Annotated in this window: 59 protein-coding genes, 2 tRNA genes and 1 pseudogene (2 of these 62 running past the window's edge); 40 read left to right on the top strand and 22 right to left on the bottom strand. The window is 43.6% G+C overall.

Annotation, left to right across the window (positions count from 1 at the left end; genetic code table 11):
- Positions 1–243 carry the 5' end (the start) of a hypothetical protein gene (locus METLIM_RS15340; RefSeq protein ID WP_157202203.1) on the bottom strand. It extends 1629 nt beyond the left edge of the window, so 243 of the gene's 1872 nt are visible here — the first part of the coding sequence; its start codon is at positions 241–243; the stop codon falls past the left edge of the window.
- A 746-nt stretch (positions 244–989) separates the two neighbouring features.
- On the opposite strand from METLIM_RS15340, the gene METLIM_RS01925 reads away from it, so the two are divergent.
- The gene (locus METLIM_RS01925) at positions 990–1370 is read left to right on the top strand and encodes a hypothetical protein (RefSeq protein WP_048145485.1); all 381 of its coding nucleotides are present in this window, start codon (positions 990–992) and stop codon (positions 1368–1370) included.
- Positions 1371–2850: 1480 nt separating this feature from the next.
- On the opposite strand, the gene METLIM_RS16395 is transcribed toward METLIM_RS01925, so the two are convergent.
- The 4 genes from METLIM_RS16395 to METLIM_RS01905 all read right to left on the bottom strand — a co-directional run bounded on the left by METLIM_RS16395 (position 2851) and on the right by METLIM_RS01905 (position 9062).
- Positions 2851–2988 (bottom strand): hypothetical protein, encoded by a 138-nt coding sequence (locus METLIM_RS16395; RefSeq protein WP_157202202.1) that lies wholly within the window; start codon positions 2986–2988, stop codon positions 2851–2853.
- Positions 2989–3316: 328 nt separating this feature from the next.
- On the bottom strand, positions 3317–7282 hold the full coding sequence (locus tag METLIM_RS01915; RefSeq protein ID WP_157202201.1) for a hypothetical protein: 3966 nt from the start codon (positions 7280–7282) through the stop codon (positions 3317–3319).
- A gap of 34 nt (positions 7283–7316) precedes the next feature.
- Positions 7317–8144 carry a viperin family antiviral radical SAM protein gene (locus tag METLIM_RS01910; protein WP_245543571.1) on the bottom strand — a complete coding sequence of 276 codons (828 nt, stop codon included), beginning with the start codon at positions 8142–8144 and terminating at the stop codon, positions 7317–7319.
- Between the two features lie 120 nt (positions 8145–8264).
- On the bottom strand, positions 8265–9062 hold the full coding sequence (locus METLIM_RS01905) for a hypothetical protein (protein WP_004076169.1): 798 nt from the start codon (positions 9060–9062) through the stop codon (positions 8265–8267).
- 287 nt (positions 9063–9349) lie between these two features.
- Between METLIM_RS01905 and METLIM_RS17480 the strand changes: the two are divergent.
- From METLIM_RS17480 to METLIM_RS01880, 6 genes and pseudogenes are all read left to right on the top strand, one after another.
- Positions 9350–9511 (top strand): annotated as a pseudogene (locus METLIM_RS17480) (ArdC-like ssDNA-binding domain-containing protein); the annotation flags it as partial.
- Positions 9512–9586: 75 nt separating this feature from the next.
- Positions 9587–10021, top strand: coding sequence for a zincin-like metallopeptidase domain-containing protein (locus METLIM_RS01900; protein WP_281034218.1), 435 nt, complete (start codon positions 9587–9589; stop codon positions 10019–10021).
- 823 nt (positions 10022–10844) lie between these two features.
- Positions 10845–10929, top strand: a tRNA-Leu gene (locus tag METLIM_RS01895).
- A 383-nt stretch (positions 10930–11312) separates the two neighbouring features.
- Complete coding sequence (locus METLIM_RS01890) at positions 11313–12299, top strand: ROK family protein (RefSeq protein ID WP_004076168.1); 987 nt, start codon at positions 11313–11315, stop codon at positions 12297–12299.
- A 122-nt stretch (positions 12300–12421) separates the two neighbouring features.
- Positions 12422–13006: an HD domain-containing protein gene (locus tag METLIM_RS01885; protein ID WP_004076167.1), complete on the top strand. Its 585-nt coding sequence runs from the start codon at positions 12422–12424 to the stop codon at positions 13004–13006.
- Between the two features lie 148 nt (positions 13007–13154).
- The gene (locus METLIM_RS01880; protein WP_004076166.1) at positions 13155–14741 is read left to right on the top strand and encodes an AAA family ATPase; all 1587 of its coding nucleotides are present in this window, start codon (positions 13155–13157) and stop codon (positions 14739–14741) included.
- 415 nt (positions 14742–15156) lie between these two features.
- On the opposite strand, the gene hcp is transcribed toward METLIM_RS01880, so the two are convergent.
- Positions 15157–16779 carry a hydroxylamine reductase gene (hcp, locus tag METLIM_RS01875; RefSeq protein ID WP_004076165.1) on the bottom strand — a complete coding sequence of 541 codons (1623 nt, stop codon included), beginning with the start codon at positions 16777–16779 and terminating at the stop codon, positions 15157–15159.
- Between the two features lie 87 nt (positions 16780–16866).
- Here hcp and METLIM_RS01870 point away from each other — a divergent pair, with 87 nt between their 5' ends.
- The 4 genes from METLIM_RS01870 (at position 16867) to METLIM_RS01855 (ending at position 20069) form a co-directional block, all read left to right on the top strand.
- Positions 16867–17226, top strand: a complete 360-nt coding sequence (locus METLIM_RS01870) for a winged helix-turn-helix transcriptional regulator (RefSeq protein ID WP_004076164.1) — start codon at positions 16867–16869, stop codon at positions 17224–17226.
- Between the two features lie 142 nt (positions 17227–17368).
- Complete coding sequence (locus tag METLIM_RS01865; protein WP_245543570.1) at positions 17369–17935, top strand: 5-formyltetrahydrofolate cyclo-ligase; 567 nt, start codon at positions 17369–17371, stop codon at positions 17933–17935.
- A 14-nt stretch (positions 17936–17949) separates the two neighbouring features.
- Entirely contained in the window at positions 17950–18849 is a 900-nt protein-coding gene (gene fhcD / locus METLIM_RS01860; protein ID WP_004076162.1) for a formylmethanofuran--tetrahydromethanopterin N-formyltransferase, read from the top strand.
- Between the two features lie 218 nt (positions 18850–19067).
- Positions 19068–20069 carry a tetratricopeptide repeat protein gene (locus METLIM_RS01855; protein ID WP_004076161.1) on the top strand — a complete coding sequence of 334 codons (1002 nt, stop codon included), beginning with the start codon at positions 19068–19070 and terminating at the stop codon, positions 20067–20069.
- Positions 20070–20150: 81 nt separating this feature from the next.
- Here METLIM_RS01855 and METLIM_RS01850 read toward each other — a convergent pair whose 3' ends face one another.
- The gene (locus METLIM_RS01850; RefSeq protein ID WP_004076160.1) at positions 20151–20660 is read right to left on the bottom strand and encodes a hypothetical protein; all 510 of its coding nucleotides are present in this window, start codon (positions 20658–20660) and stop codon (positions 20151–20153) included.
- Between the two features lie 102 nt (positions 20661–20762).
- Complete coding sequence (locus METLIM_RS01845) at positions 20763–21800, bottom strand: AI-2E family transporter (RefSeq protein WP_004076159.1); 1038 nt, start codon at positions 21798–21800, stop codon at positions 20763–20765.
- 453 nt (positions 21801–22253) lie between these two features.
- Between METLIM_RS01845 and METLIM_RS01840 the strand changes: the two genes are divergently transcribed.
- The 15 genes from METLIM_RS01840 (at position 22254) to METLIM_RS15955 (ending at position 29216) form a co-directional block, all read left to right on the top strand.
- Complete coding sequence (locus METLIM_RS01840; RefSeq protein WP_004076158.1) at positions 22254–22742, top strand: hypothetical protein; 489 nt, start codon at positions 22254–22256, stop codon at positions 22740–22742.
- Positions 22739–22978, top strand: coding sequence for a DUF2109 family protein (locus METLIM_RS01835; RefSeq protein WP_004076157.1), 240 nt, complete (start codon positions 22739–22741; stop codon positions 22976–22978). The genes METLIM_RS01840 and METLIM_RS01835 overlap by 4 nt, the downstream gene beginning before the upstream one ends.
- Positions 22975–23217 (top strand): EhaD family protein, encoded by a 243-nt coding sequence (locus METLIM_RS01830; protein WP_004076156.1) that lies wholly within the window; start codon positions 22975–22977, stop codon positions 23215–23217. The genes METLIM_RS01835 and METLIM_RS01830 overlap by 4 nt, the downstream gene beginning before the upstream one ends.
- Complete coding sequence (locus METLIM_RS01825) at positions 23204–23446, top strand: EhaE family protein (RefSeq protein ID WP_004076155.1); 243 nt, start codon at positions 23204–23206, stop codon at positions 23444–23446. The genes METLIM_RS01830 and METLIM_RS01825 overlap by 14 nt, the downstream gene beginning before the upstream one ends.
- Complete coding sequence (locus METLIM_RS01820; protein WP_004076154.1) at positions 23440–23895, top strand: EhaF family protein; 456 nt, start codon at positions 23440–23442, stop codon at positions 23893–23895. Before METLIM_RS01825 ends, METLIM_RS01820 begins: the two co-directional genes overlap by 7 nt.
- On the top strand, positions 23895–24494 hold the full coding sequence (locus METLIM_RS01815; RefSeq protein ID WP_004076153.1) for an EhaG family protein: 600 nt from the start codon (positions 23895–23897) through the stop codon (positions 24492–24494). Before METLIM_RS01820 ends, METLIM_RS01815 begins: the two co-directional genes overlap by 1 nt.
- Complete coding sequence (locus METLIM_RS01810) at positions 24487–25155, top strand: proton-conducting transporter transmembrane domain-containing protein (RefSeq protein ID WP_004076152.1); 669 nt, start codon at positions 24487–24489, stop codon at positions 25153–25155. The genes METLIM_RS01815 and METLIM_RS01810 overlap by 8 nt, the downstream gene beginning before the upstream one ends.
- 7 nt (positions 25156–25162) lie before the next feature.
- Positions 25163–25366 carry a hypothetical protein gene (locus METLIM_RS01805; protein WP_004076151.1) on the top strand — a complete coding sequence of 68 codons (204 nt, stop codon included), beginning with the start codon at positions 25163–25165 and terminating at the stop codon, positions 25364–25366.
- Positions 25367–25369: 3 nt separating this feature from the next.
- Positions 25370–26212 carry a respiratory chain complex I subunit 1 family protein gene (locus METLIM_RS01800; RefSeq protein ID WP_004076150.1) on the top strand — a complete coding sequence of 281 codons (843 nt, stop codon included), beginning with the start codon at positions 25370–25372 and terminating at the stop codon, positions 26210–26212.
- Entirely contained in the window at positions 26209–26457 is a 249-nt protein-coding gene (locus tag METLIM_RS01795; RefSeq protein ID WP_004076149.1) for a hypothetical protein, read from the top strand. The genes METLIM_RS01800 and METLIM_RS01795 overlap by 4 nt, the downstream gene beginning before the upstream one ends.
- On the top strand, positions 26454–26840 hold the full coding sequence (locus tag METLIM_RS01790; RefSeq protein WP_004076148.1) for a DUF1959 family protein: 387 nt from the start codon (positions 26454–26456) through the stop codon (positions 26838–26840). The genes METLIM_RS01795 and METLIM_RS01790 overlap by 4 nt, the downstream gene beginning before the upstream one ends.
- Positions 26837–27289, top strand: coding sequence for an NADH-quinone oxidoreductase subunit B family protein (locus tag METLIM_RS01785; protein WP_004076147.1), 453 nt, complete (start codon positions 26837–26839; stop codon positions 27287–27289). The genes METLIM_RS01790 and METLIM_RS01785 overlap by 4 nt, the downstream gene beginning before the upstream one ends.
- A 2-nt stretch (positions 27290–27291) precedes the next feature.
- On the top strand, positions 27292–28377 hold the full coding sequence (locus tag METLIM_RS01780) for a hydrogenase large subunit (protein WP_004076146.1): 1086 nt from the start codon (positions 27292–27294) through the stop codon (positions 28375–28377).
- Positions 28378–28382: 5 nt separating this feature from the next.
- Complete coding sequence (locus METLIM_RS01775) at positions 28383–28982, top strand: 4Fe-4S binding protein (protein ID WP_004076145.1); 600 nt, start codon at positions 28383–28385, stop codon at positions 28980–28982.
- Positions 28983–29063: 81 nt separating this feature from the next.
- On the top strand, positions 29064–29216 hold the full coding sequence (locus METLIM_RS15955; RefSeq protein ID WP_004076144.1) for a hypothetical protein: 153 nt from the start codon (positions 29064–29066) through the stop codon (positions 29214–29216).
- Positions 29217–29275: 59 nt separating this feature from the next.
- On the opposite strand, the gene METLIM_RS01765 is transcribed toward METLIM_RS15955, so the two are convergent.
- Positions 29276–29545 (bottom strand): DUF1922 domain-containing protein, encoded by a 270-nt coding sequence (locus METLIM_RS01765; RefSeq protein WP_004076143.1) that lies wholly within the window; start codon positions 29543–29545, stop codon positions 29276–29278.
- Between the two features lie 192 nt (positions 29546–29737).
- Here METLIM_RS01765 and METLIM_RS01760 point away from each other — a divergent pair, with 192 nt between their 5' ends.
- Positions 29738–30499, top strand: coding sequence for a coenzyme F420-0:L-glutamate ligase (locus tag METLIM_RS01760; protein ID WP_004076142.1), 762 nt, complete (start codon positions 29738–29740; stop codon positions 30497–30499).
- Positions 30500–30727: 228 nt separating this feature from the next.
- Here the strand turns inward: METLIM_RS01760 and METLIM_RS01755 are convergent, their stop codons facing one another.
- Positions 30728–30889: a preprotein translocase subunit Sec61beta gene (locus METLIM_RS01755; RefSeq protein ID WP_004076141.1), complete on the bottom strand. Its 162-nt coding sequence runs from the start codon at positions 30887–30889 to the stop codon at positions 30728–30730.
- 53 nt (positions 30890–30942) lie between these two features.
- Between METLIM_RS01755 and METLIM_RS01750 the strand changes: the two genes are divergently transcribed.
- The 7 genes from METLIM_RS01750 to METLIM_RS01720 all read left to right on the top strand — a co-directional run bounded on the left by METLIM_RS01750 (position 30943) and on the right by METLIM_RS01720 (position 38705).
- On the top strand, positions 30943–31971 hold the full coding sequence (locus tag METLIM_RS01750; protein WP_004076140.1) for an amidohydrolase family protein: 1029 nt from the start codon (positions 30943–30945) through the stop codon (positions 31969–31971).
- Positions 31972–32008: 37 nt separating this feature from the next.
- Entirely contained in the window at positions 32009–32437 is a 429-nt protein-coding gene (locus METLIM_RS01745; protein WP_004076139.1) for a universal stress protein, read from the top strand.
- Positions 32438–32460: 23 nt separating this feature from the next.
- Positions 32461–33282, top strand: coding sequence for a CBS domain-containing protein (locus tag METLIM_RS01740; protein ID WP_004076138.1), 822 nt, complete (start codon positions 32461–32463; stop codon positions 33280–33282).
- Positions 33283–33461: 179 nt separating this feature from the next.
- Entirely contained in the window at positions 33462–34082 is a 621-nt protein-coding gene (gene psmB, locus METLIM_RS01735; RefSeq protein WP_004076137.1) for an archaeal proteasome endopeptidase complex subunit beta, read from the top strand.
- Between the two features lie 46 nt (positions 34083–34128).
- On the top strand, positions 34129–36021 hold the full coding sequence (locus tag METLIM_RS01730; protein ID WP_004076136.1) for a beta-CASP ribonuclease aCPSF1: 1893 nt from the start codon (positions 34129–34131) through the stop codon (positions 36019–36021).
- A gap of 206 nt (positions 36022–36227) precedes the next feature.
- Positions 36228–37322 carry an MFS transporter gene (locus tag METLIM_RS01725; RefSeq protein WP_004076135.1) on the top strand — a complete coding sequence of 365 codons (1095 nt, stop codon included), beginning with the start codon at positions 36228–36230 and terminating at the stop codon, positions 37320–37322.
- 111 nt (positions 37323–37433) lie between these two features.
- Positions 37434–38705 (top strand): STAS domain-containing protein, encoded by a 1272-nt coding sequence (locus tag METLIM_RS01720; protein WP_004076134.1) that lies wholly within the window; start codon positions 37434–37436, stop codon positions 38703–38705.
- A gap of 222 nt (positions 38706–38927) precedes the next feature.
- On the opposite strand, the gene METLIM_RS01715 is transcribed toward METLIM_RS01720, so the two are convergent.
- The 6 genes from METLIM_RS01715 to METLIM_RS01690 all read right to left on the bottom strand — a co-directional run bounded on the left by METLIM_RS01715 (position 38928) and on the right by METLIM_RS01690 (position 46956).
- Positions 38928–40166: a hypothetical protein gene (locus METLIM_RS01715; protein WP_004076133.1), complete on the bottom strand. Its 1239-nt coding sequence runs from the start codon at positions 40164–40166 to the stop codon at positions 38928–38930.
- Positions 40167–40259: 93 nt separating this feature from the next.
- Complete coding sequence (locus tag METLIM_RS01710) at positions 40260–41681, bottom strand: ATP-binding protein (RefSeq protein ID WP_004076132.1); 1422 nt, start codon at positions 41679–41681, stop codon at positions 40260–40262.
- A 226-nt stretch (positions 41682–41907) separates the two neighbouring features.
- Positions 41908–42555 (bottom strand): PKD domain-containing protein, encoded by a 648-nt coding sequence (locus METLIM_RS17105; RefSeq protein WP_004076131.1) that lies wholly within the window; start codon positions 42553–42555, stop codon positions 41908–41910.
- A complete protein-coding gene (locus METLIM_RS01700; protein ID WP_004076130.1) occupies positions 42552–43583 on the bottom strand; it encodes a YIP1 family protein in 1032 nt (343 codons plus the stop codon). The genes METLIM_RS17105 and METLIM_RS01700 overlap by 4 nt, the downstream gene beginning before the upstream one ends.
- Before the next feature lie 167 nt (positions 43584–43750).
- Positions 43751–45982, bottom strand: a complete 2232-nt coding sequence (locus METLIM_RS01695; RefSeq protein ID WP_004076129.1) for an efflux RND transporter permease subunit — start codon at positions 45980–45982, stop codon at positions 43751–43753.
- 161 nt (positions 45983–46143) lie between these two features.
- Positions 46144–46956, bottom strand: a complete 813-nt coding sequence (locus tag METLIM_RS01690) for a pyrroline-5-carboxylate reductase family protein (RefSeq protein WP_004076128.1) — start codon at positions 46954–46956, stop codon at positions 46144–46146.
- Positions 46957–47255: 299 nt separating this feature from the next.
- On the opposite strand from METLIM_RS01690, the gene METLIM_RS01685 reads away from it, so the two are divergent.
- Entirely contained in the window at positions 47256–47486 is a 231-nt protein-coding gene (locus tag METLIM_RS01685) for a hypothetical protein (RefSeq protein WP_004076126.1), read from the top strand.
- Between the two features lie 69 nt (positions 47487–47555).
- Here the strand turns inward: METLIM_RS01685 and METLIM_RS01680 are convergent, their stop codons facing one another.
- Both METLIM_RS01680 and METLIM_RS15335 read right to left on the bottom strand, forming a co-directional pair.
- The gene (locus METLIM_RS01680; RefSeq protein ID WP_004076125.1) at positions 47556–47837 is read right to left on the bottom strand and encodes a DUF1294 domain-containing protein; all 282 of its coding nucleotides are present in this window, start codon (positions 47835–47837) and stop codon (positions 47556–47558) included.
- A 247-nt stretch (positions 47838–48084) separates the two neighbouring features.
- Complete coding sequence (locus tag METLIM_RS15335) at positions 48085–49905, bottom strand: PAS domain-containing sensor histidine kinase (RefSeq protein WP_004076124.1); 1821 nt, start codon at positions 49903–49905, stop codon at positions 48085–48087.
- A 280-nt stretch (positions 49906–50185) separates the two neighbouring features.
- Here METLIM_RS15335 and METLIM_RS01670 point away from each other — a divergent pair, with 280 nt between their 5' ends.
- Together METLIM_RS01670 and METLIM_RS01665 are read left to right on the top strand one after the other, a co-directional pair.
- Positions 50186–50890 (top strand): zinc ribbon domain-containing protein, encoded by a 705-nt coding sequence (locus METLIM_RS01670; RefSeq protein ID WP_004076123.1) that lies wholly within the window; start codon positions 50186–50188, stop codon positions 50888–50890.
- 15 nt (positions 50891–50905) lie between these two features.
- A complete protein-coding gene (locus tag METLIM_RS01665) occupies positions 50906–52006 on the top strand; it encodes a hypothetical protein (RefSeq protein WP_048145473.1) in 1101 nt (366 codons plus the stop codon).
- A 109-nt stretch (positions 52007–52115) separates the two neighbouring features.
- Here the strand turns inward: METLIM_RS01665 and METLIM_RS01660 are convergent, their stop codons facing one another.
- The 3 genes from METLIM_RS01660 to METLIM_RS15325 all read right to left on the bottom strand — a co-directional run bounded on the left by METLIM_RS01660 (position 52116) and on the right by METLIM_RS15325 (position 54230).
- A complete protein-coding gene (locus METLIM_RS01660) occupies positions 52116–52631 on the bottom strand; it encodes a hypothetical protein (RefSeq protein WP_004076121.1) in 516 nt (171 codons plus the stop codon).
- 208 nt (positions 52632–52839) lie between these two features.
- Entirely contained in the window at positions 52840–53532 is a 693-nt protein-coding gene (locus tag METLIM_RS15330; RefSeq protein ID WP_004076120.1) for a metal-dependent hydrolase, read from the bottom strand.
- 83 nt (positions 53533–53615) lie between these two features.
- Entirely contained in the window at positions 53616–54230 is a 615-nt protein-coding gene (locus METLIM_RS15325) for a class I SAM-dependent methyltransferase (protein ID WP_004076119.1), read from the bottom strand.
- Positions 54231–54505: 275 nt separating this feature from the next.
- Here METLIM_RS15325 and METLIM_RS01645 point away from each other — a divergent pair, with 275 nt between their 5' ends.
- Positions 54506–55546, top strand: coding sequence for an AI-2E family transporter (locus METLIM_RS01645; protein WP_004076118.1), 1041 nt, complete (start codon positions 54506–54508; stop codon positions 55544–55546).
- A gap of 237 nt (positions 55547–55783) precedes the next feature.
- Positions 55784–56431, top strand: a complete 648-nt coding sequence (locus tag METLIM_RS01635) for a hypothetical protein (protein WP_004076117.1) — start codon at positions 55784–55786, stop codon at positions 56429–56431.
- A gap of 120 nt (positions 56432–56551) precedes the next feature.
- Here METLIM_RS01635 and METLIM_RS01630 read toward each other — a convergent pair.
- Positions 56552–56633, bottom strand: a tRNA-Leu gene (locus METLIM_RS01630).
- A 364-nt stretch (positions 56634–56997) separates the two neighbouring features.
- Between METLIM_RS01630 and METLIM_RS01625 the strand changes: the two genes are divergently transcribed.
- Positions 56998–57671 carry the 5' portion of an AAA family ATPase gene (locus tag METLIM_RS01625; RefSeq protein ID WP_004076116.1) on the top strand. 313 nt of this gene lie beyond the right edge of the window, so only the first 674 of its 987 coding nucleotides appear in the window; it begins with the start codon at positions 56998–57000; its stop codon lies beyond the right edge, outside the window.

Here is a 57671-nt window from a genome sequence, read left to right as displayed (position 1 = left end):
TTCAAATGAATTATCATCATTTACAGTTTCAGTTACCATTCCTGAATACTGCATAGGAACTGCTGCTCCATTCCAATAATTCTTGCCAAAAATCCATATTGCAACACCTGAAGGCGGATCTCCTGTAGCTGTTCCCCTTATATAAAGATCATCCCCTTTTAAGATCGTTGAAGAAGAAACTGTGGCAGTGACAAACGGTTTTTCCAGAACGATTGAAACAGTATCATATTTTGTTAATGACAACAAGGATTTGTTAACAGGATTTGCGGTTGCATAGATCGTATAGGTGGCTGCATCAAGTAATGCTCCGGATGTATTCCATTTGTATTCCCAAGTGTCATCTGTTTTTACTGCTGCATGTGTATTGTCCGGCGAAGTTGGATCTGTGCTTACAGGTGTCTGAGGATCAGTTAAAACACCTCCATTTAGCGGCAGGTTTGGTCCGGTTATGAAAAGATAGAGATCATTTGTATCTGTGTTTGTTCCGGAAAATGTAACTTCCTCGCCAAGATAATATGAACCGTCTCCGGATGATAAAACTGTAATTGCGCCTTCATCAATTCTAACATTAACTGTGCCATATTCTTCTGCCATAACCGGTGAAATAAGCAAAGCAGAGAATAATGCGATTGTTACAAGTAATAGCAGTTTATAGAATTTTGTTGCTCTTTTTGCTGATTTATGCGAATATTTTTCTTTCTTTATGAATAGTTGTGTCTCCATTGATCAATCCCTCTTAATTTGAATATTTCAAGAGAATAATTTCTGATTTATCATTGCTAACGTAATGACTAATCCAAACATCCCCAAATATCTTATGGCCTAAAATAATTATCCTAATTTTTAATTACTGTCATTTGGATATTTAATTTTGAATAATATAAGGGTTCCTGAATTATCCATGTTTTAAGCTGATGAGAAGGGGCCGGAAGTTTTCATCATAATAAAGGGCCTTAGGAATTCTGATTAATAATGGACCGGTTGCTATAATGAAATCCGGTTTTCCGGAGGATCTCCTTCACTCACTTAACACCACTTCCGGACGCTCACTCTTCCCGCCTTCGTTTCACTCAGGCGTGAAAAGTTCGCTATTTTTATCCGGTTTACTGGGCCTGCTAACGCCCAATGCCGCTGAGAACTCAGGGCATTCGGCTGTTTTACTATCGCCACTGCACCTCCTGCTGCGGCAGAAGGCTTGTGGCTTGCCTTTCCGGAGCTGTGAAATTTATCCGGCTGAATGGTTCTTCTCTGATTATCCGGTTTGCCGGAGTTATGTCGATGAGAACGGGCCGGCTGTTGTTCTGAAACCCGGTTTTCCGGAAGAGTTCATTTCACCAGGACTTTCCGGAGGATCTCCTTCACTCGCTTAATACCACTTCCGGACGCTCACTCTTCCCACCCTCGTTTCACTCAGGCGTGAAAAGTTCGCTATTTTTATCCGGTTTACTGGGCCTGCTAACGCCAAAGTGCCGCTGAGAACTCAGGGCATTCGGCTGATCTACTATCGCCACTGCGCCTACTGCTGCGGCAGAAGGCTTGTGGCTTGCTTTTCCGGAGTTGTGCAATTTATCCGGCTGAATGGTTCTTCTATGATTATTCGGTTTGCCGGAGTTATGTCGATGAGAACGGGCCGGCTGTTGTTTTGAAACCCGGTTTTCCGGAAGAGTTCATTTCACCAGGACTTTCCGGAGGATCTCCTTCACTCGCTTAATACCACTTCCGGACGCTCACTCTTCCCACCCTCGTTTCACTCAGGCGTGAAAAGTTCGCTATTTTTATCCGGTTTACTGGGCCTGCTAACGCCCAATGCCGCTGAGAACTCAGGGCATTCGGCTGTTTACTATCGCCACTGCACCTCCTGCTGCGGCAGAAGGCTTGTGGCTTGCCTTTCCGGAGCTGTGAAATTTATCCGGCTGAATGGTTCTTCTCTGATTATCCGGTTTGCCGGAGTTATGTCGATGAGAACGGGCCTTTGTTACTCTGAAAAACCCTTGCCAGCAGTTTTCATTTCACCAGGACTTTCCGGAGGATCTCCTTCACTCGCTTAACACCACTTCCGGACGCTCACTCTTCCCACCCTCGTTTCACTCAGGCGTGAAAAGTTCGCTATTTTTATCCGGTTTACTGGGCCTGCTAACGCCCAATGCCACTGAGAACTCAGGGCATTCGGCTGTTTTACTACCGCCACTGCACCTCCTGCTGCGGCAGAAGGCTTGTGGCTTGCTTTTCCGGAGTTGTGCAATTTATCCGGTTTAAAGGGATTTTCTGATTATCCGGTTTGCCGGAGTTGCGCCAATAAGGAAGGATCGACTTTTCTTCTTAAATTTCCTGACGGTAGTTTTCACTTCACCAGGACTTTCTGGAGTTATGTCTATGAGAACGGGCCGGCTGTTGTTTTGAAACCCGGTTTTCCGGAAGAGTTCATTTCACCAGGACTTTCCGGGTTCTGTGCTGAAATCCGGTTAAGTGGGTTTTTGTAACGCTTGCGCTGAGCCAGCCATTTCTCGCGCAGGGGATGGACAGGCATCCCCTCGCTCGAAATGACTAAAAGGGTTTATACAGGCTGTGTTACGCTGCGCTGAGCCGGCCATTTCTCGCTTCCGGGGATGGACAGGCATCCCCTCGCTCGAAATGACCAAACCCCTCCCGCCGCAAAAGCGGCTCCTCCCCCAGGGGCAGTAAATAGGATAAAAATCCTCAAAGGATTTTTTCATTTTTGTTTCTTCCCTGATGTAGCCAGGAAAAAATGAATGTCATCATCTTATGCCCATTTACACCCATTTAAAACCCAATTTTTGTCTTTTAGAGTTTTAAGGTCATATTAATATTATGATTACTTAAAAAAGGAATTTATTTTTTTCCTGCATTTCTTGCAGAAGCAGACTGTGCTCTTGAAGCAAAGCCGGAGTTCTTACCGGACTTTGCAGAAGCGGACTGAATACGTCCTGCTGCTGATGGAGTCATAGCTTTTTTACCCGTAATTATCACCTCCTTTTGACAGAATAAAATAGGCAAAAAATCAAAATATATGTTACTTGAAACAATTTCATAAATATGAAACAATTTCCTGATAGATAATTTTTGCAGTCAGATAAATTTTCACAATAGAAGTATATTTGGTTAAAACAGAAATTACCAGCATTATAATTAAGTCACTTATCGACAAAGGCACAGAGGTGACAGATAAAAACAGGTATTATTGGAGATTATTATCCTTCCCTATTATATTGGAACTACAGGGAATATCAGAGATTTCATGAATCCGATTTACTTTCCAAATCCAGTTCCCTTTTGCAGAAATTTAAAATATGAATGATTATTCTGAAACTCTCTCAAACTCTTCCATGACAGATCGTTCATAATTCCTGTACCATATTGACTGAAGTTCCGGCACAGAACTCAGACATTCATTTTCAAAAATAAATAAATCATCATAACTTTCTAAAATCCCGGCAACTTTATTCATTACAGGTTCGATCTCATCATCTCTTCCCAACTGATATAACGGCACCAGCATTGCACACAAGGCATCTTTGTTCTCCGGATTTTTATTAAGCAGGCGCTCTGCTTTTCTTAATTCCTCTTCGGCATTCTTTACTAACTCATTACATTCCAGTTTATATTTAGTAAAAGAATATTTTAACTCATCCTCTACTACAACCTTGTCTCTTTCCAGATCATCAAGAACCTTTCTGGCAGGTCCGTATTTCTTAGAGAGATTAAGGCATTTATAATCTGAAACCTTTTCATAAATGTGTGAATACCTCTCATATTTATCTGAAGCCTCGTCCGCGAAATCCATGTAGTCATAATAAAGTCTGGATTCGTGTTTACTCTTTGCTTCTTTGGCTAATATTTCACATATCCTGTATTTATATGATAGAATGTGTATGTCCCATGGTTGAATTTCAAGACATCTGTCGCAATATTTTAATGCCGAGAGGCTTTTCCCATGAAATTCACAGGATAAAGCTAATTTAAATAAGAGATCACAGCTTTTCATTGAGCCATCCCACCTTGTCTTTTTCTGGGTTGACCCCCATAAATGCTGAATCAGAGTGTTCAGTCTGCCAACAATATCCCTTTTAATGGTATCCAGATCTTTCCTGTTTAAAACTCCGCCATGAGCAACGTAATTTCTTGTATCAACAATTGCAGAGCATGCTTCTTCAATTGAAGTAAGGCACTCTGTGGAATAATTACTGCATAGATATTCAGATATCTCAGCAATAAAATCAGGGCAATCTTCAGAAATATTCCTGGTTTTTAAGATATTTTCCCGTAAAAGTTTACCCCATGAACCCAGACTGAATGAATGACGTTTCTCTCCTTCAATCAGTGATTTTGCAATCCACGGCAATCCTTTTAATTCTTCCAGTTCATCATCAGATCCAAATTCCCCGACAACACCTGACCAGACCCCCTCATCCAGCAGTGACTCAAGACCTTTGGCATATTTAAGAACCGGACCGGAAAAATCAAAATTCTCATCATAATTATCTCTGCAGATTGTGAAATATTCATAATCAGCTGATTTAAATGACATTACAGCGTCAGAACAGCCTTTTATTGCCTCAACCCTCACATGATCTTCAAGATAACTATCCAGTTCGACTAAGTACTGGAGTATTATATTATCACGAGGACCTCCGGAAACAGCAAGCTCAAAACACTCCCACGCCGATTCAAAGTCAAGCTGATTCATGTAGATGACGCCAATGCGTTCATAAATACTGGTATCTTCTTTAAAGTTATCCAGCTCCTTAAGAGCCGATTTTATGATATTCCTATGCCTCAGGTCAGTAGTATTAGTTACTGTGCCCAGAACTTTTTTTGCATTTTCACGCCAGTTTACCAGATACTGGTTGGGCTTTTTATATTCCTCAATTGCTGTAGTATCCCCGGAATATTCTTTAAGATAGGCCAGGCCGTAATGTAGGTCTCTTTTTCTCGAAAACCAGTTATCTATTTCCTGTTTCTTATTATAAGACACTGATTCAGATATTATATCCGGATATAAACTGCTTATTGCAGCAGGCTGATTTCTCTCAGCATCCGCAATTTTTTGTTCAAACCATTCTTTACACAACGAAATTATGGAAGCCCTTATTGAAGAATCTGCTATTATTTTGTAATCCCGTGTGTATTGCATGACACAATCAAATAAGGGAAATATGCACTCTTTTAGAAATTCACTTTTTTCTCTTCTTACCTCAACAGCAATAAACTCTATAAGAAAAGTACACTGCTCCTTTTTTAGGTCATCAATTTGTCCATAAGGACCTCCCAGCCATTTTTTAATGGCACCAAGGATAATTTCCCTCCCGGAATCTATGTCTCCTGAAACTACCTTACATAAATAAAAATAAGCTTCAGATAATGGCGGATAAGAAATACATGAGCATTCCTGATTTGACTTAATGGACTCATCAAGAGCATTGCAGATCGCCGGACAATCCTCTTTTTTATCTTTGGAAATATGATACAGGCATCGTCCGGCTTCAGCCATACCATCTTTGTATTCTCTCTCACAGGTGCCAATCAGAATCTTTCCCTTCTCGTATATATTGCTAAATTCAAAAACATCTGATCGCCTGAATGGGTCGCAATATCCTAATCTGGAATTAATTTCCTTAAACCGAAGTTTACGGACATACCCTAAAAGATCATAAAGCTGCCTCTTAAAGGAAAAAATAAAGTTCTCAGCCTCCATCTCTTCAGCAATCACATACAGATGACTCAGAATAATTGCCTTTGCATCAGCAGAACGCTCCGGCAGAGATTCAGCAAGACTAATTATATTTTCTTCCGCCTCATCAGTATTGCCACATAAGAGGGATTTTTTAATGCTGACAATCTCCTTAAAATCATCCTGAGAGTAGATTTTTGGCCTGGTTTTCCTTAGAAAGTCCGGTTCTTCCGTCCATAAAGCACCACAATACTGGCAGCAGTCATAAGAATCATTGAGAATAAATTCCTCATTATCAAGATTACCGGATAAGATATCATGTGCCTTCTTATAACATTCCCTGGCGCCTTCAGAATCACCGCAGAGCCACAATGAATCCCCTAAGAAAAGTGTCCAGTTAAATCTTTCATAATCAGTTAATGAATCACGTGAGAGAATTTGTTTAATTACAACTGTTCTCTCCTTTGCAGTAGAGATGCCTAATAATAAACCATTATTAAACCATGCAACCGGCCACTCTGAGATATCATCCGGAATTATTTCAAACCTTTTCTCCTGATTTAAATATTCCACCTGTTCGTCATATGATTTCTCCGAAAACCAGAATTCCGCTGCAATAGTCAGAGCATCGGTAGTGAATTTAATATAGCGAAGACAGGTGTATTTTTCATCATCAGAACCGGAACTGTATCCATAAAAATCATACCAGAAATCAGAAGGAACCAAAACAGAAAATTCCGATGCAAATTTATCCCTTATCTCCTTCATAAGAGGTGCATAATCCTGGCCAAATGGAATAATTTTATGGTGAGGAAGATATTTCCTGGGTTTAAATTCATTTAAATCAGACTTTGGATCCAGAGACGTTGCATTTGGAACAGAATAAAAATCAGGAAGATTATCATTTAAATTATAAAAATATGGGATTGTAATTTTGGATACAAAATACTCCTGCCAGGAAAGTTTCAGTTCTGTACCTTTTTCCTGATATGTAAAATATCCCAATATCTCCATATTATTCCATGGTGTTGGGTATTTACTGAGATATTTCAGAACAGGATGAATTTCATTGCCAATATTTCCATATTCCAGCAGATATTTGATTAAATTGTCATTGAAAATATTCCGGGCAGGAAATAATAAATCTGAATAACCATTTTCGTGCCTCTTAAACAGGGCCTCAATGACAGAATATTCTGGGAATTCAGAAATTACAGATGATTCTGAATTTTCAGAGATTTCAGGACTATCGGACATTTTTGAATTATTTAAGGCACTATTTTTACATTCATGCGGGAAATAGTATTCAGCATATCCTGTAGAGGTTAAATTCTGTAGATTTTTTATATATATGAGTGCTTTATCCAGAAATCTCTGGTTTTCACCTTTTTTTAGTTCATGATATACATCCTGTAAAGTGCCGGCATCAGAGGCTAACTTATATAGAAAACAGCTCATTCTTCCAAGCTGATTGTTTAAATCCGTGATATCTTCATCAGTTAAATATTCTGCATTCTCCTGTATTGTCTGGATCTTTTTTATGCGGTGTAATTCATACAGCGACCACTGAAAAACAACATGTGGTACCTGCATTATCATTCCTGAATGTTTAAATGAAGGATATTTATTATGACCATTCATATATTGCGCCTCTTTCCTGATACTTCATCTCGGATACAAAGTTATCTATTCCCTTTTCTATTACTTCATCAAGTGGATAAAGTGTCACTTTTCTACCGGCATCGCTTTTAACAAAGCCGCCCGGAGTGAGCATAAAATAAGAACTCTCCATATCATCTGCTGATTCAAAGACAGGAGATGTGCCGTTTTCAAGCAGGACATTCCTGTGACGCTCTACAAAATATCTGAAATCCCCCGCCGAAATCTCCAGGTCTCTTGCAAAGTCGTTTTCTCCGTCAATGTGCATCATCTGAAGAACCTTCCACCGGTCAGGGTTTAACATCCGAATCAGGGGGATCATATTCTCCTGAAATGTAAGAGCAGTCACACAGGTGTTTACTTTAAGTTTAATCCCGGCCTGATGCAGATATATTGCCGATTCCAGGCAGTTAGATACATGATTTCCTGTTCCACGGCCAAGTTCAGCCTCAACAGTGTCAAGGGATGAATCAATGGAAAGTCCTATCCAGTCAACAATTCCGGCCATTTTTCTGATCTTGGACGGGTTTAGTTTGGAACCGTTTGTGGTTATTGACACTGTCATTCCAAGTTTTTTGGATTCTCTGCAGTAATCCAGAATTCCTGGATGGAGTAATGGTTCCCCGCCGGCAAAATTTATTTTTGTCATTCCTGCATCGGCAAGTATCTCTAATATTTCCAGTCCCTTATCATAGGGGACAGTTCCGTCATGGAAATTCTGTGCAAAACAAAATCTGCATCTGTAATTACACCGGGGAGTGATGTGCCAGTTGACAGATTTTATAGTGGAGTGCATGGGCATATACAATAAGTCAATAAAAGCTCATATAGTGATTTGCAGTAACAGTTACATATTTTTGAAATTAATTTCTTCTCTAATAAATCTGAGATTTTCAAACATGTAAAATGAAAGGAATTATTCTCTTTTACCCTCGGATTCAAGCATTCTCCAGGTAAAAATTCCGCCTGGCAAAAGCCTGTATTCTTTCTCTCTTCCCCTTCCACGTTCTTCAATTAAATCCCATCCGGGAACGATTTTTCCTTTATTATTCTCATATTCAAAAAACATCCTGTCAAGGTCACGTGAAAACCGGACTTTATCTTTATTGAGGGGTTTTTCATTGGATCCTTCCTTTATTATCCCGGTTTTTGCCATAACAAGTCTGGTTTTCATCCATCCTTCTTCCGGTTCGGAATTATTGTTATTTACAACACTTCCAAGTGCGAGAATTATCTTTTTTTGTCTTTCGTCTAGATCTTCTACATGCATTTTTGGAATATGTAGTTCAAGAAATGAGTTACTCGTGCGAGTTACACAAACTCTGCCCCCAAGCCAGATTGCCATTAGGAAAAGGCCGGCTGTAAAGAGAGCAGTGCCTGCTGTAATATTAAATGAGAAGAGAGCATCCGGGTGTTTTTCCTGCCTTATTTTTAATACAGCGTCCCTGATTGATTCAGTGCGAATATCCGGAATACTGAATTTGTTGAATATACGCTGATTTTCTATTTTTACAAACTTTTCAACTTCTTCAATTGCCGCTCTGATTTTGGGTTTTTCAGATTTTAAAAAATCAGAATCTTCAGGACAGTCTTCCATGATTGCTTCTTCATAGAGGACATAAACGTGGGTTGGATTCAGGTTTTGTACTGTGGTAAAATATGTATCATGTATATGTGCCCCTGCACTGATGAAAAGTATGTGTTCCTGTGGCATATTTTGATATTATAATCATAATTGCAAAATAGTTTCTATTTATTGTAATGATTACTGATGTTTGTGATTGTAATCTGTCTTTTTATTGATGAAGAAGACATCCGCAGGTGCGGGCGGTATGTCATATTAGTACCACCTTACGAGGGAGGGCGGCCCTCTGCCATATCCCATGGAAGAGGACATGGGGGACATTTGTCCTCTATTATGTCCCCTATTAATGTCCTCAGTTGTAAGGAGTACAGAGGGATTAACAGAAATCCAACTTTTCGGGACATTCTCACTGGGGTACATACCGGCAGATCCAGGCTGCCGACGGGCAGGTCAGAAGAGGAGAGAAGGCTTCGGGGATTGTGGTCTTCTGGTCTATGGATGAGGTAAAAAAGGAGATTAATACCCAGGGCGAGGAGGTTAAGGTCAGGCATGAGAGGCAGTTCCCACTCTGCAGGTACTATAAGGTCTTCAATATCTCCCAGTGTGACGGCCTGGATCACCTTTTGGAAGGGGACAATGATAATGAGAGGATCATGTCCTGTGATGAAATTATCCGGAAGAACAGTCCGGTTGTGACAGCCGGAGAGCCGGCTTATTCTCCTGTAAAGGATGAAATACACATGCCGGAGATCTCTTTATTTGACTCTTCAGAGGCGTATTACTCAACATTCTTTCATGAGCTTACGCACTGGTCGGGCCATTCCTCCAGGCTTAACCGGAAGGGAATTACAGAGACGGCCCGCTTTGGCAGTGAGGTTTACAGCCGGGAAGAGCTGGCGGCGGAGATGGGTTCCGCCTTCCTCTCCGCAGTGTGCCGGATTGATACGGGAGAGGTTCAGAAGAATACTGCTGCTTATATTTCCGGTTGGCTCAGCCATATTAAGAAAAGTAGTGCAAAGGATCTTATCGGTGCTGCTTCGGATGCACAGAAAGCGGCTGATTTTTTGAGCGGGGTAACTCCTGCCTGAAATCAGTTATTTTTCCGGACTTGAAGGGCAGACTTCTTTCATGAGGCATTCACTGCACTTGGGGTTAGCTGGCCGGCACCAGTTCCCGACAAATGCTGTACTTAGCAAAGGCGCTGGATTTAGGGTTCAGTCTTTAGGAGTTTATGGGTATTGTAGATTGGTGTATCGCTTCCTGGTCTTTGAGGAATGTTATATGCCTGGTGTGCTTTGATCTGTGATGTTGTCGGGCAGCATATGAGGAAATGATGATATTAATTTCTAATGTCGTTTAAGGTATGTTTAAGTCGGTTGTGAGTTTGACAGTGGGGTCTTTCCGGATGCCTGATGGGTTGCTTCTCTGTTTTTTTGATCAGATATTTTGAAATTATTTTTCTCCGGCTGGTTCCCGGTTTAGGAGGGAACGGTATGTTATGAAATTTGTATGGTGGCAATTCTAATTTTTGTTTTAATGAGTTTTTCTTTGGTTGCGCGTGGATTTAAGGGGAGATTTTGAGTTTTTCCTGCCGGAATGCTGAATGTTTTTTTGTTGTGGTTCTTTTTTGCGGGGCCGGGTGGTACAGTCTTTCAATGCTATTCTGCGCGGGTTAGAATGTTAAGTATTAAATATGAAATATTTACAGTTTTTTTCTAAATTTAACCAATCAAAAGCTTTATTTGTGAGTGGTGCGTATATAGTAGTGCAGAGCAGAGGTTAAATTTGATTTACAGCTCAGATTTCGGTCTGATTGTGGAACTCGTGCCTCTCGCACTGGCGTCCAGATATTATTTATAGGTCCCTCAGGCTCAGAGGCGCTGAAATTATTGAGTCCTGTTATTAATCGGCGCGAGGATTGCCAAGCCCGGTCAAAGGCGCCAGGTTGAGGGCCTGGTCTTATAGAAGTTCGCAGGTTCGAATCCTGCTCCTCGCATTTTTCATTCAGGTTAGAATCCTGGAAATTCTTTTTATAAACTAAAATTAATTCTCTTCTATGCTTTAACAGGAACCTTTCAGAGATTTTTCGTTTCATTATGCCTGCTTATCTGAATAAACAGCAGCTTTAGCCCCGTACAGGGATTACTGAAACATGGTCTGTTAAGAACCATTACCCTTTATGCAGTTTAATAACTGCAAATATTCCTGCAACTGTCACCGGTTGCACAGGACATCCTTCTTCCTGTTTTAAACCGGAACAGCAGGCAGTGATCGCCGGCCTTATAAGGGGAGTTCATAATAGTCACTCATGAGCAACGGATCACAGACGATAGATGAAAAATATAAGTATTTCATAGGAGATCCAATCAGAGGTGAAAAATGAATAAAAAAAAGGAAATATCTGTTGCAGCGGCAGACATAGGTGCGACCCATATAAGGAGTGCGGTCTTTACCGGAGAATCAGCCGGAAATCTCAGTTGTGATGTCTGCCGGAAGGAAACAATCTGCCGTGACGGGCCAGATGGGACAGCAGTGACAGAACAGGCAGTCCGTATGATCAAAACCGCCTGCAATGAAGCAGGGTGCCGACCGGACGCAATTGGAATAAGTGCAGCAGGGCCTTTTTCTGCCGGAAAAAATAGCATACATCTGAGTCCAAACATGCCTTATGCTGAGATACCTCTTAAAGCACCCCTTGAAGATACTTTTTCCTGTCCGGTCTTTATCCTCAATGACGCTTCGGCCGGTGCGTACTGTGAATATATCACCGGAAGAGAGTGCGGAACATGCAGAAATATTGTATATCTGACTATTTCAACCGGAATTGGCTGTGGAATCATCTCAGATGGCCGCCTGATAGAAGGGGCAGACGGCAATGCCGGAGAGATCGGCCACATATGTGTGGATACGTCCTACAACATGCCCTGCGGATGTGGTGGAAGCGGACACTGGGAGGCTTATGCCTCAGGTAGCAGGATGCCACAGTTCTTCTGTGCCTGGTGTCGGCATAATGCACCAGAACGAAAATCAGCACTGCCGGGCACCGCTGCGGAACTATGTAATGCTGCCCATTCTGGCGACCCGGATGCCACTGCATTCTTCCGTGAACTTGCGGTGATAAACGGATGCGGACTTTCCACCATCATTTCTGCATATGCACCCAAAAAGATCATTGTGGACGGTCCGGTTGCAACGGAAAATCCGGATATCATTTTTGAACCTGCATTAAAGCACATAGATGCATATCTCCCAATCCCGGAGATAGTGTTAGAGGGTGCTGATGGTATGGCCCCCCTTAAAGGTGCTGCACTCTTTGCCGGAATGTCTCTAATAAGACAGAACTGCAATATACGCTCAGAAGACTGAGAGATTATTCCTCCCTTCCTGTAAATAGCCCCGATCTATTTTTTGCCAACATATTTTTGATAGGTGCTGATCCCTTATCTCCGCCGGGCACCAACATTTCTAACAGGATGATAGACACAGAAATGAATGACATGCTGGCATATGTCGAAACTTTCTTCAGACATTCAGGATCACACGGCCTCGATCACACCCTCCGCGTTACCCGCCTCTGCGAAGAGATCGGTCCTGCCGGGGGTGCTGATATGCGGGTCCTCATACCGGCTGCCCTCTTCCATGATGTTGCCCGTCCGATGGAAAAGGAAACCGGCATCCCGCATGAACAGGAAGGAGCACGGATTGCAGAAGAATATCTCCGGTCAAATGGCTACGATGAGAACCTAATCCCGTCAATCGTCCATGCGATACGTACCCACCGTTACAGCACAGGCGCAGAACCCAAAACTCCGGAAGCGAAGATCCTCTCTGACGCCGACAAACTCGATGCCATGGGAGCAGTAGGGATTGCACGGACATTTATGCAGGCAGGCGAACACGGAGACGGCATCGGAGACGCTGTCACTCACATATATGAAAAACTGCTGAATCTTCGGGTTATGATGTATACAGATGCCGCAGCGGAGATAGCCGGACAGAGGCACGCACTTCTGCAGCAGTTTGCAGATGCACTAAAGGACGAGACAGAATGCAGTATTTCATCATCGGCATAAATTATTTCTTTATCCGGATAAAAAGCTTCCCGGCTACAGATTCTTCACCGGAAATGTGGTTTATCACAGGGAAGAAGCCACAATAACCGGACTGTGATCTCATGTGATGATAAATTCTATCAGCAATCAGATTTAATTAAACTATACCATGAGGTTTTTCAATACCGCAGGTCCGGTCAGATGCAGTGAACATTACTGCCTCCCTCCACTTTCACGTTTTGATCTGCCGGAAATACTCTCTCTTATTGATCAGAAGAAGTACTTTATCCTCCATGCACCAAGGCAGAGCGGAAAGACATCCTGTCTTCTGGCTTTGCGTGAACTCCTCAACCACGAGGGCAGATATTCTGCACTCTACATAAACATTGAAATGGCACAGACCGCAAGAAATGACGTCAGCAGAGGTATGAAGGCAATTCTAAGTGAACTTGCTTTTCAGAATGAAAGGACGCTTGGTGATTCAGCTCTCTGTAAAAACATATCCCGGAGCATAGAAGATTACGGTGAAGATGCAGCACTGAATGTTGTCCTGTCAGAGTTGTGCCGGAGACTAAAACGCCCTCTTGTCCTTTGCATTGACGAGGTGGATGCACTTGTCGGTGACACACTCATTTCACTCCTGCGCCAGATCAGGTCAGGATACCCTTCAAGATCTGAATCATTTCCGGTCTCAGTTATCCTCTGTGGTGTCCGTGATGTCCGGGATTACAGGATACATTCCGGAAAGGAAAAAGAGATAATAACTGGCGGCAGTGCCTTTAACATCAAGGCAGAATCCCTAAGGATTGGCAATTTTTCAGAAGAAGAGACCAAATCACTTCTGTTCCAGCATACGGAAGAGACAGGTCAGGTCTTTGAAGAAGATGCTCTTAATGAGATATGGCGTCTTACCTGCGGACAGCCCTGGCTCGTCAATGCACTTGCATATGAGGTATGTTTCAAACTCAAAGAGGGCAAAGATCGTGAAAACCCTATCACAAAAGCCCTTGTAACGGAAGCTAAAGAAAACCTCATAAGGAGAAGGGAGACACACCTCGACCAGCTTGTTGATAAGCTAAAAGAAGAGAGAGTCAGGAGAGTAATAGAACCCATGCTCACCGGAGAAATATTTGAGCAGAGTTTCAGGACTGACGATATAGATTACCTTGTGGACCTTGGACTGATCACACAGGCAGAAAACGGTGCCATCTCAATTTCAAACCCGATATATCAGGAGATCATACCAAGAGAACTGAGCTGGGAGGCCCAGTCCGGAATGGCTCTGAATACAGAATGGTACATCGCTCCGGACGGAAAACTTCAGCTTTACAAACTCCTGAAGGCATTCCAGCAGTTCTTCAGGGAGCACTCTGAAAGCTGGACTGATATAGCCCAGTACAAAGAGGCCGGCCCTCAGCTCCTCCTTCAGGCGTTCTTACAGAGAATTGTGAACGGCGGCGGAGAGATCACCCGCGAATACGGACTTGGCATGGGCAGGACAGACCTGTTTATACTATGGCAGCTCCCAAACGGAGAGTCTCAGCGGTTTGTAATAGAATGCAAAATCCGGCACAGGTCACGTGAAGCAACTATTCAGAGGGGCACTGAACAGGTGGTGAAGTACGCTGACCGGTGCGGTGCTGAAGAGATTTATCTGATCGTCTTTGACAGGTCGAAAAAGAAAAACTGGGACGACAAAATCTTCACCGAAGATCTGACCTGTGAAGAAAAAGAGGTCACTGTCCTTGGTATGTGACGCCAAACAACCGTATTATCTGATAAAAATCATAAGCCACCCGTCCAGGTTTTATAATATTTCAGCCTGAACCCTTCAGTCAAAGGTCCAATCCACCCGAAAATACACTCTGATTATTTCTTCCCTGGGTCAAGGACTTTATCTAAACCCTGTAAATATTTTCCCTGAAAGATGATCAGCAACACTGGTGGTTATAATCCGGATATAATTAAAAAAAGGTATCTACAGACAATTTCAGGAATGGGTTGGGGGGATTAATAATATTTAATCCTGAAATGATCCGTTATATCTGCGTGATGTTTACTGCACTATATTTCTTTCCATTTTATTCTGCGATTGCACCATATTTACTGGATTGTAAAAATTATTTGCTACATCTGCTTTGTATTAACATTAAAAACATGATGGGAGTATCTCATGGCACCATAATCTTCATATCTTCCTCAACCGTGGTGTTCTTCCGGATACCAAAGTTATCAATAAGCACACCCAAAACTCCGGGTGATACAAATGCCGGAAGTCTCGGACCAAGCGTAATATCCTTTACACCCAGATGCAGTAGTGCTAAAAGAACAAGCACAGCCTTCTGTTCATACCATGCAATATTGTACGAGACCGGAAGCCCGTTTAAGTCAGTGCCGAAGGCATCAGCAAGCGCCTTTGCAATCACCACAAGTGAGTAGCAGTCATTGCACTGACCTGCATCAATCACCCTTGGAATTCCTCCGATGTCGCCGAGATCGAGGTTATTGTACCTGTATTTCGCACATCCGGCAGTGAGAATGACTGCGTCCTGAGGCAGTGCCTTTGCGAATTCGGTATAATATTCCCTCTCCTTCTGTCTGCCGTCACAACCTGCCATAACAACAAACCTCTTTATCCGGCCCTGCTTAACAGCGTCAATCACAGCATCAGCAATTGAGAGCACAGCATGGTGTGCACATCCGGTGATAAGTTCATCAGTGTAACCTTCACCTTTAACCGAAATATCCTGCGGAGGACTGCATCTCTTTGCATGCTCAATAACTGCTGAGAAATCTTTACTGCCGTTATCAGATTCAGGGATGTGTTTCACACCGGAAAAACCTGTAGGGCCGGTGGTGTAAACCCTGTCGATGTATGATTGAGCCGGCGGCACAAGGCAGTTTGTTGTGACAAGGACAGGACCGTTGAAGCTCTCAAATTCCTTCTTCTGGTGCGGCCATGAACCGCCGTAATTCCCTACGAGATTTTTGTATTTCTTCAGCCCCGGATATGCGTGTGCCGGCAGCATCTCCCCGTGTGTATAGACATCAACACCCGAATTTCCGGTCTGGATAAGCAACTGCTCAAGGTCCTTTAAGTCATGTCCTGTGATGAGAATGCCCGGATTTTTGCCGGCAGATGTTGATACGACTGTTATCTCCGGGTTTCCATATGCTGTGGTGTTTGCCCTGTCAAGATCTTCTAACACCTTAACTCCAATCTCACCGCATTTAAGCACCCATCCAACCATCTCATCTGTGCTGAGATCGGCAGTTGTTGACGCAAGGGCATCCTCCATGAAATCTGTTACCTCCTTATCCTCAGACCCGAGGGCAACAACGTGGTAGTAGTAAGCACCAACACCCTTTAAGCCATAGATGAGAAGTTCGCGAAGTGATCTTACATCCTCGTTTTCCGTTGCTAAAACTCCGTTCTCAGAGCCTTTCTTTACTGCAGCCTCAATGTTTGCAGGTTTCCATGTGCATGTATCATGCTCACATTCAACTGCCGGCAGTGAATCCCTCATCTCAACTGCCTTTGTTATAAGTGAATAGAGCCTCTCATTGTCAAAGTTGACATTTGTAAGTGCGGCAAAGAGTGCCTCTGCGATAAGATTGCCTGCTTTTTCATCTGCCACACCGGATTTCCGTGCCTCAATATTTCTGAGGGAAAGTCCTTTTATGGTATATATCAGGCAGTCCTGAAGTGTTGCGGTTGACTCATCCTTTCCGCATACTCCCTTAACCGTACATCCGCATCCCTTTGCGGCTTCTTCACACTGGTAACAGAACATAGTTTTGTCTCTCCTTTGTATATTTAAGATACAAAATATCATTTTGATACTAAATTATAAATACTGGTGAGTTTCTGAAACTATACTATGCACAAGGACTGCACAGTGTACAAAACCGCTATGTACCTGACGAAAAAATGGGCTTTGCTGATAATATTTGAGCTGTACAAAGGGGAGAACTACACCCGGAGGTTTTCAGAATTAAAGGACTCGCTTGATGGTATAACTTCAAAAGTCCTCTCACAGAGATTAAAGGAACTTGAGGAGGAAGGGCTTGTCGGGAGGAGGGTTGATGCCGGAAGTTTCCCTGTCAGGAGTGAGTATTACCTCACTGAGAGCGGACTCGGACTTATTGATGTAATTAAACATCTCAAAGTGTGGGCACTTAAGTATAAAATTGACAACATAGACTGCGGCAACCAGAACTGCAAAGACTGCATACTCTGACAAATCCTCAAAATTCCGGATGTAGCTGAGTGTCAGATAAGATTAAATTAAATCTTATATAACATTTTGATAATTTTCCTGCAACTATAACAATAAATATCTATACAGAAAATTTATTCCTATGCCTCAGAATTTTTCAGATTTGCGCGAAGCTAAGAACAAAATGCGCGACATTATGCGAAACAGGCGCGATTCACTGACGCCTGAGGAGAAAAAAGTCAAAGGGGAAGCAATCTGCAGTCATTTCTTTTCACTTGTAAAACCGGGTCAGACTGTGATGGGTTTTTCATCAAAGGATATTGAAGTGGATACAAATCCGCTCCTGCAAAGACTTCTTGACGAAGGATACGATCTTGTGGTCCCTATCATCGTAAAGGAAGATTACAGCCTCAGGTTATCATACCTAAGAGACCTCTCCCACCTCGTGCCAAGCACATTCAATGTCCCTGAACCGATAGGAAATGAGATCCCCGTCCCTGATGGTGCTGTTGATGTTGTTATTCTGCCAATGCTCGGGTTTGACAGGCGTGGCGGCAGACTTGGATACGGCTCAGGTTACTACGACAGGTTCCTTGAGAAAAATCCGGATGTGACAAAGATCGCCCTTGCTTTTGCCTGCCAGGAAGCCGAAGAACTGCCTCTTGAGGACAATGACGTCTTAATGGACTATATCGTAACCGAAGACGGAGTAATAAAAACCGGAAATTAAAGGGGGTAAAAACCATGAAGATAGAAGGCACTGAGATTGTTGATACATATGCGGAGGCATTTCCTATATGGCTCTCACGAATAATCATTACAGCAGATTCCCTTGAGCTTGCAATGGTTGCCGCAACCGAAGCCACCGGATTTGCAACCTCAACGATAATGTGCCCCTGTGAGGCGGGAATTGAGAGATACTATTCACCGGCTGAAACACCGGACGGGAGGCCCGGTGTATCCATATTCATCTGCACTGCCAGAAAGAGCATGAAGGAGAATGTCTCGGCCAGAATCTCACAGTGTGTGCTTACAGCCGCAACCGCGTCCGCATTTGACGGATTTCCGGATGCGAAAACAAGATACCACATTAAGATGCACTACTTCGGGGACTCATACGAGAGCCGCTGCATAGTCGGAGGCAGAAAATGCTGGAAGATCCCGATTATGGAAGGGGATTACATCGGAGAGGAGTCATTTGGTGCAGTCAAAGGTATCGCAGGCGGAAATTTCCTTATTATGGGTGAGGACAGGCAGTCTGCACTTAAAGCGGCACAGGCGGCAGTTGAGGCAATAAAAAACCGTGAGGGAATCATAACCGGATTTCCGGGCGGGATTGTTGCAAGCGGTTCAAAGGTTGCAAGCAAAAATTACAGGTTCCCGATGTCAGCTAGCACAAATCACAGGTTCTGCCCTACATTAAAGGATAAAATCGAGGATTCACTCGTCCCTGACGGTGTAAATTCAATCTATGAGATTGTGATAAACGGCACTGATGAAGAGGTAATTGCGGGAGCCATGAGAGACGGCATTTTGGCGGCAGTGAAGGAAGAAGGTATTCTCTATATAGATGCCGGTAATTATGACGGCAAACTTGGCACAAACAACTTCTACCTCCATGAGATCCTGAAGGATTCAGTCTGAAATTATAACATTATATCCGGAAATATCCTCTGAAGATATTCCGGAATCAATATTGATTTATGGGGTATGCCCTGTCAGCACTTACAGTATCAGTACTGACATGGAGTGCTCTGAAGGATTATATTATCACCACTGTCTGGTATAAATACAAATAAGCAAATAATTACTCTGTGAAATCTAAAATATTAAGGGCTTTTTTAGCTCTCACAGTTATATTTATGCTGTTTTTTACTCCTGTGACAGCCTCTCCGTCATCCGGTGATCTGACTGATGCTGGATATGTTGCACTTGAGAGCGGTGACAACAGAATGGCAAAAACTCTCTTCACACGGGCACTTGATACTGGTGGACAGAATTCACCTCTTGCATGGGCAGGTCTTGGAAAAGCATTATGGAATGATTCGTCATCCTTAAATGAAGCCTCCTATACTGCCTTTAACAGGTCACTGGAATGCGTTAATGCCAGTTCAGAAGACTGGAATGCTGTATTTATGGTATTTTTTAATGAGCCGGTTAATGATTTTGAACTGGCATATTCTGCCGGACTGAAAGCTCTGGAGGCAGACCCGGAAGATGATGTCGCATGGAATTATTTTGGCTGTGTTATTGACGGACTTGCCCATAACAACAGTGATGCAGATTTAAATGAGCCGTTTGATGCTTTTAAAAAGGCCATGTCTTTAAATCCAACGGCATTATACTCCGGCAATGTAGCTTATTATGCAATTGTTACCGGAAATTACAGTTATGCTGTTGAAATAACAGATCAGGCCGTTGAATATTACAGTCCGGATGAGTGGTCTAAGGGAACTCTGTTCTTTTTAAAGGCACTGGCACTTGCTGAAACGGGAAGTTCAGAAGAGGCACTTGAAAATATTGAGCTGAGCAGAGAGGCCTATAATTCAGACGAATCATTTGAATGGGATGAATATTTCTATGCAACTGACGGAATGGTCAGTGCAATTGCCTTAAACGATCTTGGAAGGTCTGATGAATCGGCAGAGATACTGGCACGTATTGATACTGACAAATTAGACGATTACATGCAGGGCCTGTTATTCACTCCTGAGCGTTATATGGACTTATATGGTGTGGCACTTTCAGGTCTTGGAAGGACAGATGATGCTGCTACGGCGTTTGAAAAATCACTGGAGTACAACATCGATTATATTCCTGCAAAGAACCACCTTGACAATCTGAATCAGAAAATATCTCAATGATTCCTGAAAAATTCATTCTTAGAGTATAACTTTATATCCGGAAATATCCTGCAAACCCGGCAGGATTCCGGTAGGAAAAAACTACTTTTTTCTTATTGCTTTCAGGAGCTTATCCGCCTTTTGTGACCCAAGAAGGATCTTCCTGCCGTCTGCAAATGTTAACATAACACCTTCATTTCCTCTTATGGTGTATGCCCTGATATTTCTCCTGAATCGTATCCCCCAGCCGCCGTATTCCATTATTGGCCGGTATTTTACCTCTTCTGCGGCAGAGATTTCAGAGAGGGCCGTCTCCCTGTAGTTCACGTGAACCGGATAAAACCTGAACCTGAGAGACCTGTCATCCACGCTTATCTCCAGTCTCAGGACTGCGAAAAATGCGGGGAATAATATTCCAAATACTGCGGCTATAAGTATTACGACAAAATCAGGAGCAGGGTTGTTTCCGAACGGAATTCCGGCAATGATCTGCAGATAAAAGGAGTACCATGATACGAGCAGAAGGATACCAATAATTAATGCAATCAGAATCCGGTTAAACCTCTGCACTTCGTAATATTCTCCATCAGGTTTCAGGTATTTATCTCCCATAATTCCATAGTTGTCTGGTATCAGTTATTATTTCTGCTGCTTCCCGTAAGTCTGCGGGGAGGCCTCAGGTCGGATCTCTATTCAGGCGTCCGGAAATATTAATCAGCCTTTCCTGAATCTCTCCGGGATAATTCTGTTGTTTTTCATCTTCTCACTATTTATAAGAATTCCTGCCGCCGTAATCATAAGTGCCAGCAGCAGCGGGCCAAGTACAAGCCCTGACATTCCAAAGATATAAATTCCCCCGAAAAAGCCGATCCACATAACCGCCGGGTGGACAAGTGTCCGCCTCCCCATAAGGACAGGTCTTAGAACCAGATCCGGAAAAGCACACACTACCGGATAACCGATTCCGGCAAGGAGAAGTGCCCCTGTGTAATCTCCCACTGATACAGAATAAAAAGCCAGTATTACCATCATAATTGACGGGCCTATGACCGGAATCAGCTGAAATATTGCCGCAATAACAGAAAGCTCAATGACATTGTCAAACCCCAGCAGATAAAAAAAGGGAAGAGCCAGGACAAAGGTTACCGCTGATGTGACAAACTGGACAATATAGACTGCATAGAGTGTGTCTTTCCCCTTTATTTCCATAATACTGAGAATCTCAAGTGATCTTTGCGGGAGAATTCCCTTTAGTCTCTCCCAGATTCTCTCCCCATCTTTAAGGAACAGATAAAGCAGAACAAAGAATATTATGAACCTGAACCCTGAATAAATAACTGAGTTTATTATTGAATATATAATCCCGCTGAGAAACCCGCCCTCTCCGAAGAGTATGTCTGAAGCCATATTGTCTGACATCGGCACTGACTGTATTGAGTCGTGATTATCAACCCACAGCAATATTTTGTCAAACATTTCACCGGCATAATCTGAGATTCCATATATGATCAATAACAGGAGTGCTGTAAGGACAATGACTGATACCAATAATAAAAATACAATTGTAAGCGAGGCTCTCCTCTCAGAAATCCTGCGGCCCAGACTCCTCTTTACCGGCATTAATACTACGGCTATTGTCACTGCAAATACGAGCGCATCCATGACAGGGAGGAATGCAATACCTGCCGATATGAGTATTAAACCACAGAAGAAGAGAATGACTACAGATACTCTGTCATGGTATAGGTTCATAATCGCTCAGGGAAAATAATGCATGCATTGTTATTAACTGATCTGATTGTATAAAGGGCGCAAAAGAATAATTATTTCTCTTATGTGCAATAATACTACAAATCAGTAAATATGTATTTATAAAGTGGATAAGTAAAGAAAAAATCTTTAATTTATGTATGAACTCTCAGGAAATATCGTCTTTAATGTTTTATACCAGAAAAATAAGAAAAACTATTAATGATCTTTATTGTTAATTCTAAGTATAAGGCGGGTGGCCGGGTAAAGGCGTAAACTGTGCTCCGGAAATTCCGGATCGTAATTAATTTCAGTTTTTATCCGGATAAATGACGATGAATTTTTCCGCCTGACATGGACGTCCTGTTTTTCAGGTTAACCGGACCGCCTTAATCTCAGGGGAAAAAGATTTATCGTGCAAACAACATCAAAGAATATCAGAGGGTCTGGTTTGAGATGCTAAACGGAATTACAAATATTATTGCTGCGGCAGTTGTGGCATGGCTTATTTTTGTCACTACCGATATTATATTCGGCCTTCCAAAAAAGGGCGGAGTGAGCGGTGCTGAGGCAATAGGCAGGTCAGTCGGGGAGGAAGGCGGGAATTTAAACGGGGGGTATATGATTGGAAATATAGTCTGTTCTCCCGATGCATCTGCCGGAACACTTCTTGCTGCGTGTGGCGTCTATGTATATGGGATATATGGCGGACTGGCTGCGGCAGTGCTGGTATTTATTGGGAACAGAATATGCCATGACAAGGGATATGCGGGAACTACCGGTGCAGTTGTCGCGTCTTTTGTAATATGGGGCTTTTCATTTTACGGCATATTATCTCCGGAGGAGTTTATAGCGGGAATGGTGCTTGCCATAGTGACTATTCAGGGTCTTTCACATAAATACTCGAGCCGGCTTCTTGGAAAACTCTGGAGGTTTAGAAGTTGATTGAACTGTGGATCTGCGGGCTGGTTGCTGTTTATGCAGCGATACGTATAGCTTTTGTAAAGAATAACCTCTTAAAACTGCCCTTCCTCAATGTCATCGGTTTTGCTGTTGCAGGTTCTCTTGTGCTGATCTTAAAGGATCCGCTCTCGCTTGCAGCCGCCGCCGCTTTTTTCATCGGAACAACGCTTGAGTCAAATGCAATAGCCAGCAGGATTGCAGGAGGCAAAAAAGAATGATCGATGATATATCCATCCTTTTATTCGGTTTTCTTGCAATTGCAGGTACACTGATGGCGGCATTTTCAAGGGAGGAGTTTGAGAAGCTGATCTCAGTCGGCATCATCGCCGCCGGAATTATGCCCTTCATAATTGCAGGCGGATATACCGATGTTGCGATTGCAGTCTCACTTATCGCCCCGGTAACAACAATATTTATTCTGATGGTCTGCAGGAGTGATGCCGATGATAGCGCCTGAATTTGCACTTGGATGCATTATTCTGGTAATTGGTGTCATTGCAGCTGCTGATCCAAAGCCAAAGACACCGCTCATCCGGCTGATAAATGTGGAAATTCCCGCATGGGGTCTTCTCCTCATAATGCTCTCATTTAACGAGACTCTTGCCCTGATGACATTCATAGCGGTTACAGCGATAGCTACATTTATCCTTGTGAGGGTGCTTGAGAGGAGTGATGGAAGATGGTAGTCCGTAAGATCTCAGATTATCTCCAGAAAGTAGAGAATATCGCAAATATCTACGGGCTTATAGTTGCGGTTGTCTTCATAGCCGCATTATGTCTCCAGATCACATCGCCTCTTCAGTATGAGTCCGATCAGCTCTATCCGAAAGATACTGTGGCTGACAGCCCGTTAAATCCATATGACAGAGGGGGCATTCCTTTCGGCGATACAGCCGTCAAAGCCCAGTATCCCTCAAACGCACCGTATCTCGGTTATGTGACTGCATACTTAACTCCGCTTTCCGCTTTTATGGCAGCGACAAGTCTCTATCTCGGAACTACGATAGTCTCACATCCCGGAGGAATTATCGATGAGATCCTCTACAATACAAGAGGGCTTGATACGGTTGCTGAGACAGCTATTCTCTTTGTTGCATTTGCAATTGCGGCATTTCTGTACAGGAGGAAGGAATAATGGATCAGACCTATTTCCTCGGAATAACTGTTATATTTGCTGCGTCTGCGATAGTCTTTATGGCCCTCTTCAAAGAGAAGAATGACCTGCACCGCCTTATATTAACAGATCTTGCCGAAATTGCCGCCCTCGCTCTCATTGCAATGGTTGCGACAGATCTTGCAGAGGCGCTTATTCTTCCTGGCCTTGTTGTCGGAATATCGGAGCTTTTAGCCATCTCTGAGATATATCTTGTAAGGGAAGGGCTGACAAAGCCGGTCAGAAGAAAATTCCGGCTCGAAATTATGGACTCCGCACCGGCAATAATGGCACTTGTCCTTGTTGCCTACGGAATAGTTCTTTCCGGTTTTTCAGGCGGTGCGGTTGCAGCAACGGGTGCAGTCTTCTTCTTCATGTGCAGGGGAAGTGTGGAACGGTTTGAGATACTTGAGATAGTGAGCGGCTATGCCTGGGCGTTCTGGATTGCCGCCTTCTTCATCTTCATGGTTCTCCCGCAGTACTGGTTCTTTGCAGTTATGCTTGCCGGAGGTGCGATTCTTGTGAAGGTTATGGCAAAGATGTCACTTATAGGAACGATGGGAGGTGAGGAGAATGTTTGATCTCCAGTCCGGAGCAGTAGGCGGAGAAGAACTGTTTTATCTGCCTTTTGGCGACATAGTGAACTATTTCACTCCTTATACAGCCGTCCTCTTCATACTGGCCCTTATATTCACGCTGTTCTGCATCTTCAGCAGACCGGAGAAACAGCTTGACGTTGTATTCGGGGATGATGCAGTCTATGCAAAGGAGGTAGGGCCGGCTGAACTGAGGTTCCGGAGATTTATGGCGGTTGCCTGTGGTCTTGCCACAATGGGAGCAGTTCTTAGCGGTGACATCTTCAATTACACACTCTTTGTCTCAATGACAGGGGTCTGTATAATAGGCATAGTTGCGGCAGTGAAGAGCCGGCATGTACTGAACGCCGCCTTTAATTACGGGATTGTTGCAATGGTTGCAACGGTTCCCCTCTTCGGAAGTGCTGCAATAACACTTGCCGCTACAGGAACGCTGAGCATATGGGAGCTTTCAGGAGCAATGGTAAATATGCCCTTAATTGCAAAGGTTCTGCTTTTGGTCGGAGTTACAGGTGAGGGCATAGCACCGTTTTACGCTGCAAAGGCAGAGCTTTTCAGGGCGCCTGGTGCTCCTTATGTAATAATGATTCATGTGAGTTCGCTTCTGATATTCCTCAGGGTGGTTGAGATTTTGTTAACGGTGTGATGGGAAAATGAAAAAAAGTACAGTCAAACTGGTAGCTGTCCTCTCTCTTCTGGTCTGCATTGGGGCAGAAGTCATGCTGAGGGCTGGTATGGCCGATTTCCTGACAGCCGCAGTGCTTATGACTATTGCCTTTCCGCCATTTGTGCTCTTTACAGGACTCTGGTGGAAAGCGGGGGAGGGAGAAGGAGACATTCCTTTTATTGGGTACTGAATTATGCTGGAATATCTGATATTAGCAACAATACTTGGTCTTCTGTTTCTTGGAATACACCGTAAGGTGATTGCAAGGGTGCAGGGACGCCCCGGCCCTCCTGTATGGCAGGAGATTCTGCATACTCTCAAATTTTCATTTAAGGAGACCTGGATACCAAAGACCGGCAGTGAACTGTTGTTCACCGGAATTGTGCTCGTAGCTATTGGTATCTGGACCGCAGCACTGTTTGTAGTGATTGCAGGTCAGAGCATTCTGCTCTTATTCGGCATATACATGGTTCACAAGATGGTTGAGCACGGTGTGGGTCTCTCGCCCGGTTCACCATATTCTAAATTCGGCGGTGTCAGGTCAGTCATATCTGCGTCATCCGAGATCCCGCTTTTTGGTGCGGTTGCGATGATCTACTTCTTCACCGGATCTCTGATGATATCTGACCTTATTGCATTTCAGGCGGAAAACGGCCCTCTTCTTCTGATAGTACCTCCGGCGGCAATTGGCCTGTATGTTGTAATTCTCTCCAAGATGCCTTACGGGCCTTTCTCTATAGTCCAGGGAAAAGAGATTGTAAGCGGTTATAAGACTGAGCACTTTGGTGTATGGAGGGCGGCACTTGATGTTGGTGAGGGCCTTAAGACATTTGTCCTGCTGTTTGCGTTTGTTGTAATCTTTATAGGGCAGCTGCCCGTTCTGCTGACTCTTGTGGTGATGCTGATTATACTGTTCTCGCTTTCATTTGTATGTGCGACAACACCGCTTCTGTCACCCTATGACTGTGTCACCGTTCAGATACTGATAATTGTCTTTATGGCTGTTTTTGCAGTCGTTCTGGGGGTATTGTTATGAGTTTAATCAAAGCAGGAATCACATCCGTATGTATAGTCTTTGCACTGATTGCTGCATATCAGGCATACCTGAATCCTTCAGTTGCTCTTCAGGCCGGAATTTTAGTTATAGTGCTCCTGATAATTCCGGCCCTTTTATTTTTCGGAAGTAAGGACCTCCTGAAGAGAGGTGAGATGGCGGCACTCTGGCTTTTGATATTTGTCTTTGCAGGATATGGCGTCTTAAAGGCGGGTGGTATGTTATGACCGGATATGTATATGAGAAGAGCCTTCGCAATATGAAATACCGGATTGTAACGGCACCTCTTCAGAATAATACTGTGAGAGAGATTTCTGACGGACTTGGCATGAATATCCAGAATTTCAGGGCAATGCTTATTGAGAACTTTGATATGTCATACCTTGAAAACATGCCCACAAGGTATGATGTCTGGAAAGGTGATGAGATGCCGGAGTTTCCGGATCGTCTGCTCTTCAGAGGATTTCTGACAAAATATATGCCGATAGTTAAGGAAGAGGAGATGGAGCTTTTAATCACTGATATATCCGGTAAAATTTCAGGCGGGATGAGCGAGGAAGAGGCGGTAATATACGGCCGTGAAAAGATCAGGGAGCTGATCCTTAAATGAGTATTATTCAGAATTTAAAGAATAATGTGCGGTCGAGATCCATTCATGTAAGTTTTGTAAATGTTGGTTCATGCAATGGCTGTGATATTGAGATTTTAGCCTGCCTTGCACCACGTTATGATATTGAGCAGTATGGTATCTATGTCCACAACAACCCAAGGGAAGCAGATGTACTGCTGATTACAGGTGCATTTGTCGAGCAGTGGGATGACAAACTCTTAAACCTCTGGGAGAAGATACCTGACCCCAAGGTTGCTGTAACTATAGGGAACTGCCCTGTATCAGGCTGCGTCTTTAACAGAAAGGGCAGTTATGTCAATCCTCCGGTATCGAAGCACATCCCTGTCACTGCATCTATTCCCGGATGTCCGCCAAGACCAACAGAGATTATCAGTACTATTCTGAGTGTGGCCCCGCTTATCTTTAAGGATTATGAGGAGAGGGAATAAAAATGAGAAAGAAGGTTGATGTATCACTCCCCATAGGGCCTGTTCATCCTATATTTAAGGAGCCGGCAAGAATCCGGTGCGAGACCGCAGGTGAGAAGGTTCTCTCTGCCGAGATCGATCTCGGCTATGTCAAAAAAGGCATTGAGAATATTATGAAAGGACGGCCCTGGCAGGAGGTCATGTTTTTAGCCGAAAGAATCTGCGGGATCTGCTCGGTTATTCATAATATGGTATTTATAGAAACGGTTGAGAAGATAAGCGATATTGATGTCCCTGAGAGGGCTTTGTACCTTAGGGTCATTGTAAATGAGCTTGACCGGATTCAGTCACATATTCTTGCCAATTATTCGTACTGTTATACCATTGAGCATGAGACACTTGCAATGTACCTCTTAAACCTGAGGGAGACTGCAATGGACCTTATAGAGCTTATCACCGGAGCAAGGATTACCTGTGCCTATATGATTCCCGGTGGTGTCAGGTATGACCTTGATGATGAGAAGATGGCTGCTTTAAGGGTTGGTCTTGATAAGCTTGAGAAGGATCTGACAAGGTTTGACGGTATGTTTGAGGGCGGAAGCCTGATAGGTCTGAGGAGCCGGCAGATTGGGCTTATGTCTGAAGAGGAGGGGAGAATATCCCATGCAGTCGGCCCGACTGCACGTGCAAGCGGCATTGTCCTTGATGAGAGGATGAACCATCCGACATACCAAAAACTTGGCTTTGAACCGGTTATCAGGTATGAGTGCGACAATTATGCACGGGTGAAGGTCCGCTTCCAGGAGGTCTTTCAGAGCATCGGTATTATCAGGAAATGCCTGGATGATATGCCTGATGGAAAGATACGCGGCGGCGGGGTTGTCAAAGCCGGAAAAGGTTCGTGGGCAGGTGAGGCGCCGAGAGGTGAGCTTACGTATAATATCGAGACTGATGAATTCGGCAGGATTGTGGATATCGGCATACGAACCCCCTCCATTATGAATATTGAGGCATGTATCCATTACATGCTTAAGGGTGTCAGTTCAGCGTCTGACGTAACCTCAACGTACATCAGTTCAGATCCCTGCATAGCCTGCAATGAGAGGTGAATGTTATGTCTTCATCTGTTATATGGTATCTAAAGGAGTTTTTAAGGGCCGAATGGATTAAAAAATTCTTCACCGTAAAAACTGCACCACTCGTAACACCTGCTCATTTCAGGGATTATCCGGTTCTTACAGGTAATGAATGCTCACATGAACTGAGGTGCATGATGATCTGCCCGTCTCCCGGTGCAATTGAGGTGCTGAAGAACAGTGAGGGTAAGTGGGAGCCGGTAATTTACAAAGGGCACTGCCTCAGGTGCGGCCTCTGTGTGGAGGCCTGCCCTGATAAAGTTCTTGCATCCGGGGATATACTTGAGAGGCAGGAGAAGGAGAAGACCATGTTTCTTGCAGATTTTCATCTCTCTGTTGATGACTCAAAATGCATGCGCTGCGGCAACTGCTCGGTTGCCTGTCCGGTGAACAAGGTCATTGATCCCTCCCTTGCATTTGGTGCAAGTCTCGGTTCAGATGAGGTGATTATGAGGGTTAAGGATGGAAAACTTACAATTCTTCACCCGGAAAAATGCACCGGATGCAAGACCTGTGAAGAGACGTGCCCGAATGATTCCTTCAAAGTTGCAAGAGTGGTTGAAGGAATTCAGGATTAGATTTTTATGCAGATGTGGATTATTTCCCGGCAGTAATCTCTGCCAATATCCTTATACTCTTTTGATGTTCTATAGATTCTTATGCCTAAACATAAGTGCGGGTTTGATGAGAAGATACGCTGTAAAAAATGCGGCAGATTTCTGGAGGATAACGGTAAAGGTTCCCTTCACTGTCCATATTGCGGAAGACAGGCCACGATTATCTGCCCCGGATGCGGAAGACCATGGCTTTAGACTGATTTTTACTTTATGTTTCTCCTGTGGTACTGCCGGATAGCAGCGCCTGCGGGAAATCACGGCGGGTTAGACCTTATCCATTCGGTATAATCTTCCCTCAGGGTCAAAATCTCATCCGGAGTCAGCTCCTTTTTATTTCTTTTGTGCAGATAAGCTTCAAGCTCTTTCACTATTGCCTCGGCCTGCGGGAATGTTTTAACGTCAAGATAAACAGGGCAGGACTTTATGTTCATAGTATATCCGCAATCCGGGCATAGCTTGTACTTCTGGTAGCGGTCCGCGTATGAAAAAGCCTGGCATCCGGGGCACCTGATAATCAGGTACATTATACCTGAATTCACCGTGATGGGAGATTAAACTTATCCTCCGGATGCTGCACCCGGCTCATCATCCGGGTATGGTTGCCGGCCGGAATATCTGCTGACTGCCGGAAATTCTCTGCCGGTTGTTCTGCCATGCCCCGTGAATTTGGCAAAAATTATCTGACTGGAGTTTAAATGAGATATTGCTGATTTGATATGAGTATTGAAGTAATTCCGGTTGAAAACCTCCCGATATTTCATAAAGGTGATGATCTCGCCGAAAGCATTGCGTCAGGGTTTGAGTTCTCTGATGGTGACATCATCTGTATAGCGTCATCTGTATATTCAAAGACAAAAGGCTGCATCCGCCAGCTTGATGAGATAGTTCCGGGTGAGAAAGCAGCTGAGATAGCCGGCATATGCGGCGAGGACCCACGTTTCATCCAGGCAGTTTTAGATACCACAGAAGACCTCATACTTGACCGGCCTTTTGTTCTCTCACAGCTTAAATGCGGTCATGTCGGTGTCAGGGCCGGCGTTGACAACAGCAATGTTGAGGACGGGACTATCATATACCTCCCGCCGGAACCGATGGAGTCGGCAGAGGAGATGAGGGAGAGGTTTAAGGAGATCACAGGTAAGGACGTCAGGGTAATAATTACAGATACCTGTGGGCGGTCATTTCGCCGCGGGCAGACCGGCGTTGCAATCGGATGGGCGGGCATGACAGCCATTCAGGACTTCCGGGGCGACTGTGACCTCTTTGGCAGGGTTTTGGAGATTACGGAAGAGGCCGTTGTCGATGAGATTGCCGCCTTTGCAAACTTCATAATGGGAGAGTCTGACAGGGGTGTTCCTGCTGTTGTGTTCCGGAACTGCGGGTCATGGAAGGGTCATGATGAACTGTACTTCAGACCTGAAGAGGACATCACCAGGAAGGCACTGAAGAGATGCTATATGGCTGGAGACGACCTTTGAAGCGGGCAGTCAAGTGATAGTGGCCGGTAACAGATCAGAATCTTTGGGATAAAGAGATAATGATTCCGGGAAAAATAAGACCAGAATTTTTTTGGGAAAAAATATTATTCTTAGTTTCCGGGCAACCCCTGCCCGGATGTTCTCTCTTCTATTCCCTCTCCGCCTGGTAAAAAATATTGTGCTGTTAAATTTCCGGTTTTAAATTGCCGGAAATTAATTTTCAACTGCTTAAAACAGGTGGTTCAGCACTGCAATTATAATTCCTATTGCTGCTGCTGAAATAAGAACTGCTTTTGGAGGAATATGAATTGCCCTTCTGTCCTCACTGTCATAATATGTGACAAGACCTGCGGATGATATCAGGTTGCCGCCTTTTTTCTTTGCTGCCATATCATTATTATTCTGTAATTCCGGATATATAAAGTAAAGGCAGAAGTGAATTTATGGAAGATGATTATACAGTTTCAGGGGTTGTCTTTGCCGGAGATGATTTTGAACCGTTAAAGGCTGAGATAGTTGTTGAATATGGGGTTATAGCTTCAATAGAAGAGAAAAAGCATGTTGATAACAGGTGGATTCTGCCGTCCTTCTTCAATGCCCATACACATATCGCCGATACAGTTGCGATGGACTATCCGGTATCCGGCAGCCTCTCAGAACTTGTTGCACCTCCAGACGGTATCAAACACAGGATTTTATCAGAGTCTGATCCTGAGTATATCATCTCTGCAATGAAGGCAACGATTGGCTATATGAAATCATCGGCGACGGCCGGCTTTCTTGACTTCAGGGAAGGGGGAACTTCCGGTGTGGAACTGCTTAATACCGCTATTCGCGGTGAAAATATTGACGGCAGAATTCTGGGCCGGAATGGCGGTGAGGATATAGCTGATGGTATAGGGGTCTCCAGCATTAAGGAGGGGCGGGCTGCTTTTGAAACTGTTGAGAGCATAAAAGAAGAAGGAAAATTTGTTGCCTTTCATGCCGGTGAGAAGGATTCTCTTGATGTTGACGGCGCTATTGATATGGATCCCGATCTCCTTGTCCACTGCACACATGCAACTGACTCCCAGCTTAAAAGATGTGCTGATGAAGGCATATCAATTGCAGTCTGCCCAAGATCAAACTGGCGGCTTGGTGTCGCATCCGGAAAGAATAACCCTCCTATAAAAAAGATGCTTGATTTTGGCTGCAAAGTTCTTTTAGGTACAGATAATGTGATGTTTGTCCAGCCTGACATATTCTCCGAGATGTCATTTTTATCCTATGTATATGGGGTGGATGCCGCTGATATCTACAGAATGGCAGTTGACTGTTCATTCCTTTTTGGGGAGCCGTACTATATCCGGGAAGGTGCTCCGGCAAAGTTTTATGCTGTAGATTCTGCGCGTTTTAACACCGGATTTTCAAAAAATCCTCTGAAAACAGTTGTAACAAGGATAAATTCATCACATCTGGATAAAGACTATTAATCTGGTTTTTTAAAGATTAATTATCAGAGGCCAGAATATGTTTAAGACTATTCTTACTGCCGTTGATGGCTCTGAGGTGGGTACCAAATCCCTTCAGGCGGCTATTGAAGAGGCAAAAATAAGAAAGGCCGGATTACATGCCATATATGTAGTTGAGACCGGGGGGTTTTCATCCATTCCGACAGACAGCACAATGGAGATTATCTACAGCCGTATGGAATCCGAAGGTCAGAAAGCGCTGAAAGATGGGGCAAAACTGGCTGAAGAGTATGGATTAGAGTTGACTACCAAAACTTCCCAGGGTCATGCCGGTGAAGAGATATTGAAGTACGCTGATGAGATCGGTGCAGATCTTATTGTCATGGGTTCCCATGGCAAGAGTGAGGTCGAGCGCCTGCTTCTCGGAAGTGTAACTGACTATGTGATTAAGCACAGCAATGTCTCTACTATGGTGGTGAGATTATAGAACCGAGGTATGTAAAAGACTACATGACTGAGGATGTAGTCTCAGTTGAAACACCCGGCAACAGGGACGATGTCTTAAGGATTCTGAAGAGAACCGGAATAAGCGGCGTTCCTGTTACCAAAGAAGGCAGACTTGTCGGGATTATCACAAGAAAGGATCTCCTCAGAAAGGCTGACGAGACACAGCTCAGCCTTCTGATGACGTCAGATCCACTGACAGTTCCGCCGGACACAACAATTGAGGAAGCGGCTGAAATTATGATCAAACGTAATTTCAGGAGGCTTCCTGTTGTTGAGAATGGTAAACTTCTTGGAATTTTAAGTGTTGCTGACCTTGTAGGTGCTGTCTCACAGACTAAAAATTCCGAAGAAATTCGCCTGAGATACACAAGACCGACATTTGCATTGTGGGAGGATACACCCCTGCCGCTTGTAGGCAGGATTATGGAGATCTCCGGCTATGATGCCGTGCCAATTCTTAATCAGGATTCGATGCTCACCGGAATTATATCTGAGAGGGATCTTATCAAGCAGGCACTCATTGAAGACAGTGTGGAGGTTTCAGATCTCTCTAACGGAACTGATGACGATGAGTGGACATGGGAAAGTATAAGAGATATGCATACAATTTCTTTTGGCATATCCAAAGTGCAGCTTCCGTTAAAGCCCGTTAAAGAGGCTATGATTAAGGAAGTTGTGGCAGTGCCTCAGAATGCAGAGCTCAGCGACTGTGCTCTGAAGATGAAGAGGTCAAGGGTTGATCAGCTTCCGGTGACAAACGGAGACAAGAAGATGGTCTCTATGCTCTTTGACAGGGATGTTATCCGGGCACTGCTTGAGAAATAAATTTTTTAAGTTATCTTCGCCGGAAATCCGGAATAGTTCCGGCAAAAAAAATTTCCGGTCAATCTCTTTATAAGGGATATTACAACAACATTTAAGGATAATAAGGACGCTTCTATATCTGAAGCGTTTTTGTTCAGGTTTCAAATCCTTCAATATTATAAATTACGGAGTGGGTTTTAGTGCAGGAAGTCTCCCAGGAAATTATGAAAGGAACTACCACTGTTGGGTTATTATTCGATGGCGGTGTAGTTTTGGCAACGGAAAGAAGAGCCACGATGGGCAATATGATCGCAAGTAAGAAGGCCAAGAAGGTCTATCAGATTGCAGATCGTATTGGTATGACTATAGCCGGCGGTGTAGGCGATGCCCAGCAGCTTGCACGTCTTATGCAGGTTGAGTGCAGCCTCTTCAATATCAGGAGAGGCAGGCCTATAGCCGTTGGCGCGGCCGCCACACTCCTGAGCAATGTCTTAAATCAGAACAGGATGTTTCCATATTATGTCCAGCTGCTCGTTGGCGGTATTGACAGATACGGGCCGTCCATTTATTCGGTTGACGCCCTTGGCGGAGCATCTCCTGAAGACAGGATTGTTGCTACAGGGTCAGGCTCTCCGTTTGCATATGGTGTCCTTGAGGACAGGTTTGAAGAAGGTATGTCAGAGAAGGAATGTCTTGATCTGGCTATACGTGCCCTTAGATCGGCAATGAAAAGGGATTCAGCCTCCGGAGAGGATATCAGTATAGTTGTTATTACCAAAGACAAATATGAAGAATTAATGGAATCGGGTATTAAAGGGTAATATTTGAATAATAACCAGATTTTTTCTTTTTTTTAGGACGTATTTAATGTTAATAGAGGACAGATTAAAGGATCTTAAGGCTAAAATAGATGCAAAGGTCCCTGCCGGAATTAAGGTTTCGGAGGTAGAGTTTGAGGGACCTGAACTTGTTATCTATACTGATGATCCAAAAAAGTTCGCTGATGAAGCGGATCTCATAAAAATACTGGCACGTGAACTCCGAAAGAGGATTGTTGTCAGGCCGAATATTCTGGAAGACCCTGAAATTGCGGCGGATAAAGTAAATAATGTTGTGCCCGAAGATGCCGGAATAACTGATCTCTTTTTTGATCCGGATACCGGAGAGGTTTTAATAGAGGCTGAAAAACCGGGGGTAGTGATTGGAAAGAACGGCACTACCTTAAGGGACATTACAAAGGAGATCGGATGGACACCAAAGGTTGTCAGGACGCCGCCGATTGAGAGCAGCACGGTTAAACAGACAAGGCAGTATCTGCGTGCTGTAAAGGACGAGAGGAAAGAATTTTTAAGGACAATCGGCCGCAGAATTCACAGGGATATAACAAGCAAGGACAAGTGGCTCCGTGTGACAACACTTGGATGCTGCCGTGAGGTTGGAAGAGCGGCATTTCTGATGTCAACTCCGGAGAGCAAGATTTTAATCGACTGCGGTGAGAAACCGGGCAACAATGACGGTTATCCTTATCTGTATGTCCCGGAGATTTACCCTCTCAATTCTCTTGATGCGGTTGTAATAACACATGCACATCTTGACCACTGTGCACTTGTCCCCCTTCTTTACAAATATGGATATGAAGGGCCTGTGTACAGCACTCCTGCGACAAGGGATCTTTCGGTTATGCTTCAGCTTGACTATCTTGACGTCGTGGCAAATGAGACCAGCAAGGTTCCATACTCTTCAAAGGAGGTTCAGCAGTACCTGAAGCACTCAATTACACTCAATTACGGGAGTGTAACTGATATTGCGCCTGATGTGAAGCTGACCTATCATAATGCAGGGCATATCCTGGGTTCTGCGATTGCACATTTCCATGTCGGTGACGGGCTGTATAATATTGCCTTTACCGGTGATTTCAATTATGCAAAAAGCAGGCTTTTCGGCCCGGCAACCTCACAGTTCCCGCGTCTTGAAGCTGTTTTCATGGAGAGCACATACGGCGGTTCCAATGATATGCAGCCATCAAGGAAGGATGCTGAGGAGAAGCTCTATGAGGCCGTCAATGATACTGTCAACCGCGGCGGAAAGATCATTATTCCGGCCTTTGCAGTAGGCAGATCACAGGAGGTTATGCTTGCACTTGAGGAGGGTATGAGGCTTGAGAAGATTCCTAAAGTGAAGGTATATCTTGACGGAATGATCAAGGAGGCTACTGCGATTCATACGACCTATCCGGAGTACCTCAATCCTGACCTGCGGAAACTGATCTTTCAGGACGGCATGAATCCGTTCCTTGCAGACTGCTTTGAACAGGTGGATTCGTCCTCAAAGCGTGGCGATATAATCGGAAGCGGTGACCCCTGTGTTATCATAACGACAAGTGGTATGTTAAACGGAGGGCCTGTTATGGAGTACCTCTACGGCCTTGCACAGGATGAGAAAAATATGCTCATCTTTGTCGGATATCAGGCAGACGGCACTACCGGACGGAGAATTCAGAAGGGCTGGAAGGAGATTCCGCTCGGAAGGCGTGAGACTATCAATATCAATCTTGAAATAAAAACGGTTGACGGTTTCTCCGGTCATTCGGACAGGAAGCAGCTGATGGCCTATGTGAATCACTTAAATCCGCGGCCAGAGAAGATATTTACCATACATGGTGATGAGAAGAGTGCAATTGATCTTGCAAGCTCTATTTACAAACGGTATAAAATAGAGACTCATGCACCGAGAAACCTTGAAACCTACAGGATGGTCTGAGGTAATCTGATAACAGCTTTTCCTGACTGATGTCAGGTGTTCCCACCCGGAATTATACTTTTTTTGGTGCGGTTATTTTTAGTTCAGGCTGTAATATCTGTATGGGTGGATTTAATTATCAATCCGGGCAATAATTTACTGTTAACCCGTGTCCGGAATAATTGTATTTCTGTATTTTTCCGGAGCAGGAATCTGGTGTTCTGTTTATGAAGGAGAGAATATCAATACTTCTGGGAATGGTCGCTGTTATGGCACTTTCAAATGCTGTTGTGCCTGTACTTCCGTTCTTTGCTTATGAATCACCCGGCGTTCAGGGTGCTATATTTTCTGCCTATTTCTTTGGGGCATTTCTGACAGTTTTTCCTGCCGGAACTTTATCTGACAGGATTGGCAAAATTCCGCTGATAAGGGCCGGTCTTATTATGACGATAATTTCAGGTCTCTTAATTTATCTTTTTCCGGTGGCTCTTCCTGTGGTTATATTCCGTCTTATTGAAGGTATCGGTGCCGGTATGTTTGTCGTCTGTGCCATGTCATGGGTCAATGAGCAGGAGGACCACAAAAAACTTGCCGGATATATCATTGCGGCGCTGAATCTCGGTCTTCTTACAGGTCTTGTCGCCGGCGGTGCACTTGATCCATACTTTGGTGCCACAGGAGGTGTGACGGTGTTTACTGTACTGACTTTCATTCCTCTGCTGATCCATCTTTATGCCAGGGAGGATGTGACTGAGAGCACTGCCCCGCCTGCGGACATCATGGCCATTCTTGCGGATTACAAATGGCTGTATGTATCGGCTGTGGTTCTTGTCGGTGCGACTGGTGTTGTTACAGCTCTTTATCCGGAGTTTACGGATGAGGCGCCCCTGATGCTCAGTCTTCAGATAGGGATTATGAATTTTTCAACTATGGTATCATCGGTGATTGCGCCAAAACTTGATCTAAAGCCTGTGCCTGTGATTAGAGTCGGCTCGGTGATGATGGGTCTTCTGGTTATTGCCGGATATTTCGTGCCCGGAATTTCTCTCATAGCAATATTTTCTGTCTTTTCAATGATTGGTCTGATTGCCGGGTTTATTATGGTTGGGCAGATGGGATTTCTTGCAGAGACTGGTTACAGACAGGGGACGGTTATTGGTTTACTGACGGTATCCTCGTATGCAGGGATGACTTTTATGCCGTTTTTCGCCGGAGTTATAGCCGAATACAGTTATTTTACATCCTTTGTAATTGTCGGGTTCCTGTCCCTGCTGATGTCCCTGTTAATCGGGAGGTGCAGATGCACCCTTCCGGTAAAGTAGATTTTTTCCCCCTTCTCTGATTTTTCCGGGTTAATGGTTATGTTTTGTCTCCTCCTGTAACCGGACTGAATATATACAAATCCTTCCAAATTATTCTTTAAGGAGAAATTCATGGATATTATTTCTGAGAGGGAAGAGGGGATTCTGACTGTACTTCCGCATGGACGGTTTGACGGTGAAGGTGCAGGCGTTTTTGGTGAATATATCCGCAGTGTTCTGGAGGATGATGACTGCAATATTGCGGTTGGCATGGCTGGTGTGCCTTATCTCTCAAGCGGTGGCATAAGGATAATTCTCTCTGTAAAAAAGCAGATGAAGAAGAGAGGTGGTGATCTTGTTCTCTATTCCGTCTCTGAATTTCCGGTGAAGGTCTTAGAGACATCCGGGCTTGACGGTGTCTTCAGGATCTTTGATGACCGGTATTCTGCCCTAAAATATTTCAGGTGTAATTCCGGGTTAAATATCATTGAGGACATGGCACTCCGGCAGAAGAAGAGGCCGGGTTACAGCCTTACGATTGAGCATATCTCCGCTAAAAAACCGGAGATGCACGTCTCCGGCAGTATTATGGATCTGCTGAATTCACGTATTTGTGAATCTGATGTCGTCACCCGGGATATTATGGGGGCCGATTACTCACTCGGTCTTGGTGCAATGGGTGACTGTAAGGAGGATGCGATGGTTCGGATGGGGGAGTTTGTCACCCTGAAAAATACCATTGCCTGGTTCCCGACTGATGAGAGCGGTCTGCCTGACTATTTTACCGTGATGAGCAGCAGTCCGGGTGTGTGCTATTATTCCGGTTACAGTGCAGGTGTCAGGGGGCGTTTTAATGAGATTGTTACTATTACTCCGGACGATCCTGTAAGGGGCATCACCGCTGAGGGAGTTTCAGAGGAGATATTTGCCCTTGCAGAAGAGAGAGGTAAGCATTTCAGCGGGATTGCCTGTGTTGTAATCTGGGGTATTTTGAGCGAATTTTCGGGCAGGAGAATTAAGAAGAGTCCACTTAAGGGCAATGAGCCTGAAAACCGCCTGCGTGTTGATCATCCTGATAACCGGAAGGAATGGTTCTTTGCCGGAGATGTGCCTGAGTACAGGGGCAAGACTATGCTCGCATTTGGTGTGCTGGCTAAGAGGGACATTGTCTCATCGGGTGCGGCAGAAAGTGATCTGATTGAGAGAATTATACCTGGCGGGTATGGCGGTAATGTATTCAGGAATATTCACGGGGTTGTCTTCAGTGGTCTCTCATGGGATGATAATCCTGACCCTGAGAGAAGAATTTCGACTGCGTTTGATGAGGGCGAGGTTTTGGATGTTATGCACGTTCTTGGGAGTACAGTCTTTAAAAAGGTAAGAATTGGTGTATATTATATCTGATCTGTGGTTGTTACTGTCTGTGTGTGATTCTTCTTTTATCCTGAATAGTCATCCATCTGCCGGCAATTCTGTCTGCATGCAGATGATGGATGAAAATGATGATGCCTGATACAGGTGCTTCATGAGGCAATTTCAGGGCATGGTTATTTAACCATCTCTTCTGATATTGCCAAACGCAGTTACATTCTTCCTGATGTAACAGAAATCCGGTTATATTTCCGGTTAATACTGCTCAACAAGCCTGATAAAATCCCGGCCCCTGATGCAGAATCCCTTCTGGCAGAGTGTATCAACTGAAAGCATGAAATCCTCATAGTTAAGGGTTGTCAGTTCAAATGTCTCTTCTATAGGGATATTGTAATCTGCACCATATATCTCATTTAAGTCAATGTACAGCTTTCTTGCATCTCCACTCAGTTCGTAGATTTCAGCAATTTTTAATGGTGTCCTGTAGTATTTTGTGGCCCTGTGATGCATATCAAGCCAGAGGCCGAATACTGTTTTTGCATCATCTCCGATGACTTTTGAGTTATGCCTGAATCTGGCATATGCTGATGACAGTCTGGGAAGTGCATCGCCAAGGTTCTGTCTGTATGCAACACGTCCTGCTTTCTTATAGTCCTCGCTCAGTTCATATACAAGTTCGGCAATCTCTTTCTGCACTTTTTTTGTTGATTTTGGTTTTAGTAAGAGGGAATCGAGGATGTACGGGGTGATTATTTCAGCAGATTCGTTCAGTCTTTCCCTGTAGTCCTTCCGGAAGTCCGCCCCTTCGGTCTCATCCAGAACAACGGGAAGATCAGAGACTGATTTTTCAGGCTTTAGTATGGCAAAGCTTCTCTCTCCTCCTTTAACTCTGCTGATTTTCTTTTCTCTCTCTGAGATATAGTAGTAGTAATAAGAGTCCATACGCTTCATCTCAGCCGGAATTACTCTTAGAGGAAATTTAAAATTCTCCCACTGGTATTTCCTTCCGAGAACTGCTGTACTGACTCCGCCGTAGAGATCTGACTGTTTTGGTGAGGAGAAGGAATACAATATGGAACAGGTGGCTATCTCATTTACAAGCTCCTCTTCGCCTCTGAATATTTCTGAGAAGTAATACAGGATCTCCTCATGGTCCATTATTTTTCTCTTCTCTGCAAGTGGTGTCGGATCGAATGGTTTCCAGCCGCCAATTGTCTTTATTGATCTGACAGGACTGTCTGATGATGAACTGATCTTATCCTCAGCTATGACATCTGCTGATATGAATATTTTCTCCGGCGGTGGTGCTGCGTCTCCGGAGCAGTATATTGAGGTTTTTTTATTTTCAAGGAACGGTGACGGTCTTAATTCAAAATAACTGCCGCCTTTTTTCAGGTAGCTGACATAACCGGTGTCTGCATACCTGTCACTGAATATAAGCTCTCTTTCAACCTCTGAGAGTAATGCTCCGGTTTCCCGGTTATAGAGAGACATTAAATATTATCTGGTTTATCTGATTAAAATTGTTTTGGAGTGAATACCGGAATCTGCGTCAGTATAGTCTGAGGTACAGCCTTATCATGTCTGTTATCTGTTCTGATTCTCTCTGCCCAGCTTTTCTTTTCCCTTTTCTGTAAGCCTGTACTGCTGAATTCTGCTTTTTGGTTTTTCAGGCACTGTATATTCTATATATTCATCGGCCAGCAACTGGCGGATAACCCTGTTGAGACGGCCCGTTACTGTTTTCTGTCCCAGTCTTTTTGATATAGCTGATTTAGAGATTGGTTTATCATAAAGCATTCTGAGTATATGGTATCCCATTGACTCTGCCCCTGACTCTGCCCCTGACTCTGCCCCTGACTCTGCCCCTGACTCTGCCTCAGATTTTTGTTCACCTGAGAGAACCGGACGTCTGAATGTAACAGTTACCCAGGATTCGGATACTTCAATATCGGGCTCCGCAATTCCATAATCTCTGCACATCCTGCGAATTCTGCGGATTCCGCTTCCTATCTGCTCTACAAGGTTCATCCGCTGGAAGATTCCAAACAAAAGCGGATTTCTGGGTACACTTTTAAAACCAAGATCTTCCTCACGCATTCCGGCGGGGAGGCCTCCGGGTGTGACGATCTCAACCCTGTCCTGAAAGATATATATCTGGATATTTGCAGTTGATCTGTAATCCCTGTGTACTATAGCATTTACAAGTGCCTCTCTTAGCGCCTCGACCGGAAGCTCAGGTTTTTCATCACGCCCTGTTGCAGTCGGGATAAGTTCTGTGTTAAGTTTTGACTGGAAATATGCCATGCAGTCTTCGTAAATAGAATAAAGATCGCCTTTATACTCCTTGCGGTCAAGAATATGGACTTTGTCTGAACCACGAAAGAGTGCGCATGTAACTGTTGCACTTATATTTATGGAGGTTATGTCTTCGGCGAGAAGCCATGCACCGGCATGAGTCATCCGGTTATTCCTGATCAGGTGGAGGTTTTGAAGAGTGGAGTACATATCAATCTCTTCGGGAAGCTTTGCCCTTCTGACAAAACGGTCCCATACTGCCATGTTAAGATCGCTGTTAATATCAAAGCGATCGCAGGGTGTCTCATCAAAGTGGATCAGGCCTTCGCTGTAGAAGAATTCACGAATTTCATTCCGGGACATCTGCTGTGAGCTTGCCCCTTCGCGAATATAGAATCTCCCGGCAAAAGAGTATGGTTTGCTATGCTGTGCAGGCACTGTCACAGAAAGAACGTCTCCGAGACTTTCAATTTCAACAGCGATTGGTGGTTCTGCGGAACGTGCAGTTGTCTGGACTTCTGATTTGAGCCGGTTATGATCGGGTACCCCGATAATATCACCGGAATCCGATACACCAATAAGAATAACCCCTCCTGTAGCATTGGCAAATGCACAAATTTCCCGGCCAAGGTTTGATGTACTGGCTCTCTTGAATTCTGTTGTGAACCCTTCACCAAGGGAGATCAGATCCTTTAGCCGGGATTCCCTCATTTGATTTATGCTATTCATCACTAATCTCTTTATTATGTGGGTTTTTCAGAGTCAGTATATTTCATGAAGAGTTTTCATCTTTTTGAGGCTGGATTCTGAAGGCTGGAAATTTTTTTGTAAATCTCCGGCCGGCAACTGAGAATTTCCCTTCACGGCTCCTCTCTATTTGTCCCTCTGAAATAATCTTTCTGTTCTCCTGGAAAATCCTCCTGTCCGGCGTATGGGATTAATCCTTCACAATCCCTATTTTTCTGAATATCTCTTTTATAAGCCCGATATAATCTGTAGAGCAGGTCTGAAGTTTATTCAGTTCGCCTGAAATTCCGGGCAGCCCGATCACGTGGGACGCTGCCGGTGTAGGTTCAGGTGTTGGTGTCGGAATTTGTGTTGGAACAGGAGTTGGCGTGGCAGCTGTCGGCACCGGTGTCGGAGCCTGTGTTGGTTCCGGTGTAAGTTCGTATATCTCCTTAAGGTTAAACCCTCCTTCCTCCAGGTAAACCTGCTTGGTGATAAAATAAGGAACACCTGAACTGTCTGTCACAGTGAGCTTTACCTCTATTGAATAAGCATCATCCTGCACCTCCTCTTCAGTGAATACTTTTACAGGATTTTCCTCATTTGATCCCCACCAGTCGTCCTCTCCGAATTCCCAGTTGTAGGCTATGATTGCTCCGGAACTCATATCATAGAATCGGACTTCATAGACTATTCCGCTGTACTTTGCATAATCCGGATAATCCTGCCACTTTGAGGTGTCCACCCTGTATATATCCCAGTCAAATTCAGGATCTGCCTCAGCACTTGCCGGAGCAGCAATGGTCAGCAGCATCAGTGCTGTCAGGAAGAAGATTAATGATATTCTTTTATATCTCATATGAATGCCACCTCACCGGAGAATATTACATAATATATTATCAGGGCCATTATCACCGCAGGAATGACTGCACAGACTGCTGATTTTGCAGTTTCACATCCGTGCCCTTCACTGTATCCTGTAAACTGCAGGAAAATCATCCATATGGGCGCTATCAGCAGACCGAAGACTGGTATTAAGCCAACTGTCCCAAGTGGCGCTGCTGAATAAAATGTCGTCACATATGACTCATCAGCCATTAAATCAGTACCAAGTATTTTAGAGAATACAAATACCAAAAGGCCGTATATCAGCAGCAGGAGGAGCATAAGGACGAAAAATTCAATGATTAACAGGACATTATCTCCGGCGGGCATGTTTTTTAAGGTGGCATAAACCGAACCGTCAGGTGCAATTCCCGGTCCGATGAATATGAGCACAATTATGTTAATCACAGCAGACAGCCCCAGCATCACAAGTGCAAAGATGAAGGCGTCACTGAATGAATCTGCTGATGCTCTGTAAAATGTGTCAGCCGGATTCAGGAGAAATCCCTTTATCTTCTCCGGAAATGACATCACTGCATTATGCCTGTATTCAGAATTTATATCTTCAGGTTTTTTATTGTCATAAATTTCGTCTGAATATTTTCCTGTGACTGCCTTTTTATTCTCCTTCTTCTCTGCCTTTTTCTGAGCATTGTGCATAATCTCCACAAATTTATCCGGCATTCCTTCAAGTGTGGCCTTGACTGCATAAAATATCTCATCCCTCTCAGATTTCTCCATAAATGAGATATGCACTATATCGGATATGCCGTTTGAAAAGAGAATTTCAAGCTCAACTCCCGGATGGCCGTAAGGGTCCTCATATAATTTATAGTCCAGAATATTGTCCGGATAATATGAAAAGGGAGAAACTCCGGTTGAATCCTGTGGCACAAAAGCTATTCTCATATTTGTGACGCTGACCTGGTACAGCCTTGAGTTCAGTGCACCTGCTGCCTGGACAAGGGTTACCTCACGCCTGCCATAGTCCTGATAGTCCAAAACATCCACCTATATTATCATTTTAAATTTAAAAGAAGAAAAATTTATCATTGGTTTTTTGGCAATATTTCTTCTCAGACTGAATATCTCTTTATGGACTGAAAAATCATTCTGTTATCATTCTGTTTTTTTCTTCCGGAAAAATAGCAGGTGTTTGTGTGAGCACCTCACAGCATTTCATCGTCCCTGTACGGCTTCTCAAATTTGCCCATTATTGAAAGGACAGCAGGCATAACTACAATTGCCCCGATAAGGGAGAACCCAACCGTAATTACAGTCACCATTCCGAAATTCTTGATAATATTAAAGCCTGAGAGCAGAAGTGCAGAGAATCCAAAGACTGTCGTCATTCCGGATACTGTAATCGCAGTACCAATCTTCTGAACCCCTATGCGTATGGCTTCAAGTTTATCTTTCCCGTTCTTTCTCTCTTCCATATACCTCTCCATAATGAGAATGGTATATTCAGATGCAACCCCTATCGTCATTGAACCTAAAACTGCCGTCATCGGAGTGTAGTCAATGCCAAGCCCGTACATGATTGCACCATTCCACCCGACAATCATAATTATCGGAATGATTGGAGTTACTGCCGTTACTCTGCGGTATATGAATATCAGCCAGACAAATATCAGTAAAAATCCGAGATATGTCATCTGTGCCTTTCCGTCATTGATCGATTTTATGAGAGATACGCCCATCTCCGAAGAACCTGTGAGTACAGCGTCAATGCCGGGCGGAGGATAGTTCCATGTTAGATCCCGTCTGACATTATTGATCAGTGATTCGGCAGGATCTGCTTCGAGGTCCAGCATGCTGAACTGTAATACTGTTGTCATCCGGCCATTGATATACGGGCTTTTTTCAGATTCAGGAATTGAACTGACTATTTCAGTAATTTCAGCCTCACTTGACGGAATTATGCCCCCGTTTGAATTCTTAATAAGGGTTGCAATGCTCGTGACTCCGGTGATCTCATTTCTTGAACTGATCTCATACTCCCCGAAATTATCTATCCATTCAATAACATCAGGATTTAATACATCGTCACCTCTGACCATTACAGTCAGGGTATCGGTTGATCCCATCGTCCTTGTGACTTTCTTCATGTCAACGACTGCCGGCATATCCGGAGGTACAAAGGTCTGTTCGTCAAAGCTTATCGGAACTTCATTGTCAAGCTGGATGCCGATAATTGCTATGAATCCGAGAATAAGAAGGATATAGAGCGGACTTTTGGCAATTTTATGTGAGAGGTTTCCAAGGAAACTGTCATACTGCTCCATCTTTTTCTCTGCTGAACTGTTCCTGGCTTCTTTGGCTTTATACCCAACAAGGAGGCCGAATGTCGGCACCATTACAAGTGCAGCCAGATAACAGCATATAACTCCGATAAGGCAGGTCAGTCCGAAGTCAACAACCATTGGGATTGGGGAGACATACATCGCTATAAATCCAAGTGATGTTGCAATCATTGCATAGAGTATGGACGGACCTGAATATTCTATGGTCTTTCTGACACTTCCTTCAACATCCAGTCCGTTTTTTACCTCATCATCAAGTCGCGAGTGGAACTGAATCGCATAGTCAATACCAATTCCTATCAGCACCGGAAATGCGGCTATCACCACCATACTGATAGGGATGTTGGTCAGTCCCATCACACCGAATGTACTTATCAGTCCTGTAAATACCACACCTACCGGAAGGAACCTGTAGCTGACATGAGCAAATAAAATGCCGACAGCGACGACCATCAGAAGCATAGCCGCAAAGATCAGAGTTCCGGTTGACTTGCCCATCTCCTCACCCATCTGCTGGCTGAATGCCGGATTTCCGCTGACTGTGACTGTCATGTCGGGCGGCATCCCTGATATTTTTATAAGGCTTTTGAGATTGTCCAGGAGCGCCTCTTCTTTTTCATCCGAAATTCCGGTATCGAGATTTACAACGGCAATTGTCATTGTATTTGAGGGGAGATACTTCTCAAGAAGCTCAGCCGGGAGCATATCCTTTATCCGGTCAATTTCTGCTGTTGAAGTGGGCATTTCACCGTTATTGACCGACTTTATCATATCGGTTATGCCGGCAACGCTCCTTGCTCCGTCCTCCTTTGCCGTCTGATCCTGGAGTTCTTCCATATACTCCAGGTTTTTGGGATCAAGGACGTCATCTGATTCATAGATGAGCATTATTGCCGATGAACTGAACATCTCCTTGTAATTTTCAAGGGTTACACCTCTTGGTGTGTCCTTATCGATGTAAGTGTCATCGCCGGTTTTCATATAAATAAGCGACATGCCGTATGCCGCAATTAAAAACCAGATTATGACTGCAATGGCGACTATCTTTGGCCGTGCTATTATGAAGTCTGCTAATATTTTAAAGGGTGATTTCAAATGCGTTTCACCTGCAATTTATTCTCTAAACATCTTATTTTAATGACAGATATATGGTTTGTTGCGAAAAAAACAACAATCGTGTGGTGAAGAAATTCCGGTCTTTTTTTATCTGCCGGCAGATTAGCAAAAGTTAATCCTGCCTGCCGGAAAATTTGTTTTCAGCGGAATTTCTCTGAGATCAGTTTATGTTTTTTATCTGTCTCTTTTAACATGGCAGAGAAGAGTTCTCCGGCATTTTCTCTGATAATTCTTATCCCTTCTCCGGTAATGCCGCCTTCTGTTGCAACATCTGCAATAAGGCTGTCAAATGTGCTGTAATCATATTCAATAAGTTTTGCAGTCCCGGTAAATGCTTCTCTTACAGCCATATCCGCAGTATCCTGTTCGAGGCCGTAATATCTTACGGCAGCAGCGGAAAATTCCTTCATAATTCCGGCAATGAATGCAGGAGATGAACTTGCGATATCGGAGTAGGCGGAGATCTCTGACTCCGGGACAGTTACCGGCTTTGAAATTGCGCTGAAAAGCTTTGTTATCTCCTCTTTTTTACTGTCATCTAAAATACCGTCAAATGACAGCACTGATACACCGGAAAGTCTGTTTGATGTGACTGACGGAATAACCCTTGCTACCGGGGTGGTTCTTCCAATCCATTCGGTCATCTTTCCGGTAGAGAGATCTGTGACTGCCGAGACGAGGATTTTTCCTTCCGTCAGACAATCTCTGATCTCAGAGATTACTTCTTCTGCCTTATCCGGGACAACGCAGAGGAATATTATATCAGAATCTCTGACCGCTGCTCTGTTTGATGATGCCTTTTTGATACCTGTCTCTTCTGCAATCATCAGAAGTTTTTCTTCTGTTCTGTTTGACGCGGTTATCTCTCCTGGTTTCAGGACTCTGCTTTTAATAAAACTTCGGATTAGCATCTTCCCCATGCTTCCGGTACCTATTACTCCGATCTCCGGCATTGAATATAATTTGGCATTTATATGTATAAAATGGTCTGAAGTCTGAGTTTTGGGCGTGGCATTCCGTATATTTCAGGCTGTGACAGAACTACAATGACGAAGTCCTGTTATTTAAGCACACCTCTGATTGGGGAGTATATTGGACTTTTTTTCGTAACGAGCAGGCATTGTGTCACAGCCCGATTTACAGTTTTTGACTCATATTTTCTGTCAATTATACATTCTTTAAACTGATTTTTCTCTCCCATTGTCTTTTTCCCGGAATAAAATATTTATTCTATGAATGTTTATAGAAGTCCATGGTATCTTATGATCCAATAATTTCCGCTAAGGAGAGTGCCGGTGGCATAAGTATAATCTGGCTTTCCGGAAATGAAAATGTATCCGGGATGTTTAGTTATGAAAGAATTATTGATATGAAGGTTAATGCCGGAGATCTACTGAATTACCCTGACAGGTACGGGATTGTAAACGGGCGGGAGATTATCCGGACAGATTTTTGTAATCCCGATCATTGCCCCGGTGATTAAAGGAATATTCATCATAATATGATGTACCTGTTCTCTCTGCCATATTGTATCTGTATAGTCCTGCGCATATCATAGATATCCGGCAATAATCATTGCAATTAGTGAGAGATGTATCAGTAAAAAAGTGGGTACAAGGTAAAATTTCTTCTTCTGCGTTTTGTGTCTGAATATCTTCATTGCAGAGTATGCGCCAAATGGTCCGAAAAAGGCAGATGCCAGGAGAGTGCTCTCTTTTATTCTCCAGGCCTCTTTTTTTGCTCTCCTTTTGTCATATGCAAAGAGGAAAAAGGAAATTATATTGATTATTATGTAAATCAGCAGTAAGTATCTGCTTAAATCTGAAGTCTGCATCTTTTAGGTACCTTTCTGTAGTTCTTAAGTCCTGTAAGTTTATTGATCCTTAAATAATATATCCGGAAACAGGCAGATACAGAATAATATTCTCTGTTAAAAAGAAAGCAGGTTGCGGGGGGAATCAACCTGCAATCTAAGATTGATTCTTATAATAGAAAAATAATTCTATTTGATATCGATCTGTGTTTTTAATCTTTGTGTACTGACATTCAGACATTTTACAGTTTCCCGGAAAAATAGGCATTCACCAGCGGTATTTATCCTTCGGGACAGTTATCTCAAAACAGGCCCCTTCGCCGTAAACTCCGGTTTCCTGAATTTCAATATCTGTTATGGAGAGAATCTCCCGGATTAGAAAAAGTCCAAATCCTGTGTTCTTCCCGACACCTCTCTGGAATATCTTCTCTTTTTCTTCATTTGGCACTCCTGTGCCATTGTCCATCCAGTAAACTTTCGCACCGGAACTGCATATTTTACAGGTCAGGGTTATCTCTGCTGATTCTCCGGCATAGCGGATGGAATTGTCCATCAGATTGTAAAAAACCTTCTCAAGCATTGAATCTGCAAAGATTTCGAGTTCTCCGCATCTGTTTTTTACAGCTATTTTTTTGTTCCGGAGTTTTCTGATGACATCTGATATTTTATGCCATTTCGGTTCACTTATGCCCAGTTCCTCATAATCCCCGGTAAACTCAATCTGGTTCTGAATTCTCTCAGCGGCAGAATCCATTTTATCGAAAAAAATCTTAGAACTGGCATAATCTTTTGATTCTGAAGCAAGTTCGAGATAACCCCTGAGCACTGTTATCTGATTTAGTATGTCGTGCCTTGTAATTGCCGAGAGTATATTTAATTTTTTGTTTGACAGTGTCAGTGCCTTCTGCATCTCTGTTATCTCATAAAGCTGCTCTATCATCTCCTCTTCGGTCAGTGTCAGTTTTTCATTCAGTTCACGCAGGATTTCATTTTTTTCCTCAAGTTCTGTCTCATCTTTTTTCCTGTCAGTTAAATCCTGGACATTAACTGTGACGTCCCTTATGGTGTTAAACTCATCGTGGTTTTGTGAGGCATCGTATCTCAGGTAGAGTTTCCTGCCCCATATTGTAGTGTAATATTCCTCATATGAAATTATTTTATCTTCTGAGAGGCATTCCCTGAATTTTTCAGCGGTTTTTTTAAGCTGCGGGTGATTTAGTACATTTATCCTGCTTCTTGTCTCTTCAGGAGAGGGTGATCCGTAAATCTTTACAGCAGCAGGGTTCATATCAATGATCTCCCCGTCTCTGTCAATGAGGAGGATGCCTGTAGGGCTGTTCTGAAAAAGTTCCCTGTACCTGATCTCACTTCTCCTTAACCGGTTCTCCGCTTCTTTCAGTACCGATAAATCCTGAAAGATCTCAAGGATATAATTTCTGCTGTCTAACTGTACCAGTTCTGCATTTTTTAAAACCGGATTTCTGTATCCCCCTTTGCATTTTACAGCAGTCTCCATTCCGTCAAAGGATTTCTTATTTTTCTCCCATATGGGACATTCCTTTGATTCTTTTCCCTTGGGGCATATAATATCGCAGAATTCTCCCGTCAGTTCTTCAGAAGAGTAACCTGTGATTTCGCAGGTTTTTTTATTTACACTGTGGATTCTGTAGTCCTCACCTATTATGACCATGCCGCACGGGATATTGTCAAATATTGTTTCAAGTATATTTTTGGAGTTTATCAGTTCCTCTTTTTTCTCCTTAAGGTCTGTGATATCGGTTGTAATATATCTGATACAGCATTCAGACATTCTGTATGCATTTGTTCTGAGCCAGATCTCTGAGCTGTCTTTCTTCCGTAAAAGAATATCTGATCGCTTTTTATCCGGAGAAATGCCGGTTTTAAAATTAAAAAAATATTCATCCCCTAAAATCCGGGTGATGATATCCGAGATATTTTTATCAGCTAGTTCTTCATGTGAGTACCCTGTTAAATTACAGAATGATTCGGAGACTGAGATTATATTTCCTGTATTGTCTGCAAAAAAAGTGCCTTCCCCGTAAATATCCGGTTCATCTGTAAATTCCATTTATTTCTCCACTGGGTTTATAAGATTTTTATTTGTTATTATTTTGTTATTATTAATGAACTCACTGATCTAATAACTTATTAACCCTCTGAATAATAATGATGATCTGTTTATCTGTCCGTTACATGCTATTTTTAATTTATTATTCCTGATTAATGTGATGGATTTATTATTCCTGGTTAATATGAAGGGAATTTTTTTAAAAATCTGTCCAAACTATTATATTAAATGGTGTTCATAGGAATTTTTACCTTAAACGGGTTGGGAAGGTTGATTTCTTATGGCATTTTGTGAACAGTGCGGAGCAAAAATAAGTGAAGGCGCCAGATTCTGTAAAAATTGTGGTGCTAAGGTTGAATCTGGTGCTTCAGGTATTACTAATGAGGACTCCGGAGCTGTTATTCATCAGTCCCCGGAAAGAGAAGAGGCGGCGGTTCATCATGCTGAACCTGAAGTTTCAGCGCCTGTGTCCCGTTCTCCTGATGTAACTGTTAACAAAGTTAATGCCGATGAGCATAAGGCCGGTTATGAGGCTGAAACTCCAAAGGTGTATGAGGCGCCTCCTGTAGTTCACACTCCTCCGCAGGCCGGAAAGGCCTCATCTGGTGGAGATCTAAGAAATCCGCTTATTGCGGCTGTTGCTTCTTTTTTCTTCCCCGGACTTGGGCAGACTTATGCAGGTGAGCAGAAGAGAGGCCTTATCTTCATTGCCGGAACTCTGATCATTGGGTACTTTTTAGGGATTGTCATGATAATCCCTATGCTCTGGGCCACCTATGACGCCTATAAACTCTCTAAGATGGTAAATTCCGGTGAGAAAGAGTTTACTGCCCCTTCAGTTAAGAATTATGCCATATTCTTTGCATTATGGATTGTTCTGGTAATTCTCCTGGGCGCTCTTGATCTGGTTCTTTATGGCAACCGGATGTACTCCTATTCGGATTATGATTTCGTAGATCCTATGGCATCGCAACCACGGTTTTAATGGGGTGTTATGACTATGGACATCTTTTTTATTATGAAATTTAATCCGGGAACTTTAAAAGAATTTTTAACAGATATATCGGGATTTATCACTGCGAAACCCGGGCGTAGTTCGCTTCCTTTTCTTCTGGTAGTGATGCTCTTTATATCCGGAATCTCTGCCGGGTGCTTTGGTATGGTAAGCAACCCGCCTCCTCTCTTTACGCAGGGCGAGGCCCGGGATACTGAATTTTCAGGTTATTATTATCTGGGAGAAGCAGGTCCTGGTGCAGGAATTATCTTTTATCCTGACGGGAAATGGGAAGTGGTTGAGGGCGAAGAAGTAGTCTTTTACGGGAAATACCTTGTCCGGTCAGGAATTATCTACATGACTGAGGGTGATTCTGAACCGGAGGCGGTTGATAACGAAGCCAGTTTTGAGATTATGAATGACGGAGAGATAATCACCGATATAGACGGCTATTACTGGTATCTTGACAAAACCCGTCCTGTTTCAGGTTCCGGCAGCAGCTCCTCCGGCGGTACAGGTTCTGCATCTGAGGCAGTGACAGCCGCTGCAACCCCATATGAAGAGAGTACTGCTGCTCCGGTGGAAGTTGTAACTGAAACTGTATCCACTCCTGTTCCAACGGTAATTATGCCTGCTGTGGAGGTTACTGTGGCTGACTCTTCTGTAAATCCGGCTGAAACTGCCATGTTTTCCGGAGATGAGGGTAGTGCGACTGTAATCCTGCCGGAATCCGGAACTGATGACCTTGTATTTGAACTGACATCCTCGGAAGATGCGGCTGCCGGGAAACTGAAGTTAAATTTAGAAGTTGATTCTACCGGCAGAGCTTCATTTTTGCCCGGAGAAAAGCCTGATGAGAGTGAATCCCTTCAGATCCTGCGGGCCACTTTTTTTGCCTATAATACAGGTTCTGTAAGTTCCGGATTTATACCCAGGACCCTTGGTGATGTGTATGCTTCAGGCATGCCGTATAAGACGAGATCCATTACAGTAAATGAGGCTACTTCTGACAGTATTGGTGCTGAACTTCCGCAGGATTCAGCATCCGGGTGGCTTGATGTAACAAAGCCTTACAGGTATGGTGTAATAGTTGCTGATGCAGCCTGAGAGTGAATGAACGGGAAGTGGCATTGCTTCACGGGCAATTTCCTGTTTATCATCCGGAATCTCCGGATGACAGATTTTTTTTCCTCTTTGATGATTTAAATATCGGCTGTCAGGTATTTTTTAGGCAGTATGTTGAATTAACATTCTCTATTAAGTACTCTTTTTCTGCAAGAACAGTTCCCGAATCTGTGGATATCGCCTCTATTGATATTGTAATCTTTTCATCTCCGGAATTATTATTCGTTGTATTCTCTTCCGTGCCGGTGTAACTCCACCATAATGTGCTTTCTCTGGTTACTGCATCATTTCCGAAATTTATAATTCTGTAATCCGGTTCATTCCAGATAAGAAAAGTCCCTCCGGAAGCGTGGCAGTGGTATCTGATCTCCTCCGCATCTCCTGTATAATGAGGTGTAATGTCAATTCCTACAATGGATGAAATTACCGGTGACCAGCAGGGGTTTTCCGAAGAGATCTCTATTGATCCTTCATCGTATCCGGATTCCTCTCTGCCCGTACATCCGGCAGACAACAGAAGAATTATCAGCCCTGTGAATAGCAGAAATGAGCTGAAACTTTTCCTTCTGCAATCTCCTCTTCTTTTTTGTATTCTGTTTTCAGACATTTTATACTCCGGAATTTGCCGTAAGAGAATATAATTCTGACCTTGGGTTTTCTTCTCTTCTACGCAAAGTTATTTTTTGGTTTTTCCTGTTGCCTGCAGATGCGGTTCTCTCCCGGTCTTTCATCCACAGTCAGTTTTCCGGTTCTGTGCCTGTCTGCAAATGCGGCCGCTCTGTATTCGTTTATGAATGCCGGAATTTTAGCTGTGGCTATCCTCTGCGGATAACTTCCTCTGCATTATCTCCTGCCAGTACAAGGAATATTCCGGCTGCAAAAAGTGTAAAGGTGGCATAGAATATTCCGTCAGGATTATAAACAAAAATGCTGCCAAATCCGGCAGCTGATACCATAGCCATGGTGAGAGATCCTGCAAAGGCGATATATCCGGTGGTTTTCAGCCGGAATCTGCATCTGTCACCTGCAATAAATTCAAGATATCCCGCCGAGATGAGTATGGCTGCTGATAAGAGAAAGAATGTCCATTCGGAAAATGAAGAGAGTTCTTTGATAAGTGAATGTATGAAGTATGCTGCCGGTTCATAATTTCCCTTTGTGAAATCTCCAAGGAAGGGCCATAACCAGTCCTGAATGTTAAAAAACATTGAGTCTGTCAGCTGATGAAGCAGCATCCCGGCGGAGATATAAAGAACAGTCCTGTCTGAATAAATCCTGTATATTACAATCCCTGTGATGAGCATCAGGAAGAAGAAGGTCAGTGTATGGAAGAATATCCTGCCGTGACCTATACTTTCTGCAAATATCAGATGGCCAAGCGGCTTATCCACAAGATCGGGAAGTATGCTTCCGAATGTGCAGAATATGATTGCTTTTTTCTCTCTGAAAATGAAAGCAAAGAGAAGGCCGAGCAGTATTCCGGAGAAGATATGATATATAATCAGCATGTGTATGAATTGTCAGAATAATATCTGCCCCGGAGATATTATGATTTTCCGGTTATTGTGATATACCTGACCGAAATTCCGGTTCACCTTTTTCTGAAGATAAGGCCGCACCAGTTGGTAATAATCAGCCCTGCCGGAAGTCTGATCTCCTTCTCAAATGAAAACCCTGCGCCTTCGAATGACTTACGGATAACATTGCGTCTGTACCTGTAAACTATCCTCTCCGTCTCTTCACCTTTGATCTCCATATGGGAAGTGTACTTCTCCTCTCCCTCCTGATAGATTATCAGAAAATATCCGCCTTCTTTCAGGTTTTCTGCCAGTCTAAAGATTACCCTTTCTAAGTCTTCAGGCGGAATGTGAATAAGTGATCCGGATGAGAATATGCCATCATATTTGTCTGTTATTCCAGGATAGTCTGTAAAATCAGCTTTAATGAATCTGCATTCCGGAACTTTCTCCCTGGCAGTTTCAATAGATCTCCGGCTGAAATCAATGCCGGTGACTTTTGCACCTGATCTGGCAAACATTGCCGCTTCGTGCCCCAGTCCGCATCCTAAGTCCAGAATTTCAGGATTATCCGGGAGAATTTTCATAAATTCCTCTGTTACGGGCAGCAGTATGTCTCCGGATTCCCAGTTGCTGTACTCTTTCTCTGCAACATAGTCGTAAAACCGTATGATCTCCTCTTTGTCCACAGTTTAGTTATTGACTGCCCTGTAATAACCATTTTCTGTGGTAATCTCTCCGGGCATGAAAGGGGAATAGTAATATATTCTCTCAAATAGAGTATAAACCAAACCTGCCGGAATCCGGAATAAGTATCAATTCTGTTGCTGGTTTTTAACCTAAATAAACTGAATAATCTGATATTGGTAATTTCCGGTTATTGGCAGTTACCAACAATTAAAATAAACTGCACCGAGGGGTTCAGTTATTTCATAACCTCTGCAAAATCTCCGGAAATATCATCATGTCTGAAAATGCTCAAAACTCCGCCCTGTTATATTCCCTTCTCTCAGTGGCACTTGTCTTTATTATCCTTCTTGCCATGAAGGAAGCGGCATATATTGTAAATATGGTACTGATTTCACTTATCCTCATCCTTCTTGGGGTCCCCCTTCTTCTTGCCCTTAAGAGAAGAGGATTTAGTGACATATCGGCAGTTGTCCTGATAATCACCTTATATCTTCTGATTATTGCCGGCTTTTTATTCCTTATTTACCAGTCTTTTGAGATGCTTCTCATAAATATGCCCAAATATGAGGATCTCTTCCAGGAAAGGCTCTCCGGACTTATAACACTTCTTGGAAGTTTAGGTGTTGATATCGATTCGGTGATAACATATCTCAGACCTGACTGGAATATGATCTCTAAAATAATATTGGGGGCTGCATCCGGAGGTTCTCAGCTTGCTATGGATGCCTTTTTCATAATTGTTATAACCACTTTCGGGCTTTTGGATGTCCCGAAGATGCCTGCAAGAATAAACCGGATTTATGGTGAAAATTCCGGAAAAATAGAGGGTGTAAAGAGTGTCATCCACAATATGATCACCTGGCTTGTTGTAAAGACCAAGACCAATGTTGTTTTAGGTGTCTCTTTTGGTGGAATGCTCTACGTCCTTGGGATTGATCTTGCAATATTCTGGGGCATGATGACTGTCCTTTTAAGTTATATCCCATATATCGGGTTGATGATTGTGGCCATCCCTGCAATTTTTCTCGCATGGCTCCAGCTTGGATTATGGGGTGTTGTGATAGTCATTGCAGGTATATGTATCATAAATGCAGTCGTTGAAAATTTCGTATTCTCAAAGTTTGCCGCGGACAGTTTCAATATGCCGGGATTAATAGTAATTCTGACTCTTGTTCTGTGGTCATGGGTGCTTGGCCCTATCGGACTTCTGCTGTCAGTGCCGTTTACAGTCATATTAATTGCAGTTCTTGAGGCAAACAGAGATACAAAATGGATAGTTACTCTTATGGGAATAGACAGGGAGAAATTTGAGTGATTGTGCCCTTCTGCCGGATGTTCTGTGAAGAATTTCTTTACTGAATATTCTGTAAATTATTCTCCTGCCAAATATTCTTTTAATACTCCGGTTAAGGATTATTCTTCTGTTTTAATTTGTATCTGTGGGGCAAACGGCTCACACGTGGTTCTGAGGGCAGTATTTCTCTTCCGGGTACTGCCCTCAGAGATTTGAATTTGTGCTATATTTATATTCTGTCAGTTACGAAAGAAAAGTATGAGATTTATTGTCTTTCTGGTCGCACTGGTTCTGCTTTTTTCAGCCGGATGCGTGAGTATGGATACTGTTAATGATAATACGCCGGCGACAGAGGCGCCGACACCTGTAAAGATTACCATCCCTACAGCAACTCCCACACCGCAGGCAACTGAGGTGCCTCAGCCTGTTGAGCAGTTTCCTGATGCGATGGAGTTAAAGGAGAAGTATTCCTACGGCGGCGTGGAGGACGGCCGGGTGATGTCCATCTATAATGCTTTCACCGATGAATCATACTGGTATCATTCTACGCCACACGGCTACGACTGGGAGTTTAAGCCGAAAGAGGGCAATCAGTTTCTCTTTATAGAACTGTGGGTTGAGCACAACGGAACAAAGAGGGAGCTTGGTGCGCCTCCGTCAGGAAACTTCATTGTCTGGTTTGAAGGTGTCCCCTACTCCTCCACTGAAGAGAGAGAGGATGCGGTTGAGCGCGTTACAAAGCCTGAGATTCTTGAGGATGATTATGTTGGAGGTATACTGGGCAGATATGCCAAAAGTGAAGGATTCCTGATATACGAGGTTCCGGAAGAACTGCGTACTGACAGGGCATATCTTCAGGTAAATCTTGGCAATGTATATGGTAATCCCGTCTGGAAACTCTATTGAGAGTAAAGAGCAGAGAATGTTCAGATAATTATAATCCGGAATTCCGGGTCATATTTTATTTTTCCGGATTATATGGCTGAAAAGAAGTTATATTGATTTTAAAATCTCTTTATCTGAAAATGCGAGAGGCAGGAGTCGAACCTGCGAACTACTAAAGACTGGACCCTAAATCCAGCGCCTTTGACCACTCGGCAACTCTCGCTGATTAAGTGCACTTCTGTATTATATCACAAAAATACCCATAACTGTTGTCAATAATAGCTAAAATAACTGTTGTTTAAAATCTCAGAAAAATCCGCATCTCCTGAATAATTATTTTCTCATATCTGATCTGTGGCTGACTGCATCTCCTATGAAACATTACACTGTTTCATTCATCATCTGTGAACCGGCTGGTTCATGAGTGACTTTTTTGTTTCCCGCCGGAATATCATCCGGCCGGAATGAATCCACTCTGTTTCTTCACTTTAACCACCGGTATCCGGATCATTTATATAAAATTTCTTTAAAAACTGGATTTACAGATTTGACTTTTTAGTCATTACTGATTATTAGGAGACGCCAGTATGAATGCTGAAATTGAAGAGCTTAACCGGAGAGCCTCAGAATATTCTGATATTCTCAATAATGTCAAAAATGAGGTTAAAAGAGTCATTGTCGGGCAGGACGAAGTTGTTGACAGACTTCTAATCGCACTGTCAGCAGGGGGGCATGTGCTTTTGGAAGGTGTCCCCGGCATTGCAAAGACGCTTACTATAAAGACACTTTCAGAATGCATTGATGCTGACTTTTCAAGGATTCAGTTCACACCTGACCTCCTGCCCTCAGACATTGTTGGTACAAGAATTTACAATCACCATGACGGTGAGTTCAGCACTGTGAAAGGGCCTGTATTTGCAAGTTTCATACTTGCGGATGAGATAAACCGTGCGCCCCCAAAGGTGCAGTCCGCCCTTCTTGAGGCTATGCAGGAGTACCAGGTTACTATTCAGGGCAATACATTCCCTCTTAACAGCCCTTTCTTTGTTCTCGCAACCGAAAATCCGATAGAGTCCGAGGGGACATATCCTCTCCCCGAGGCACAGGTTGACAGGTTTATGTTTAAGGTAATGATGACCTATCCGTCACTGTCAGATGAGGTTATAATTCTTGACAGGTTCACCGAAGGCTTCGCCTCAAAGCCTGAGAGGGTTATTCCGGCTGAGAAGATAATCGAGATCCAGAAATTCGTAAAGGAGAT

The sequence above is a fragment of the Methanoplanus limicola DSM 2279 genome (genome assembly GCF_000243255.1).
Lineage (GTDB): Archaea > Halobacteriota > Methanomicrobia > Methanomicrobiales > Methanomicrobiaceae > Methanoplanus > Methanoplanus limicola.
This window is presented reverse-complemented; position numbering and strand designations above follow the sequence as displayed.

Bases quoted from the DNA above. Each gene is read 5' to 3' on its own strand.
- METLIM_RS01925 (WP_048145485.1), top strand. From the start codon at position 990: ATGAAATCCGGTTTTCCGGAGGATCTCCTTCACTCACTTAACACCACT.
- METLIM_RS01915 (WP_157202201.1), bottom strand. From the start codon at position 7,282: ATGCAGGTACCACATGTTGTTTTTCAGTGGTCGCTGTATGAATTACAC.
- METLIM_RS01910 (WP_245543571.1), bottom strand. From the start codon at position 8,144: ATGCACTCCACTATAAAATCTGTCAACTGGCACATCACTCCCCGGTGT.
- METLIM_RS01905 (WP_004076169.1), bottom strand. From the start codon at position 9,062: ATGCCACAGGAACACATACTTTTCATCAGTGCAGGGGCACATATACAT.
- METLIM_RS01900 (WP_281034218.1), top strand. From the start codon at position 9,587: ATGTCCTGTGATGAAATTATCCGGAAGAACAGTCCGGTTGTGACAGCC.
- METLIM_RS01890 (WP_004076168.1), top strand. From the start codon at position 11,313: ATGAATAAAAAAAAGGAAATATCTGTTGCAGCGGCAGACATAGGTGCG.
- METLIM_RS01885 (WP_004076167.1), top strand. From the start codon at position 12,422: ATGAATGACATGCTGGCATATGTCGAAACTTTCTTCAGACATTCAGGA.
- METLIM_RS01880 (WP_004076166.1), top strand. From the start codon at position 13,155: ATGAGGTTTTTCAATACCGCAGGTCCGGTCAGATGCAGTGAACATTAC.
- hcp (WP_004076165.1), bottom strand. From the start codon at position 16,779: ATGTTCTGTTACCAGTGTGAAGAAGCCGCAAAGGGATGCGGATGTACG.
- METLIM_RS01870 (WP_004076164.1), top strand. From the start codon at position 16,867: ATGCACAAGGACTGCACAGTGTACAAAACCGCTATGTACCTGACGAAA.
- fhcD (WP_004076162.1), top strand. From the start codon at position 17,950: ATGAAGATAGAAGGCACTGAGATTGTTGATACATATGCGGAGGCATTT.
- METLIM_RS01855 (WP_004076161.1), top strand. From the start codon at position 19,068: ATGCTGTTTTTTACTCCTGTGACAGCCTCTCCGTCATCCGGTGATCTG.
- METLIM_RS01850 (WP_004076160.1), bottom strand. From the start codon at position 20,660: ATGGGAGATAAATACCTGAAACCTGATGGAGAATATTACGAAGTGCAG.
- METLIM_RS01845 (WP_004076159.1), bottom strand. From the start codon at position 21,800: ATGAACCTATACCATGACAGAGTATCTGTAGTCATTCTCTTCTTCTGT.
- METLIM_RS01840 (WP_004076158.1), top strand. From the start codon at position 22,254: ATGCTAAACGGAATTACAAATATTATTGCTGCGGCAGTTGTGGCATGG.
- METLIM_RS01830 (WP_004076156.1), top strand. From the start codon at position 22,975: ATGATCGATGATATATCCATCCTTTTATTCGGTTTTCTTGCAATTGCA.
- METLIM_RS01825 (WP_004076155.1), top strand. From the start codon at position 23,204: ATGATAGCGCCTGAATTTGCACTTGGATGCATTATTCTGGTAATTGGT.
- METLIM_RS01820 (WP_004076154.1), top strand. From the start codon at position 23,440: ATGGTAGTCCGTAAGATCTCAGATTATCTCCAGAAAGTAGAGAATATC.
- METLIM_RS01815 (WP_004076153.1), top strand. From the start codon at position 23,895: ATGGATCAGACCTATTTCCTCGGAATAACTGTTATATTTGCTGCGTCT.
- METLIM_RS01810 (WP_004076152.1), top strand. From the start codon at position 24,487: ATGTTTGATCTCCAGTCCGGAGCAGTAGGCGGAGAAGAACTGTTTTAT.
- METLIM_RS01805 (WP_004076151.1), top strand. From the start codon at position 25,163: ATGAAAAAAAGTACAGTCAAACTGGTAGCTGTCCTCTCTCTTCTGGTC.
- METLIM_RS01800 (WP_004076150.1), top strand. From the start codon at position 25,370: ATGCTGGAATATCTGATATTAGCAACAATACTTGGTCTTCTGTTTCTT.
- METLIM_RS01795 (WP_004076149.1), top strand. From the start codon at position 26,209: ATGAGTTTAATCAAAGCAGGAATCACATCCGTATGTATAGTCTTTGCA.
- METLIM_RS01790 (WP_004076148.1), top strand. From the start codon at position 26,454: ATGACCGGATATGTATATGAGAAGAGCCTTCGCAATATGAAATACCGG.
- METLIM_RS01785 (WP_004076147.1), top strand. From the start codon at position 26,837: ATGAGTATTATTCAGAATTTAAAGAATAATGTGCGGTCGAGATCCATT.
- METLIM_RS01780 (WP_004076146.1), top strand. From the start codon at position 27,292: ATGAGAAAGAAGGTTGATGTATCACTCCCCATAGGGCCTGTTCATCCT.
- METLIM_RS01775 (WP_004076145.1), top strand. From the start codon at position 28,383: ATGTCTTCATCTGTTATATGGTATCTAAAGGAGTTTTTAAGGGCCGAA.
- METLIM_RS15955 (WP_004076144.1), top strand. From the start codon at position 29,064: ATGCCTAAACATAAGTGCGGGTTTGATGAGAAGATACGCTGTAAAAAA.
- METLIM_RS01765 (WP_004076143.1), bottom strand. From the start codon at position 29,545: ATGTACCTGATTATCAGGTGCCCCGGATGCCAGGCTTTTTCATACGCG.
- METLIM_RS01760 (WP_004076142.1), top strand. From the start codon at position 29,738: ATGAGTATTGAAGTAATTCCGGTTGAAAACCTCCCGATATTTCATAAA.
- METLIM_RS01755 (WP_004076141.1), bottom strand. From the start codon at position 30,889: ATGGCAGCAAAGAAAAAAGGCGGCAACCTGATATCATCCGCAGGTCTT.
- METLIM_RS01750 (WP_004076140.1), top strand. From the start codon at position 30,943: ATGGAAGATGATTATACAGTTTCAGGGGTTGTCTTTGCCGGAGATGAT.
- METLIM_RS01745 (WP_004076139.1), top strand. From the start codon at position 32,009: ATGTTTAAGACTATTCTTACTGCCGTTGATGGCTCTGAGGTGGGTACC.
- METLIM_RS01740 (WP_004076138.1), top strand. From the start codon at position 32,461: ATGACTGAGGATGTAGTCTCAGTTGAAACACCCGGCAACAGGGACGAT.
- METLIM_RS01730 (WP_004076136.1), top strand. From the start codon at position 34,129: ATGTTAATAGAGGACAGATTAAAGGATCTTAAGGCTAAAATAGATGCA.
- METLIM_RS01725 (WP_004076135.1), top strand. From the start codon at position 36,228: ATGAAGGAGAGAATATCAATACTTCTGGGAATGGTCGCTGTTATGGCA.
- METLIM_RS01720 (WP_004076134.1), top strand. From the start codon at position 37,434: ATGGATATTATTTCTGAGAGGGAAGAGGGGATTCTGACTGTACTTCCG.
- METLIM_RS01715 (WP_004076133.1), bottom strand. From the start codon at position 40,166: ATGTCTCTCTATAACCGGGAAACCGGAGCATTACTCTCAGAGGTTGAA.
- METLIM_RS01710 (WP_004076132.1), bottom strand. From the start codon at position 41,681: ATGAGGGAATCCCGGCTAAAGGATCTGATCTCCCTTGGTGAAGGGTTC.
- METLIM_RS17105 (WP_004076131.1), bottom strand. From the start codon at position 42,555: ATGAGATATAAAAGAATATCATTAATCTTCTTCCTGACAGCACTGATG.
- METLIM_RS01690 (WP_004076128.1), bottom strand. From the start codon at position 46,956: ATGCCGGAGATCGGAGTAATAGGTACCGGAAGCATGGGGAAGATGCTA.
- METLIM_RS01685 (WP_004076126.1), top strand. From the start codon at position 47,256: ATGGTATCTTATGATCCAATAATTTCCGCTAAGGAGAGTGCCGGTGGC.
- METLIM_RS01680 (WP_004076125.1), bottom strand. From the start codon at position 47,837: ATGCAGACTTCAGATTTAAGCAGATACTTACTGCTGATTTACATAATA.
- METLIM_RS15335 (WP_004076124.1), bottom strand. From the start codon at position 49,905: ATGGAATTTACAGATGAACCGGATATTTACGGGGAAGGCACTTTTTTT.
- METLIM_RS01670 (WP_004076123.1), top strand. From the start codon at position 50,186: ATGGCATTTTGTGAACAGTGCGGAGCAAAAATAAGTGAAGGCGCCAGA.
- METLIM_RS01665 (WP_048145473.1), top strand. From the start codon at position 50,906: ATGGACATCTTTTTTATTATGAAATTTAATCCGGGAACTTTAAAAGAA.
- METLIM_RS01660 (WP_004076121.1), bottom strand. From the start codon at position 52,631: ATGTCTGAAAACAGAATACAAAAAAGAAGAGGAGATTGCAGAAGGAAA.
- METLIM_RS15330 (WP_004076120.1), bottom strand. From the start codon at position 53,532: ATGCTGATTATATATCATATCTTCTCCGGAATACTGCTCGGCCTTCTC.
- METLIM_RS01645 (WP_004076118.1), top strand. From the start codon at position 54,506: ATGTCTGAAAATGCTCAAAACTCCGCCCTGTTATATTCCCTTCTCTCA.
- METLIM_RS01635 (WP_004076117.1), top strand. From the start codon at position 55,784: ATGAGATTTATTGTCTTTCTGGTCGCACTGGTTCTGCTTTTTTCAGCC.